Annotated in this window: 48 protein-coding genes and 1 tRNA gene (2 of these 49 cut by a window edge); 27 read left to right on the top strand and 22 right to left on the bottom strand. The window is 68.4% G+C overall.

The features are described from left to right. The 8 genes from ACZ5LB_RS00470 to ACZ5LB_RS00435 form a co-directional block, all read left to right on the top strand. Positions 1–292: the end of an OprO/OprP family phosphate-selective porin gene (locus ACZ5LB_RS00470; protein ID WP_464604200.1), read on the top strand. 1,037 nt of this gene lie to the left of the window's left edge; only the last 292 of its 1,329 coding nucleotides appear in the window; its start codon lies beyond the left edge, outside the window; the stop codon is at positions 290–292. 100 nt (positions 293–392) lie between these two features. Further along, complete coding sequence (locus tag ACZ5LB_RS00465) at positions 393–866, top strand: CYTH domain-containing protein (RefSeq protein ID WP_464604199.1); 474 nt, start codon at positions 393–395, stop codon at positions 864–866. A 51-nt stretch (positions 867–917) separates the two neighbouring features. Further along, positions 918–2,483, top strand: a complete 1,566-nt coding sequence (locus ACZ5LB_RS00460; RefSeq protein ID WP_464604198.1) for an SLC13 family permease — start codon at positions 918–920, stop codon at positions 2,481–2,483. Next, positions 2,480–3,178 carry a hypothetical protein gene (locus tag ACZ5LB_RS00455; protein WP_464604197.1) on the top strand — a complete coding sequence of 233 codons (699 nt, stop codon included), beginning with the start codon at positions 2,480–2,482 and terminating at the stop codon, positions 3,176–3,178. The genes ACZ5LB_RS00460 and ACZ5LB_RS00455 overlap by 4 nt, the downstream gene beginning before the upstream one ends. A gap of 34 nt (positions 3,179–3,212) precedes the next feature. Next, positions 3,213–4,493 (top strand): MgtC/SapB family protein, encoded by a 1,281-nt coding sequence (locus ACZ5LB_RS00450; protein ID WP_464604196.1) that lies wholly within the window; start codon positions 3,213–3,215, stop codon positions 4,491–4,493. A gap of 38 nt (positions 4,494–4,531) precedes the next feature. Continuing rightward, positions 4,532–5,170 carry a hypothetical protein gene (locus ACZ5LB_RS00445; RefSeq protein WP_464604195.1) on the top strand — a complete coding sequence of 213 codons (639 nt, stop codon included), beginning with the start codon at positions 4,532–4,534 and terminating at the stop codon, positions 5,168–5,170. A gap of 63 nt (positions 5,171–5,233) precedes the next feature. Beyond that, positions 5,234–6,553: an MgtC/SapB family protein gene (locus ACZ5LB_RS00440; RefSeq protein ID WP_464604194.1), complete on the top strand. Its 1,320-nt coding sequence runs from the start codon at positions 5,234–5,236 to the stop codon at positions 6,551–6,553. A gap of 13 nt (positions 6,554–6,566) precedes the next feature. Next, a complete protein-coding gene (locus ACZ5LB_RS00435; protein ID WP_464604193.1) occupies positions 6,567–8,162 on the top strand; it encodes a methyl-accepting chemotaxis protein in 1,596 nt (531 codons plus the stop codon). Positions 8,163–8,172: 10 nt separating this feature from the next. On the opposite strand, the gene uvrC is transcribed toward ACZ5LB_RS00435, so the two are convergent. Next, positions 8,173–10,002, bottom strand: a complete 1,830-nt coding sequence (gene uvrC / locus ACZ5LB_RS00430) for an excinuclease ABC subunit UvrC (protein ID WP_464604192.1) — start codon at positions 10,000–10,002, stop codon at positions 8,173–8,175. Between the two features lie 48 nt (positions 10,003–10,050). On the opposite strand from uvrC, the gene ACZ5LB_RS00425 reads away from it, so the two are divergent. The 4 genes from ACZ5LB_RS00425 (at position 10,051) to gatC (ending at position 12,708) form a co-directional block, all read left to right on the top strand. Beyond that, positions 10,051–10,410: a YraN family protein gene (locus ACZ5LB_RS00425; protein ID WP_464604191.1), complete on the top strand. Its 360-nt coding sequence runs from the start codon at positions 10,051–10,053 to the stop codon at positions 10,408–10,410. A 78-nt stretch (positions 10,411–10,488) separates the two neighbouring features. After that, complete coding sequence (locus ACZ5LB_RS00420) at positions 10,489–11,376, top strand: hypothetical protein (protein ID WP_464604190.1); 888 nt, start codon at positions 10,489–10,491, stop codon at positions 11,374–11,376. A 28-nt stretch (positions 11,377–11,404) separates the two neighbouring features. Then, a complete protein-coding gene (tsaD, locus tag ACZ5LB_RS00415) occupies positions 11,405–12,427 on the top strand; it encodes a tRNA (adenosine(37)-N6)-threonylcarbamoyltransferase complex transferase subunit TsaD (protein WP_464604189.1) in 1,023 nt (340 codons plus the stop codon). Between the two features lie 2 nt (positions 12,428–12,429). After that, positions 12,430–12,708, top strand: coding sequence for an Asp-tRNA(Asn)/Glu-tRNA(Gln) amidotransferase subunit GatC (gene gatC / locus ACZ5LB_RS00410; protein WP_464604188.1), 279 nt, complete (start codon positions 12,430–12,432; stop codon positions 12,706–12,708). 72 nt (positions 12,709–12,780) lie between these two features. Here gatC and ACZ5LB_RS00405 read toward each other — a convergent pair whose 3' ends face one another. Continuing rightward, positions 12,781–13,449: a hypothetical protein gene (locus tag ACZ5LB_RS00405; RefSeq protein WP_464604187.1), complete on the bottom strand. Its 669-nt coding sequence runs from the start codon at positions 13,447–13,449 to the stop codon at positions 12,781–12,783. A gap of 101 nt (positions 13,450–13,550) precedes the next feature. On the opposite strand from ACZ5LB_RS00405, the gene ACZ5LB_RS00400 reads away from it, so the two are divergent. Genes ACZ5LB_RS00400 through ACZ5LB_RS00390 form a run of 3 tightly spaced genes read left to right on the top strand, consistent with a single transcriptional unit; the run spans position 13,551 to position 18,311 of the window. Beyond that, on the top strand, positions 13,551–14,627 hold the full coding sequence (locus ACZ5LB_RS00400; RefSeq protein ID WP_464604186.1) for an anhydro-N-acetylmuramic acid kinase: 1,077 nt from the start codon (positions 13,551–13,553) through the stop codon (positions 14,625–14,627). Beyond that, a complete protein-coding gene (locus tag ACZ5LB_RS00395) occupies positions 14,624–16,600 on the top strand; it encodes a transglutaminase TgpA family protein (protein ID WP_464604185.1) in 1,977 nt (658 codons plus the stop codon). Before ACZ5LB_RS00400 ends, ACZ5LB_RS00395 begins: the two co-directional genes overlap by 4 nt. 28 nt (positions 16,601–16,628) lie before the next feature. Continuing rightward, positions 16,629–18,311 (top strand): formate--tetrahydrofolate ligase, encoded by a 1,683-nt coding sequence (locus ACZ5LB_RS00390; RefSeq protein WP_464604184.1) that lies wholly within the window; start codon positions 16,629–16,631, stop codon positions 18,309–18,311. Positions 18,312–18,315: 4 nt separating this feature from the next. Here the strand turns inward: ACZ5LB_RS00390 and ACZ5LB_RS00385 are convergent, their stop codons facing one another. From ACZ5LB_RS00385 to ACZ5LB_RS00360, 6 genes are all read right to left on the bottom strand, one after another. After that, positions 18,316–19,545, bottom strand: coding sequence for an EAL domain-containing response regulator (locus ACZ5LB_RS00385; protein WP_464604183.1), 1,230 nt, complete (start codon positions 19,543–19,545; stop codon positions 18,316–18,318). Positions 19,546–19,633: 88 nt separating this feature from the next. Next, entirely contained in the window at positions 19,634–20,125 is a 492-nt protein-coding gene (locus tag ACZ5LB_RS00380) for a SixA phosphatase family protein (protein WP_464604182.1), read from the bottom strand. Next, positions 20,122–22,410 carry an ATP-dependent helicase gene (locus ACZ5LB_RS00375; RefSeq protein ID WP_464604181.1) on the bottom strand — a complete coding sequence of 763 codons (2,289 nt, stop codon included), beginning with the start codon at positions 22,408–22,410 and terminating at the stop codon, positions 20,122–20,124. The genes ACZ5LB_RS00380 and ACZ5LB_RS00375 overlap by 4 nt, the downstream gene beginning before the upstream one ends. A 443-nt stretch (positions 22,411–22,853) precedes the next feature. Then, a complete protein-coding gene (gene ltrA, locus ACZ5LB_RS00370; RefSeq protein ID WP_464603709.1) occupies positions 22,854–24,140 on the bottom strand; it encodes a group II intron reverse transcriptase/maturase in 1,287 nt (428 codons plus the stop codon). A gap of 801 nt (positions 24,141–24,941) precedes the next feature. After that, entirely contained in the window at positions 24,942–25,769 is an 828-nt protein-coding gene (locus tag ACZ5LB_RS00365) for a transporter family protein (protein WP_464604180.1), read from the bottom strand. A gap of 64 nt (positions 25,770–25,833) precedes the next feature. Beyond that, positions 25,834–25,916 (bottom strand) — tRNA-Leu (locus ACZ5LB_RS00360). Between the two features lie 91 nt (positions 25,917–26,007). Between ACZ5LB_RS00360 and ACZ5LB_RS00355 the strand changes: the two genes are divergently transcribed. Beyond that, positions 26,008–26,517, top strand: coding sequence for a nitroreductase family protein (locus tag ACZ5LB_RS00355; protein ID WP_464604179.1), 510 nt, complete (start codon positions 26,008–26,010; stop codon positions 26,515–26,517). Between the two features lie 60 nt (positions 26,518–26,577). Here the strand turns inward: ACZ5LB_RS00355 and ACZ5LB_RS00350 are convergent, their stop codons facing one another. Next, on the bottom strand, positions 26,578–27,570 hold the full coding sequence (locus tag ACZ5LB_RS00350; protein ID WP_464604178.1) for a dihydroorotate dehydrogenase-like protein: 993 nt from the start codon (positions 27,568–27,570) through the stop codon (positions 26,578–26,580). Positions 27,571–27,674: 104 nt separating this feature from the next. Continuing rightward, positions 27,675–31,247: a pyruvate:ferredoxin (flavodoxin) oxidoreductase gene (gene nifJ / locus ACZ5LB_RS00345; protein WP_464604177.1), complete on the bottom strand. Its 3,573-nt coding sequence runs from the start codon at positions 31,245–31,247 to the stop codon at positions 27,675–27,677. Positions 31,248–31,539: 292 nt separating this feature from the next. Between nifJ and rbr the strand changes: the two genes are divergently transcribed. Then, positions 31,540–32,118 (top strand): rubrerythrin, encoded by a 579-nt coding sequence (gene rbr, locus ACZ5LB_RS00340; protein ID WP_464604176.1) that lies wholly within the window; start codon positions 31,540–31,542, stop codon positions 32,116–32,118. A gap of 116 nt (positions 32,119–32,234) precedes the next feature. Next, a complete protein-coding gene (gene guaB / locus ACZ5LB_RS00335; protein WP_464604175.1) occupies positions 32,235–33,695 on the top strand; it encodes an IMP dehydrogenase in 1,461 nt (486 codons plus the stop codon). 494 nt (positions 33,696–34,189) lie between these two features. On the opposite strand, the gene uvrB is transcribed toward guaB, so the two are convergent. The 4 genes from uvrB to acpP all read right to left on the bottom strand — a co-directional run bounded on the left by uvrB (position 34,190) and on the right by acpP (position 38,594). After that, entirely contained in the window at positions 34,190–36,196 is a 2,007-nt protein-coding gene (uvrB, locus tag ACZ5LB_RS00330) for an excinuclease ABC subunit UvrB (protein ID WP_464604174.1), read from the bottom strand. Positions 36,197–36,232: 36 nt separating this feature from the next. Beyond that, positions 36,233–36,766 carry a hypothetical protein gene (locus ACZ5LB_RS00325; protein WP_464604173.1) on the bottom strand — a complete coding sequence of 178 codons (534 nt, stop codon included), beginning with the start codon at positions 36,764–36,766 and terminating at the stop codon, positions 36,233–36,235. A 185-nt stretch (positions 36,767–36,951) separates the two neighbouring features. Continuing rightward, on the bottom strand, positions 36,952–38,187 hold the full coding sequence (fabF, locus tag ACZ5LB_RS00320; RefSeq protein WP_464606352.1) for a beta-ketoacyl-ACP synthase II: 1,236 nt from the start codon (positions 38,185–38,187) through the stop codon (positions 36,952–36,954). Positions 38,188–38,354: 167 nt separating this feature from the next. Beyond that, the gene (acpP, locus tag ACZ5LB_RS00315) at positions 38,355–38,594 is read right to left on the bottom strand and encodes an acyl carrier protein (protein ID WP_243334161.1); all 240 of its coding nucleotides are present in this window, start codon (positions 38,592–38,594) and stop codon (positions 38,355–38,357) included. A gap of 69 nt (positions 38,595–38,663) precedes the next feature. On the opposite strand from acpP, the gene ACZ5LB_RS00310 reads away from it, so the two are divergent. From ACZ5LB_RS00310 to ACZ5LB_RS00300, 3 genes are all read left to right on the top strand, one after another. After that, complete coding sequence (locus ACZ5LB_RS00310; protein WP_464604172.1) at positions 38,664–39,593, top strand: tyrosine recombinase; 930 nt, start codon at positions 38,664–38,666, stop codon at positions 39,591–39,593. A 251-nt stretch (positions 39,594–39,844) separates the two neighbouring features. Then, positions 39,845–40,282, top strand: coding sequence for an arginine repressor (locus tag ACZ5LB_RS00305; protein WP_464604171.1), 438 nt, complete (start codon positions 39,845–39,847; stop codon positions 40,280–40,282). Between the two features lie 55 nt (positions 40,283–40,337). Next, positions 40,338–41,450: a helix-turn-helix transcriptional regulator gene (locus ACZ5LB_RS00300; protein WP_464604170.1), complete on the top strand. Its 1,113-nt coding sequence runs from the start codon at positions 40,338–40,340 to the stop codon at positions 41,448–41,450. 20 nt (positions 41,451–41,470) lie between these two features. Here the strand turns inward: ACZ5LB_RS00300 and ACZ5LB_RS00295 are convergent, their stop codons facing one another. From ACZ5LB_RS00295 to ACZ5LB_RS00285, 3 genes are read right to left on the bottom strand one after another with little or no spacing between them, the layout of a single operon-like run. Continuing rightward, a complete protein-coding gene (locus tag ACZ5LB_RS00295; protein ID WP_464604169.1) occupies positions 41,471–42,004 on the bottom strand; it encodes a hypothetical protein in 534 nt (177 codons plus the stop codon). Then, positions 42,001–42,360, bottom strand: coding sequence for a YbjQ family protein (locus ACZ5LB_RS00290; protein ID WP_464604168.1), 360 nt, complete (start codon positions 42,358–42,360; stop codon positions 42,001–42,003). Before ACZ5LB_RS00290 ends, ACZ5LB_RS00295 begins: the two co-directional genes overlap by 4 nt. A 2-nt stretch (positions 42,361–42,362) precedes the next feature. Then, on the bottom strand, positions 42,363–43,109 hold the full coding sequence (locus ACZ5LB_RS00285; RefSeq protein WP_464604167.1) for a YIP1 family protein: 747 nt from the start codon (positions 43,107–43,109) through the stop codon (positions 42,363–42,365). Between the two features lie 132 nt (positions 43,110–43,241). On the opposite strand from ACZ5LB_RS00285, the gene rocD reads away from it, so the two are divergent. Then, positions 43,242–44,450 (top strand): ornithine--oxo-acid transaminase, encoded by a 1,209-nt coding sequence (gene rocD, locus ACZ5LB_RS00280; protein WP_464604166.1) that lies wholly within the window; start codon positions 43,242–43,244, stop codon positions 44,448–44,450. Between the two features lie 59 nt (positions 44,451–44,509). Here the strand turns inward: rocD and ACZ5LB_RS00275 are convergent, their stop codons facing one another. From ACZ5LB_RS00275 to ACZ5LB_RS00255, 5 genes are all read right to left on the bottom strand, one after another. After that, positions 44,510–45,169: a hypothetical protein gene (locus tag ACZ5LB_RS00275; RefSeq protein WP_464604165.1), complete on the bottom strand. Its 660-nt coding sequence runs from the start codon at positions 45,167–45,169 to the stop codon at positions 44,510–44,512. An 86-nt stretch (positions 45,170–45,255) separates the two neighbouring features. Further along, positions 45,256–48,906, bottom strand: a complete 3,651-nt coding sequence (locus ACZ5LB_RS00270; RefSeq protein WP_464604164.1) for a hypothetical protein — start codon at positions 48,904–48,906, stop codon at positions 45,256–45,258. Between the two features lie 159 nt (positions 48,907–49,065). Continuing rightward, on the bottom strand, positions 49,066–49,863 hold the full coding sequence (locus tag ACZ5LB_RS00265) for an MqnA/MqnD/SBP family protein (protein ID WP_464604163.1): 798 nt from the start codon (positions 49,861–49,863) through the stop codon (positions 49,066–49,068). Continuing rightward, entirely contained in the window at positions 49,863–50,378 is a 516-nt protein-coding gene (locus ACZ5LB_RS00260) for a tetratricopeptide repeat protein (protein WP_464604162.1), read from the bottom strand. Before ACZ5LB_RS00260 ends, ACZ5LB_RS00265 begins: the two co-directional genes overlap by 1 nt. A gap of 50 nt (positions 50,379–50,428) precedes the next feature. Then, the gene (locus ACZ5LB_RS00255) at positions 50,429–51,181 is read right to left on the bottom strand and encodes a sulfite exporter TauE/SafE family protein (RefSeq protein WP_464604161.1); all 753 of its coding nucleotides are present in this window, start codon (positions 51,179–51,181) and stop codon (positions 50,429–50,431) included. A 62-nt stretch (positions 51,182–51,243) separates the two neighbouring features. On the opposite strand from ACZ5LB_RS00255, the gene ACZ5LB_RS00250 reads away from it, so the two are divergent. The 5 genes from ACZ5LB_RS00250 to ACZ5LB_RS00230 form a co-directional block, all read left to right on the top strand. Next, positions 51,244–53,097 carry a tetratricopeptide repeat protein gene (locus ACZ5LB_RS00250; RefSeq protein ID WP_464604160.1) on the top strand — a complete coding sequence of 618 codons (1,854 nt, stop codon included), beginning with the start codon at positions 51,244–51,246 and terminating at the stop codon, positions 53,095–53,097. Positions 53,098–53,167: 70 nt separating this feature from the next. Further along, positions 53,168–54,607 carry a Fe-S cluster assembly protein SufB gene (gene sufB, locus ACZ5LB_RS00245; protein WP_464604159.1) on the top strand — a complete coding sequence of 480 codons (1,440 nt, stop codon included), beginning with the start codon at positions 53,168–53,170 and terminating at the stop codon, positions 54,605–54,607. A gap of 23 nt (positions 54,608–54,630) precedes the next feature. Beyond that, positions 54,631–55,392, top strand: a complete 762-nt coding sequence (sufC, locus tag ACZ5LB_RS00240; RefSeq protein WP_464604158.1) for a Fe-S cluster assembly ATPase SufC — start codon at positions 54,631–54,633, stop codon at positions 55,390–55,392. Next, positions 55,392–56,669 (top strand): Fe-S cluster assembly protein SufD, encoded by a 1,278-nt coding sequence (sufD, locus tag ACZ5LB_RS00235; protein WP_464604157.1) that lies wholly within the window; start codon positions 55,392–55,394, stop codon positions 56,667–56,669. Before sufC ends, sufD begins: the two co-directional genes overlap by 1 nt. Continuing rightward, on the top strand, positions 56,666–57,671 hold the 5' portion of the coding sequence (locus ACZ5LB_RS00230) for an aminotransferase class V-fold PLP-dependent enzyme (protein ID WP_464604156.1). The gene runs 230 nt beyond the window's last position; only the first 1,006 of its 1,236 coding nucleotides appear in the window; it begins with the start codon at positions 56,666–56,668; its stop codon lies beyond the right edge, outside the window. Before sufD ends, ACZ5LB_RS00230 begins: the two co-directional genes overlap by 4 nt.

Here is a 57,671-nt window from a genome sequence, read left to right as displayed (position 1 = left end):
GGACGGCGTCTTCGGCAAGGTGAGCCCCTCCACCAAGGCCGGCGCCCTGGAAGTGGTGGCCCGCTACAGCAAGATGAGCCAGGACGACCTCACCGCCATCGACGCCGTCAAGGGCGGCGAGGCCAAGAACATGTCCCTGGGGCTGACCTGGTACACCAACAAGAACATCCGCTGGATGATCGACTACACCAAGGTCGACAACAACGAGAACGCCAAGCCCAAGGGCGTCTACGGCGGCATCGTGAACGACGACTTCTCCATCACCACGCTCCGCCTCCAGGTCAACTTCTAGGTCCTGGTTCTTCTCTGCCGGCGGGGGCCCGCACCCCGGGCCCCGCCGGTAGGACTGTCCGCAGCAACGCAATCAACCCCCAACCGAACCAGGAGGCCCCATGGCCAAGGAAATCGAACGCAAGTACCAGGTGAAGCTAGACGCATGGGTCCCCCAGGGCGAAGGCATCCACTTCAAGCAGGGGTACCTCAATTCCCAGAAGGAACGGGTCGTCCGCGTCCGCATCGAAGGCACCCGCGCCAAGCTCACCATCAAGGGCATCACCAAGGGCGTGACCCGCTCTGAATTCGAGTACTCCATCCCCGTGGAGGACGCCGCCCTCCTGCTGGACAACCTCTGCGAGCAGCCCCTGATCGACAAGCACCGCCACAAGGAGGTGCACTTCGGCAAGACCTGGGAGATCGATGTCTTCCACGGCCTCAACGAGGGCCTGGTGGTCGCCGAGATCGAACTGGCCTCCGAGGACGAAGCCATCACCCTCCCCGCCTGGGCCGGCGCCGAAGTTTCCAGCGACCCCCGTTATTTCAACTCGAACCTCCTCAAGAACCCTTACAATACCTGGGACAAGGCGTAATCAACCGCGAGCCGCCCCCAAGGGGGGCGGCTTGCCTTTTCAGGCAGAGCGATGGCAGCTGAAGCACCCGCGGCGACCCCCGCCCCCTCCCTCCAGGAACTCCTGGACATGGAGAAAATGGTCCTCTCCTCCAAGACGCGAGAGGCCCAGAGCCCCACCGAGCGATGGATGCGCTACCTGGGATTCCCCGGCGGCATCCTGCTCTTCCTCATCCTCTACTACCTCCCCGCCGGCGCGGGCCTGAGCGGAGCGGCCCAGACGGGCACCGCCTGCTTCGCCCTGGCCCTGGTGTGGTGGGTGACGGAACCCTTCCCTACCTACGTCACCTCCCTGATCCTCATGTTCCTGCTGCTGGTCACGCGCACGTCGCCGGCCAAGCCGATCATGGACGTGCTGGGCATGGAAGTGATCTGGCTCAACCTGCTGGCCTTCATCCTGAGCTCCATGCTGGTGAAGACCCGCCTCGCCAAGCGCATGGCGCTCTGGCTCATCATCAAGTTCGGCCGGAAGGCCTCCTGGGCCCTCCTGGCCTTCGTCATCCTGCAGCTGGCCCTGGCGCCCCTCATCCCCGCCACCGCGGCGCGGTGCGTCATGACCCTGCCCCTGATCATCGTCGTGGGCACCATCTACGGCTCCACCGAGCAGGCCCCCAACGCCTTCGGCAAGAACCTGCTCCTCCTGAACCTCGCCGGCATTTCCGTGCTCACCTCGGTCACCATGACCGGATCCTCCGCCAACCTGGTGGCCGTGGGCTTCATCCAGAGCATGACCGGCCACCGCGTCTACTACATGGACTGGATGATCGCCGGCGCGCCCATCGCCATCCTCACCATGCTGATCATGTGGTTCGTGGGAAGGAAGTTCATCTTCCCCATCGCCCCCGAGGACCAGCTGCCCAAGGTGGAAGGCGGCCTGGCGCTGGTCGAACAGCAGCACAAGGCCATGGGCGGGTTCTCCTTCCAGGAGAAGAAGGCCCTGGTGATCTTCGGCGTGGTGCTGTTCCTGTGGATGACCGACATCTTCCACATGCGCTGGTTCGGCGTCGAGATTAGCGCGCCCTTCGCGGCCCTGGTGGGCGCGGTGCTGGTGCTCTTCCCCCGCTACGGCGTGCTCCAGTGGAGCGAGGCCGACATCCCCTGGCACCTCCTCATCTTCTCCGCGGGCGCCTACGCCGGCGGCCTCGCCCTGGAAGACACCGGCGCGGCGGAGTGGGGTGTCCGGACGCTGTTCGGCGGCATGAACCTCAAGACCATCCCCTTCGGCGCGGCCTATACCATCATCGTCGCCGTGATGATGTACAGCCACCTGCTCACCACCTCCAAGACGGTGCGCACGATCATCCTCATTCCCATCATCATCACCATGTCCAAGGCCCTGGGCTGGGACCCTGTCTCCATGGCCCTGCCCGCCGCGCTCTGCATCGACTGGGTCGTGGGCCTGCCCATCAGCGGCAAGCCCAACGTCATCCTCTTCTCCACGAACCAGTACACGGTGGGAGACAACTTCAAGTACGGCATGGTCACCTGCACCGTGGGCATGGTGCTCCTGGTCATCTCGGCGGCCACCTGGTTCCACTGGATCGGGATCACGCCTTCTTTCCTGGCGATGCCTAAATGAGCCGACTCATCCTCCCCCTCCTCCTGGGCACCGCCCTTTTCGCCGGGCCCGCCGAGATCCGGCAGTACGCCACCCGCCTGGACATCCTCCCCGACGGCTCGGGCAAGGCCACGGCCACCCTCACCGTCGAGGGCGACCCCCTGGAAACCGTCGAGATCCCGGTGGGCTTCAAGGCCCGGGGCTATGCCCTGGCCGAAGGGCCCCAGGGGCTGCGGCTCGAGCCCCACGGCTCCGCGGTCAAGGTGATCCTGCCGGCGGCGCCGGGCCCCCATACGTTCACCTTCACGTTCACCGCCCTGGACGCCTTCATCCCCGAGGCCGTGGCCGAAGGCGAGAGGGCCAAGCTGCCCGCCAACAGCCGGGTCGTGCGGCACGCCTTCGTCCAGACCTTCGAGGCCCCCATCGGCGCCTACAGCGTCGAGGCGATCCTTCCCGCCGGCTACCGGTTCCAGGCCGTCAAGGAGGCCCTGCCCAAGGTCCGCAAGACCGAGTCCGAGCCCCGGGTCCGCCTGGGGGCGGCCGACGGGCGCCAGATGGCCACCCTGCGCGTCAACAACCTCAAGCAGGGCGACGCCGCGACCATGACGCTCGAAGCCATGTCCGCCAGCCGGTCCCCCCTGTGGTTCGTGGCGGGCCTGGTCATCGCCGGCCTCTACCTCTTCCTTTTCCGGGACATGGTGCAAACCAAGCGCTAGGTCCCATCCCACCCCCTTCCTTCCCGAGGTCCCATTGCTTCCTCCGCAACTCACGTCCTTCTTCCTCACCATCGCCCTCAGCACCCTGATCGGCATCGGCTTGCGGGAGTACTACGAAGGGGAGGGGAAGTTCGACACCTTCGGCACGGTCCGGACCTTCATCTTCATCGGGATGCTGGGCTTCGTCGTCTACCGGATCCCCGGCCTGGGGCCCTACGCCTTCCTCATGGGCATGGCGGTCCTGGGGGCCTTCCTGGTGGTCTACTACCGCAACAAGGTGAGCCAGCTCCAGAGCCCCGGCCTCATCGGGGTGCTCATCGCCATGCTGACCTACAGCATCGGGCCGGTGGCCATCCACGAGCCCCACTGGTACCTGTCCGCCCTGGGCGTGACCATCCTCCTGGTGCTGCACTCCAAGGGCCGCATCCGCAAGTTCACGGACCGCCTGGAGACCGGCGAGGTGGTCACGGCCTGCAAGTTCCTGGCCATCACCGGAGTCGTGCTGCCGCTGATACCGGCTTCTATCCCCGTGGAGGGCTGGGCCGCCAAGGTCTTCGCCATCGTGGCCGTCACGCCCCGCCAGATCTGGATGGCCGTGGTGGTCACCACCGCCATCTCCTACACCGGCTACGTCCTCCAGACCTACCTCTACCCCAAGAAGGGCATGCTGCTCACCGGCATCATCGGCGGGCTCTACTCCAGCACCATGACCACCCTCGTCCTCTCCAAGCGCACCCGGAACACCCCCGGGGAGGCCCGGGAGACCGCGGCGGCCATCCTCCTTTCCACGCCCACGATGTACCTCCGGATCATCATCCTGGTGGCGGCGTTCATGCCCGTGGGGGCGCTCCGCCTGGCGGTGCCTTTCCTGGTCCTCTCCGCCCTGGTGGGCGCCTACGCCTGGTGGGTCCGCGGTGGCCCGGCGCCCGAAGGCGTGGCGGAAGCCGAGGTGGAACTCAAGGACCGCAACCCCCTGGAGATCAACGCGGCCCTGCTCTTCGCCCTGATGTTCGTGACGGTCACGGTGGTCACGAAGTTCGTCCTCCTGCACTTCAAGGACCTGGGGTTGCGGATGCTCTCCTTCCTGGTGGGCGCCTCGGACATCGTTCCCTTCATCGTCTCCATCCTGCAGGGCAACCTGGGCATCTCCCAGCCCCAGGTGCTCCAGGCGATCCTGGTGGCGACGGCCAGCAACAACCTCATGAAGGCCGTCTACGCCTACCTTTTCGGCAACCGCCGCGCAGCCAATCTCGTGGCCGCCGGCATGGGCGGCGCCGCCGTCCTTTCCTTCCTCTACGTCGCCGTCGCCTTCTAGGCCCGGCCCCCGCAACCGCCCATCCAAGGAGCCTCACCATGGCCGATCCCTTCGCCAAGAACCAAGCCACCTCCGTTGAAGACGCCGCCAAGATCATCCCCCGCGCCGAGTTCCGCGTGTTCGGACAGGGCGTCATCGACCTGGTCAAGGGCAACATCTGGAACGGCAAGACGGTCCTCTTCCAGGCCCGGAAGATGCCCGCCGAGACCTACTTCCTCTCCACCCTCACCAACGAGGCCAACGTCAAGGTGCGCGACGGCCTCCTCGACATCAAGACCAAGGTCGGCGAGACCCCCGAGGGCTACGAGATCTTCCAGCCCCGCGGCAAGTTCCAGTTCCCCGTCAAGCGCGAGGACCTGGCCACGATCCTGTCCCACCTCAAGGTCGACACCGCCCTCGACCAGGAGACCTACACCCTGGACGCGTTCATCGCCTTCGCCCGCAAGCACCCCGCCCTGTGCCCGGTCAGCGTCGAGAAGATGCGCTACGGCTTCACCATCGAGGGCATCATCTGCGAGTACGCCCAGGTCTGGTTCAACGGCGCCCTGGTGGAATCCGCCTGCGCCGAGAGCGAGAACTACGAAGGCATGAAGAAGGTCATCGAAGGCATGGGCATCGCCGCCATGCCCAACACCAACTACCTGAAGGCCGCCAAGCGCGTCGTCGGGATGGAGTAGCCCCAAAGGGGCGCGGAGGGCAGACCCTCCGCGCCCCGCTTCGTGTCGCCCCAGGAGCTGTCCGTGATCCCACCCCTCGTTGCCTCCTTCCTCCTCACCCTCGCCGCCAGCTTCCTCATCGGGATCGGGCTGCGGGATTATTACGAGGGGGAGAACAAGTTCGACACCTTCGGAACGGTGCGCACGTTCGTGTTCTTCGGGATGCTGGGCTTCCTGCTCTACCAGATGCCCACGGTGGGTCCCTACGTCTTCATCATGGGCCTGGCCGCCATCGTCCCGTTCCTGCTGGTCTACTACAACAACAAGGTCCGCCAGAAGAAGAGCCCCGGCCTCATCGGCGTGCTCATCGCGCTGCTCACCTACACCCTGGGCCCCATCACCCTCCTGCAGCCCCACTGGTACGTGGTGCTGATCGCCGTGTCCATCCTGTTCGTGTTGCACTCCAAGGGCAGGATCCGCCGGTTCACGGACCGCCTCGAGACGGGCGAGGTGGTCACGGCCTGCAAGTTCCTGGCCATCGCGGGCGTCGTGCTGCCCCTCATCCCCGCCGTGGTGCCCACCACGGGCTACCTGGGCCGGCTCTTCTCGGTGCTGCCGCTCACGCCCCGGCAGGTGTGGATGGCCGTGGTGGTCACCACCACCATCTCCTACCTGGGCTACGTGCTGCAGACCTACCTCTACCCCCGCAGGGGCCTGCTCCTCACGGGCCTTCTGGGCGGCGTCTACTCCAGCACGGTGGCCGTGCTGGTGCTGGCCAAGCGCTCGAAGCGCAGTCCGGGCCGGGACCATCAGGCCGCCGCGGGCATCCTGGTGGCGGTGGCGATGATGTACCTGCGGGTGCTAGTCCTGGTGGCCATCTTCCGCACGCGGGACGCCATTCGCGTGGGCCCCGCCCTCCTGATCCTGGCCCTGCTCTCGGCCGGATACGGCCTGTGGCTCAACCGGGACAGCCGCCAGGAGCCCCAGCCGCAGCCCGCCGAAGGCGGAACCGAAGGCGCCGCCCCCGCGGAGGCCGGCGAGGAGGCCCTCCACAAGAACCCCCTGGAGATCAATTCCGCCCTGTTCTTCGCGTTCATGTTCGGGGCCGTTTCCCTGGCCACCAAGTACGCCCTGATCTTCTTCAAGGAGATGGGCCTGCGCGCCATGTCCTTCATCGTGGGCTGCTCGGACATCACCCCCTTCGTGGTGACGGTCCTGCAGGGCAACCTGGGCATCGACAGCGTCCAGGTCCTCCAGGCCATCATCATCGCCACGGCCAGCAACAACCTCCTGAAGGTGGTCTACACCTACATGTTCGGCACCCGGCGCACCGCCAACCTCGCCGCCGCGGGCATGGCCTGCCTCATCGCCCTGTCCCTGGCGTACGCCTTGATCGCACTGTGATCCGAAAGGCACCATGAACGCCCTCAACGTCCTCCGTTCCCTGAACCTCCGCGGCCAGTTCATGTTCCTGCTGTGCACGCAGCTGGTGCTCCTGGCCCTGGTGGCCGTGCTGGGAGCCGCCAGCCTCGAGCGCCTGCGCACGGACCAGGTGGCGCTGGGCGCCAGCCTTCCCAAGAGCTCGGTGGCCGCGCGGGTGCTCCACGATTCGGACGTGCTGCGGGTGATCCACGTGTCCCTCGTGGGCGCGGCCAGGAATCCGGAATACCTCGAAAAGCGCCTCAAGCGCCTCAAGGAGGTGGAGGCCGACCTGACGAAGTCCCTTGCCGCCATGGATGCCCTGCCCTGGTCCGGCCAGGACCGGGAGGACGTCACCCGGATCACCGCGGGCATGCGCATGTACATGACCTCCTTCCCCCCCATCCTGGAGCGGGCCCGCAAGGCGGGCCTGGCCGAACTCCCCGAGCTCATCGAAGCCAACACCGCGTACCGCCGGGACGGCTACAACCTGCTCCTCAAGCTCCTCCCGCGCCTGGAGGCCGACGGCGAGGAGATGGTGCAGCGGGACCTGGTGGGCAGCCGCCGGGGCCAGTACCTGATCCTCGCCGGCCTCGTCTCCGCCCTGGCCCTGGGCTTGACCTTCACCCATATCCTGGGCAATCGCGTGCGCCGGCAGGCCGCGGGCCTGCTCACGGCCATGGAGGCGCTTCGGACCGGCGATCTATCCACCCGCTGCCCCGAACCCGGCGGCGGCGAGCTGGGGGACACCGGCCGCGCCCTGAACGCGGTCATCGACGACCTGGGCCAGCACATCCGCACCATCTCGGACGTGAGCCACCGCGTGGCCTCTTCCGCCATGGAGCTGAGCGCCACCGTCACCCAGGTCAAGGGGGCCACGGACGAGATCGGCGTATCGGCCCATCAGCAGCGCTCGATCATGGAGGAAGGCACCGGACTGGTGCAGGACATGCGGACCCTCACCGGTACGGTGCAGACCGGCACCGCCCGGCTCCAGACCCTGGCCTCGGCCTCGGAGACGGCCGCCGACACCGCCCGGGGCAGCGCCTCGGACTCCGACCGCGCCATGGCGGGCATCCTCGATAGCTCCCGCAACGTGGGCCGGATCACCACCGTCATCGCCGACATCGCCCGCCAGACCAACCTCCTGAGCCTCAACGCCGCCATCGAGGCCGCCAAGGCCGGGCAGATGGGCAAGGGCTTCGCCGTGGTGGCCGAGGAGGTGCGCAAGCTCGCCGAGCGCAGCGCCGTCGCCGCAAAGGAGATCAGCGCCCTGGTGGCCGAGAGCTCCCAGCGCGTGGACGAGGGCATCGTGGCGGTGGGCCAGGTCAACGATGGCCTCGGGCGCATCCAGGACCACATCCGGGAGAACGGCGGCCAGGTGCGGGACATCGCCACCGCCATGGACCGGCAGGCCACGTCCACGGAGCGGCTCCTCACCCACCTGGGCTCCATCGGCGCCCTCACGGAGCGCCACGGCTCCGCCACGACCCAGCTGGTGGCCACCATGGGCGAGACGGCCCGCACGGTGGATGACCTCGCGGCCCTGGCTTCGGAGCTGCGCGGGCTCACGGAGCGGTTCCGGGTGGCCTGACCCCCGGGGTTCACCCCGCGGGCGGCTGCGCCGCCCCGGCCCTCCAGGCCATCACCTTGTTCGCCGCGGCCCGTCCCGCCTTCTCCACCAGGGCCGCTTCCTCCGCCTCGCGCACCGCCGCGACGCTGCCGAAGGCCTGCAGCAGCTTCTTCGCGGTGGCCGCGCCCACGCCCGGGATGGTGGTGAGCTCCGTCTGGAGGGTGCGCTTCGCGCGCAGGGCGCGGTGGTAGGTGATGGCGAACCGGTGGGCCTCGTCGCGGATGCGCTGGAGGAGCTGCAGGACGGGGCTGGTCCTGGGGATGCGCAGGGGCTCGGAGCTGCCGGGGCGGTACACCAGCTCCTCCTTCTTGGCCAGGGACGCCCGCTCCAGCTGGGCGAGACCCAGGGCCTCCAGGGCGCTTTCGGCGGCGTGGAGCTGGCCCAGGCCGCCGTCGATGAGCACGAGGTCGGGAAGGTCCCGGCCTTCGGCGGCCAGGCGCTGGTACCGGCGGCCCACCACCTCGGCCATGTTGGCGAAGTCGTCGTTCTGCTCGTTGGTGACCTTGAAGCGGCGGTAGTTCTTGCGGTCCGGCACGCCGTCGGTGAAGACGACGCAGGAGGCCACCACCTCCCGGCCCTGGCCGTGGCTGATGTCGAAGCATTCCATCCGCCTGGGCAGGTGGGCCAGGCCCAGGAAGGCCTGCAGGCCCTCCAGCACGGCCTGGTTGAGCCGCGCGGGCTCGAACTTGCGCTCCAGGGCAAGGCGGGCGTTCTCCTGGGCCATGGTCAGCAGGTCCACCTTCTCGCCCCGCTGGGGCACGGCCAGGTGGGGCTTGGAGCCCCGCATGGCGCCCAGCCACTCCCGCAGCAGCTCGGCGTCCTCGGGCTCGGTCTCCACCAGGATCCGCGCGGGCACGGCCTCCTCGGAATAGACGCGCTTGATGACCTCGGCCAGGACGTGGCCGTCGAAGGCCTCCACGTCCTCCAGGAGGTATTCGCGGCGGCCCACCATGCGCCCCTCGCGCATCTCCAGGCGGTGCACGCAGGCCCTGCCGTCCAGCACCGCGCTGCCGAAGAAATCGGTGTCCTCCTGGTCCACCGTCGCCGCCTTCTGGCGGTTGAACCAGGCGTCCACCTGGTTCAGCGTGTCCCGGTAGGCCGCGGCCTGCTCGAAGGCACTGTGTTCCGCGGCCCGCCACATGGCCGCCTCCAGGCGCCCTTTCAGCTCGTCCCGCTTGCCCTCGAGGAAAAGGCGCGCCTCCTTGGCCTGCTCCCGGTAGGCCTCCTGGGTCACGGCGGCGATGCAGGGGGCGGTGCAGCGGTGCAGCTGGTACTTCATGCAGGCCCGGCCCCGCTTGCCGTCGATGTCGATGTCGCAGTCGCGGATCTGGAAGAAGCGGTAGGCCAGTTCCGCGGTGCGGTAGGCGGTGGAGGCGGGGAAGAACGGGCCGAAGTAGAGGGAGCCGTCCTTCTTCACCTTCCGGGTGACGAACACCTGGGGGAAGGGGTCCTTCCAGGTGAGCTTCACGTAGGGGTAGCTCTTGTCGTCCCGGAGCATGATGTTGTAGGGCGGCCGGTGCTCCCGGATGAGGTTGTTCTCCAGGACGAGGGCCTCCAGCTCCGTCTCGCAGACGATGAACTCCAGGTCCCAGATGCGGCTCACCAGGCGCCGGGTCTTGGCGTCCAGGTTCCGGGTCTGGAAGTAGCTCTTCACCCGGTTGCGCAGGACCTTGGCCTTGCCCACGTAGAGGAGGTTGGCCTCCTTGTCCCGGTACAGGTAGACGCCGGGGCGCGTGGGCAGGTCCGCCAGCTTGCGCTGGAGGAAGGGGCTGCGGTCGGCGTTCGAGCGGGTGCTGGCCATCAGGAATTCTACCGGGAACCCCAGCGCCGCGCGGGGCACTGCTCGACCATGGACGCTTCCCGGGGCCGCGCCGCCCAGCGGTACGGGCGCTGGTGCGAACACGGCACCCTCTGGCTGCTGTGGCTGCGGGGCTGGGACCCCGTGGCCCGGAACCTCAAGGCCGGCCGGTTCGAGATGGACCTCCTGGTGGCCCGGGGCGACGAACTGCGCCTGGTGGAGGTGAAGGCCCGCGCCCCGGGGGCCTGGGTGGGGGGGGACGCGGCCCTCACCTTCGCCCAGCGCCTCCGCCTCCAGAAGGCCCTGCGGCGCTTCCTGGAGCGGGTGCCCTGGCCCTTCCGGGTGACCTTCCAGCGGGTGAGCTGGTCGGGGTGGCGCTGCCGGTTCCACCCGCCGGAGCGATGGAGTTAGGAACCTTTCATGGATCTGGGCGCATACCTGGACCTGCGCGGCATCCACCCCGCCCAAATGCCTAGAGGACCTCAATTGATGAATCACCGCCCGCTCCACCTCCGCCGCACCCTGGCGGCCGCCGCCCTGTTCCTGGGCGCCCTCACGCAGGCCCAGGCCACCGGGTCCACCTACGCATCCCTGGTCAACGAGACCCTCCGGAAGGTCCGGGTCACGGTCACCACCGCCTCCCTCAGCCACTACGATCCCAGTACGCCGCATGTGGCGGCCACGGCCCGGGTGGACGGGTGGGCCACCCTGAACCTGGAGGGCTACAATCCCGTGACCAAGGCGCCGGTCCTGCACCTGGGCATCCACTCCCGGACCCTGACGAGCGCGGTCCTCGGCCCCGGCGAATGCATCGAGTTCACGTCCCGGCCCGGCTACAACACCCTCCAGACGCTGGACCTCACCGTCCAGGAGGAATCCAGCGGTTCCAACCCCGGGCCGGGTCCCGCGGCGGTGTTCCGGTACTGGGCCTGGGAGACCGAGATCGATCCCGATGGCATGGCGTGTTCCGGGGGCATCTTGATCCTCAATCCCGGAGGTCCCGGCTCCTTCACCCTCGCGAACCGCTTCGGACGCCTCGCGGCCATCATCGACGCCAGCGCCGCCCAGCCGACCGCGCCCGGGGGGCTCCTGCCCGAACCCGGGGGGCTCCTGCCCGAACCCAAGGGACTCCTGCCCGAACCCAAGGGACTCCTGCCCGAACCCAAGGATGCGACACCGCTGTATCTTCCCCCGGTGATGGTCCAGTTCCTCCAGGCCGGTGGCCAGACCTCCCAATCCTCCACCTCCACTTCGAGCAGTTCCAGCTCCTCGACGTCGACCCCAACCTCCTCCCCGTCGTCCTCGTCCTCCTCGACCACCCCGACCATCCCGGGCCCTTCCCAGCCCGCGAAGGGCGTCGCCCCCGGGGGCCTCTGAGAGGGTCCGATTCCGGTAGAATCGTCATATGCTGGTACTCGGACTCGAATCCTCCTGTGACGACTGCTCCGCCGCCGTCGTGCGCGAAACCCCGGAGGGCCCCGTCCTCCTGGCCATGACCCGCAAGAGCCAGGACGAACTCCACGGCCCCTACGGGGGCGTGGTGCCTGAACTCGCCGCCCGGGAGCACCTCCTGCAGTTGCGGGGGGTGATCGCCGGAGCCTTGGACAAGGCCGGGCTCACGCTCCGGGACATGGACCGCATCGCGGTCACCCGGGGGCCGGGGCTGGTGGGATCCCTGCTCACCACCTTCTCGGCCAGCAAGGCCATGGCCTGGCGGGAGGGCATCCCCTGGGTGGGGGTGCACCACCTCCTGGGCCACCTGAACGCGGCGCGCTTCGCCGTGCCGGACCTGCCCTTCCCCGCCCTGGCGCTTCTGGTGTCGGGGGGTCACACGCACCTCTACCTCGCCCGGGACTGGTCCCACCTGGAACTGCTCCAGAAGACCCGGGACGACGCGGCGGGGGAGGCCTTCGACAAGACCGCGCGAATGCTGAACCTGGGCTACCCCGGCGGGCCCATCGTGGACACCTGCGCCAAGGCCGCAGACCGCGCCGCGGCCCCCTTCACGCCGCCGAAATTCCGGGACGGCAAGGCCGGCTGGAGCTTCTCCGGCCTCAAGACCGCCGTGAAGATCCGCATCCACGGCGAGGCGGGCCTGGACGCCGCGGGCGTGGACGACCCCCGGGTGCGGGCCCTGTGCCGCACCCTCCAGGAGACCGTCGCCGCCTGGCTCCTCAAACCCATCCCCGCCTTCCGGGACGAGACCGGGGCCCGCGCCCTCATCGTCTCCGGCGGCGTGGCCTGCAATTCGGAACTGCGGACCCAGGCCAAGGCCCTGGCGGAGAAGCTGGGCCTGGTGCTGGCCATCCCGGAACCCCGGTTCTGCACGGACAACGGCGCCATGATCGCCGCCGCCGGCGCGATCCTGGACCCCCTGGGGGATCCCTGGACCTTCAACGCCGACCCCAACCTGCCGCTGGGAGCCTAGCCGTGGAGGTCACCCGCGAGGACGTCCTGCGCTGCGCCACCCTGACCCGCCTCAGCCTCCGGGAGGAGGAGATCGAGCCCCTGCGCCGGGACATGACCCAACTGCTCAGCCACGCCGAGAGCCTTTCCGCCCTGGACCTGGAGGGCGTGGAGCCGGCGGCCCTTGACCGCCCTCTACCGAGGCGCGAGGACGTCCCCCACCAGGGTTTCACCCAGGCCGAGGCCCTGGCCAACGCCCCCCAAACGGTCCGAGGCCAATTCGCAGTCCCCCAGGTCCTCTGACCCCCGACAATACCGAACCAGGATGTTCCGGTCGGCTGGCATGACCAGCAGTATCCCGGCTACCTTTTCGCTTCAGAAATCGCCGCCGCCCGAATCCCCGCCCCCGGAATCGCCCCAGTCGCCGCCGGAGTCCCCGCCGCCCGAGTCGCCCCAGTCCCCACCGGAATCCCCGGAACCGCCGGAGTCGCCCCAGTCGCCGCCGGAGGAGGCTCCGCCGTCGCCGCCCCACCCGTCCCGGTTGTGGTGGCCGCCGCCCATCATGCTGCCGATCATCATGCCGGTGAGGAGGCCGCCCATGCCGCCGCCGCCCTGGGGGGGGTAGTAGCCCGGCTGGCCCGGGGCCAGGGCCTGGGGCGCGTCCAGGCCCAGCCTCTGGCGGGCTCCGGGGGGCAGTTCCTCGTCCTTGAGTTCCTCCACGCCGGCGGTGCCTCCGCAGTAGCCGCAGGTCCAGGTCACCTTGCGCAGGCCGTCATACTGCTGCTTCATCTTGTCGCCGGAGGCGCCGCAGGTGGGGCACTTGGGGTAGGGGTTGGCGAAGGTGAATCCCTCCACGGGGCCCGATCCCATGGGACGGTGCGCCGCGCCCAGCTGCTCCTCCCGGTCCCGCCGGCCCCGCATCACGAGCCAGGCGACGACCCCGGCGATGAGGATGGCGACGAAACAGCCCATCCCCCCACCGCCGGACGATTCGTCCCGCCTGCGAAGGAAAACGGCCTGTTCGGTGAGCATGTGCGTCTGCATGGCGTACCTCTCGCCCTCAAGCTTAACTCCACTGGCATACTGTCCGGGAGATGATCAGCGCCTCCTCCCTACCGCCGGGCCCGTGGATGGTTCTCGGCCTCATGTCCGGCACCAGCGCGGATGGGGTGGACGCGGTGCTGGCGCGGGTGGACCCGGACGGGTTCGCCGGCGGCAGCCCGTTCCTGGAACTGGTGGGGCACCTGCACGAACCCTACCCCGCCGCCCTGCGGGAGACGGTCATGGCCGCGGCCAACGACGTCCTCAAGCCGGGCGCGCTCTGCGTCCTGCAGCGGGACCTTGGCGACCACCATGCGCGCGCGGCCGTCCAGCTCGCGCGATCCCTGGGCGTGAAGCCGCACCTGGCCTCGCTCCACGGCCAGACCGTGCAGCACCATCCCCGGCGCGGGGCCACGCTCCAGCTGGCGGATCCCTACGTGCTGGCCGAACAGCTGCAGTGCCCGGTGATCTGGGACCTGCGGCGGCGGGACATGGCCCTGGGCGGCCAGGGCGCGCCCCTGGTGCCGCTCACGGAACTGTGGCTCCACGGGCGGAAGGAGCCCTGGGTCGCCCTCAACCTGGGCGGCATCGCCAACGCCACCCTGTGGGACGGCGCCGAGGTTCGCGCCTGGGACCTGGGCCCGGCCATGACGCTGCTGGACCTGGCGGCCTCCCTCTGGCTCGGCAAGCCCTACGACCCCGCGGGAGCCTCGGCCACGGGGTTCGTGGAGGACACGCTCCTGGAGACCTGGCTCACCCACCCCCATTTCCGCATCCCCCCGCCCAAGTCCACGGGGCGGGAAGTGTTCGGGGCGGCCTGGCTGGACGGGGAGCGGCGCTCCCTGGAACACCTCCCCCTGCCCACGCGCATGGGCACGCTGGCGGCCTTCACCGCCGAGGCCTGCGCGCGCGAACTGCGCACCTGGGGGCCGCCCATGCCCGCGGGCACCCCGATCCTCCTCTCCGGGGGCGGGGCCCTCCACGGCCGGGTGCGGCGGGAGCTCGCCGGGCGCCTACCGGCGTTCCGGATCCAGGACGACCTCCAGTTCCCCTCCGGCGCCAGGGAGGCCGTGAGCTGGGCCCTCCTGGGCGCCGCCAGCGCCAAGGGCGTCCCCGGGAACCTCGCCTCGGTCACCGGCGCCTCCCGCGCGGCGATCCTGGGCAGCTGGGTGCCCGGGTGAAGACGGGAAGATGGCTGGACCACCTCCCCCCATGGATGGCCTGGGGGGCCGTCGCCAGTACCGGCGCCTACAGCCCCGCGGAAGTGGCCGCCATGGCCGTGCCCCTGGCGGGAGCGGCCGTGGTGGAGTGGCGCGACGGCTCCCTGTACCGCTTCCGCAGGCTGCTGGAGATCGCGGCCCTGGCCGTGTTCCTGGTGCACCTGGCGGCCCGCACCGGGGTGCTGCCCACGGTGGTGAACACCCTGTTCGCCCTGTGCGGCGTGCGGCTCTGCCTGCCGCGGGAGAACGCGCAACGGCGCCAGCTCCTGCTCATGGGTTTCCTGGTGTTCCTCACCACCGCGGTCTCCACCTCCGAGCTGGACTTCCTGGTGTGGGCCCTGGTCTGGGTTTCGGGCGGCGCGGTGTTCCTCATGCAGCTCAACTGGGAGAAGTCCGCGGCCCTGCGCCCCGGCCCGGTGCGCCCGGTGCCCTTCCGCAAGGCCCCGGCGTGGCTGGCGGCGGTGGTGCTCATGGCCGCAGGGTTCTTCGTCGTGCTTCCGCGGCTGCGCATGGGGGTACGGGGCCTGCCCCTGGGCGTCCATGGACTCGCGGGAGGCCGCGCCGGGCTCAGCGACGTCCTGGACCTCGCCGGCGGGGGCCCCATCCAGGGCGGCGGCGAAGTGGCCCTGCGCATCGTCCCCGGCCCGGACCAGCCGGGCTTCGCCCGGGCCTTCGCGCTGCTCCGGGCCGTGGTCCTGGAGGACCTGGACGGGCAGCGTTGGGAGATCTCCGACGCGACCCCCGGCAATCCCTCGGCCGCATGGAACCAGCCCCGGCTGGGGGGCGGGGCCCTTTCCGCCGAGGCCTTCGTCAGCCCGAGCCCAATGCCCGTCATCCCGCTGCCCTACGGCCGCGCCACGCTGGTCCCCCCCGAAGGCGAGCGCCTCCGGGCCGGACCGGGGGCCTCCGTGCGGTGGTGGTTCCCCATGCGCCGGATCCTGCCCCTCAAGCTTTCCGTCCAGCCCCAGGAGGGCGAACCGGAGCGGCCCCCCGCAGGCGCCCGGCGGGCCTTCCTCACCCGGGCGGGGGCGGACACCGACAGCGCCCTGCGCTGGAGCCTGGCCACGGCCCCGGAGGACCTCCCCCCAAGCCAGCTGGCGGCGAAGCTCTCCGGCGCCCTGCGCACCTTCCGCTACACCCTGGACAACCCCTCGGGCGGCGCCGCCGATCCCCTCGCGGACTTCCTGGAGCGCACCCGGGCCGGCCACTGCGAGTACTTCGCCTCCGCGCTGGCGGCGATGCTGCGCCGGCGCGGCGTCCCGGCGCGGGTGGTCAACGGCTACCGCCTGGGGACCTGGATCGCGGGCGGCGGCTACTACCTCGTGACCCGGAACGAGGCCCACAGCTGGGTGGAGTACTACGACCCGGACCAGCGGGCCTGGCGCGTGGAGGACCCCACCCCGGCCGCGCCCGCCTCGGCCCTGGGCGCGGGCTCGTTCTTGTCGGCCCTGGCCCGCCTCGCGGACTCCGCGCGCTTCGCCTGGGACCGCAACGTGGTGCGCTTCTCGGACGAGGACCAGATGGCCGGGCTCGAATGGCTCCAGGCCAAGGTGGGTGGCCTGGCCCCGGACAGGTTGCGGGAGCCCCTGCGCACCGGCCTGGCCATCGCGGCCGCGGTGGGCGCCCTGGCGGCCCTGGCCTGGGCGTCCCGGGCCCTGCTGCCCCGGGCCGCGGGCGGCCCCGGGAGCCCGGGGCGGCTCCCCCAGCTCAGGCCCCTCCTGCGCGCCGCCGGGAGCCAACGGCGCCCCGCCCCGGGCGAGACCGCCCGGGTCTGGCTCACGCGCCTGGGAACGCTGCGTCCGGACCGCTCCGCCCCGTTGGAGGCCCTGGCCCGGGCAGCGGACGCCGTGGCCTACGGCGGGGGCGAGGCCTCGGACCTGGCCCGCCTCGCCAGGGAGGAAGCCAAAGCCTGGAGGCGGAACGGGCGGATGTGATAAAATTTTTCAACCGAGGAAAATTTTTATGCATAGCCCCGTCCCCGCCGACATCGACATCGCCCGCCGCGCCACCATGCTGCCCATCGGGGAGCTGGCGGCCCGCCTCGGGATCCCCGAACTCGACCTGGAGCCCATCGGGCGCACCAAGGCCAAGATCTCCCTGGACCACTACCGCCGCCTCCGGGGCGGCCCCCAGGGCAAGCTCATCCTGGTCACCGCCATCACCCCCACACCCGCGGGGGAAGGGAAGACCACCACCACCGTGGGCCTCACCGACGCGCTGGCGCGCCTGGGCAGGAAGGCGATGCTCTGCATCCGCGAACCCTCCCTGGGCCCCTGCTTCGGCATCAAGGGCGGCGCCGCCGGCGGGGGCTACGCGCAGGTGGTGCCCATGGAGGACATCAACCTGCACTTCACGGGGGACTTCCACGCCATCGGCGTGGCCCACAACCTGCTCTCGGCGGTCATCGACAACCACCTGGCCTCCGGCAACGCCCTGGACATCGACCCCGCGCGGGTGGTGTGGCGGCGCGTGGTGGACATGAACGACCGGGCCCTGCGGCAGATCGTGGTGGGGCTGGGGGGCACGGCCAACGGCGCCCCGCGCGAGACCGGCTACGACATCACGGTGGCCTCCGAGGTGATGGCCGTGTTCTGCCTTTCCGAAAGCCTCCACGAACTCAAGGAGCGCCTGGGCCGCATGATCGTGGCCTACACCCGGGACCGCCGGCCCGTGCTGGCCTCCCAGCTCAAGGTCCACGGCGCCATGGCGGCCCTCCTCAAGGACGCCATCAAGCCCAACCTGGTGCAGACCCTCGAGAACAACCCCGCCCTGGTTCACGGGGGGCCCTTCGCGAACATCGCCCACGGGTGCAACAGCCTGATCGCCACCCGCATGGCCTTGGGCCTCGCGGACTTCGTCGTCACCGAGGCCGGCTTCGGCGCGGACCTGGGCGCCGAGAAGTTCCTGGACATCATGTGCCGCCAGGCGGGGCTGGTGCCCGACGCGGTGGTCCTGGTGGCCACCGTGCGCGCCCTCAAGATGCACGGCGGCGTGGCCAAGGCCGACCTGGCCCGCCCCGACGCCGGGGCCGTGCGCCGCGGCCTGCCCAACCTGGTCAAGCACCTGGAGAACATCCAGGCCTGGGGGCTGCCGGTGGTGGTGGCCGTCAATCACTTCACCGCCGACCTCCCCGAGGAGACCGCCGCCATCGTGGAGGCCTGCGCCGCCCTGGGCGTGAAGGCCGTGCGGGCCGACCACTGGGCCCGGGGCGGCGAAGGCGCGGTGGACCTGGCCGGGGAGGTCCTCGCCCTCACCCGCGGGCCGCGGCCCACCCTGGCCTTCACCTATCCCGCCGAGCTCGGGCTGTGGGAGAAGGTCCGCGCCGTGGCCCGGCGCATCTACGGCGCCGCCGACATCAAGGGCGACGCCAAGGTGCTCAAGGCCTTCGCGGACCTGGAGGCCGCGGGCTTCGGCAACCTGCCGGTGTGCCTGGCCAAGACCCAGTACTCCTTCTCCACGGATCCGCAGCTCCGGGGCCGGCCCGAGGGGTTCACGCTGGCCGTGCGGGACGTGCGGGTGTCCGCGGGCGCGGGGTTCGTGGTGGTCCTCACGGGAGACATCATGACCATGCCCGGCCTTCCGAAGGTCCCCGCGGCCGAACTCATCGACATCGACGAGGACGGGAACATCACCGGCCTTTCCTGAAGCCTCACTTCAGGTGGGACCTCGCCGCCAGGACCCAGTCCTTGAGCTGCGCGCCGGGCATGGGCCGGCCCAGGAAGTAGCCCTGGCCCCGGTCGCAGCCCAGGGCCTTGAGGGCGTCCCACTGGGCCTGGGTCTCGATGCCCTCGGCCACGGACGTCAGGTGGAGGTCCTTGGCCATGCGGATCATGTTCCGGGCCAGGATGGCGTGGCGCTCGGAGCCGGGCAGGCCCCGGGTGATGGACTGGTCGACCTTGAGCTCGGTGAAGGGGATCCGCTCCAGCTGTTCGAAGGTGGCGAAGCCCGTGCCGAAGTCGTCGATGCTCAGGCCGAAGCCCCGCATGCGCAGGCGGTTCAGGTTGGAGAGCGTGTGGCCCAGGTTGGACACCGAAGCCGATTCGGTCATCTCGAAGACCAGGAACCTGGGGGGCAGGTCCAGCTCGGCCACCTTCGCCAGGAGGCGGTCCGCGAAGGCGGGTTCGCTCAGGGACTGGGCGGAGAGGTTCACCGAGACTTCCACCTTGAGGCCGCGCGTGTTCCACCCCTGCCACTGCCTCGCCACGAACTCCAGCACGTGGAGCGTGAGCCCCGACATGAGTTCGGTGTCCGTCTCGGCCTGGGGCAGGAAGGCGCCGGGGCCCAGCATCCCCGCCTGCGGGTGGCGCCACCGGATCAGCGCCTCCACGCCCTTCAGATGGGCGCCCTGGAAGGTGACCTGGGGCTGGAAGAAGCAGACGAATTCCCCGTCCCGGAGCCCTTTGCGGATCTCGTCCAGGCCGATTTCGCCCTGCGGGGCGGGCGCCGGCGCGGAACGGCCCAGGAAGGGCGGACCCGACAGCACCTTCACCAGGTCCTCCCGGAAGATCGGCTTCTGGACGAAGCCCGCCACCGGCAGCCCGAAGGTCGCGGCCATGAGGCGCACGGAGCGGAGGACGTTCTGCTCCTGGGAGCTGACGATGATCAGTTCCGGACGGTAGCCCCGGGAGGCCATCTCCCCGATGAAGGTCACGCCGTCCATGCCAGGCATCTCCAGGTCCGTGAGGATCAGGTCGATGGCCGGCGCCCGCTCCAAATGGGCCAGGGCCTGCAGGCCGTCGGCGGCCTGCAGGGGCTCCGGGGCCCCCAGCTCCTGGACCAGACCGGCCAGGTGGGCGCGCTGGAGGGCGCTGTCCTCCACGACCATCACCATGCGGCCCGCGAGGGGTAGGGACACGGAAGCCGGGGTCGGATCGGTCACGCTGGAATCCTGGGCATGGGGACGGGTCGTTGTCCAACTCTACCAGGACCGCCTCCGGCTTGGAAACGTCCAACCCTGTGCGCCCCCGTTAATTGGAAGCGCCCGCCTGCGCCCGTTCCTCGAGCCGCACCGGCCCGGGCTCCCGGGGCACCGTGACGATCCAGAGGCGGTCGTAGGCGCGGATCTCCGGGAAGAAGCCCTTGAAACCCAAGGCCCCCGCCAGGGCGCCCAGGGTGTCGGAGTGGCCGCAGATGACGACCGTCCTGCCCTTCCAGTTCTCCAGGACCTCCCGCCCCACCGAAGCCTCCTCGCCCCGCGGCCGGATCTCCGGGACCAGCCCCAGCCGCCCCGCCAGGGGCGCCACGGTCTGCCGGGTGCGCCACACGTCGGTGGCGAAGATGGCCGCCGGCCGGAACGCGGCCAGTTCCGCCCCCAGGTCCTCGGCGCGGCGGAGCCCCCGGGAGGACAGGAGGGCGTTGGCGGACCGGGCGCCCTTTTCCGCGTGGTGGATCAGCACCACGACCGTGTCCTGTCCCAGGAGCGCGGCCGACGCGACCAGGGCGAGGAGGAGGGCCTTCACGGCTCCTTCTCCAGCATCCCGAACCGCGCCACGATGCGCTTCTCCCCCTCCTGGAAGCGGATGGTGTAGGTGAGCATGTCGCCGCTGCCCGAGGCGGCGGTGATGACCCCCCGGCCGAAGCGGGGGCTCAGCACCCGCGTGCCCTTGGGCCAGCTGCCCGCGGGGGGATGGGGCGGCTCCTCGGGCGCGGCCGCCTCGGCCGGAGCGGGCGCGGGTTCGGGGGCGTCGCCCTGCCCCCGGACCCGGTCGAAGAAGCTGCGGATCCGCCCCAGTTCCGAGGCCACGCTGGTGGCACCGCCACCGGTGGGCCGCTGGGACGGGAAGGCGCCCTGGCCGGAGCGGTACAGCTCCGTGCCCCAGCGGATGGGCGTCTCCAGGCCCTCCTCGGGCAGTTCCCGCAGGAACCGGCTGGGCATGCCCAGCATCTCCTGGCCCATGGCCCGGCGCCGCCGCGCGGCGGTGAGGTAGAGCTTGGTCTGGGCCCGGGTGATGGCCACGTAGAAGAGCCGGCGCTCCTCCTCCAGGCCGTCCTCGGCTTCCCGGGCGTTGCGGTTGGGGAAGACGTCCTCCTCCAGGCCCACCAGGAACACCACGGGGAATTCCAGCCCCTTGGCGCAGTGGATGGTCATGAGGGAAAGGAGCGAAGCCTCCTCCAGCTCGTCCGAATCCGAAGCCAGGGTCACCCGGTCGAGGAATTCCGCCAGGCGCAGGCCCAGGCCCTCCGCCTCGGCCGCGGCGGAAACGAACTCCTCCAGGTTGCGCAGGCGGCTTTCGGCCTCCAGGGTGGCCTCCTCCTCCAGCATCTGCACGTAGCCCGATTCCGCCAGGATCCAGCGAACCAGGCCCGAGAGGCTGAGGTGCGTGGACTCGTCCGCGGCCCGCCTGAAGAGGTCCACGTACCGCCCCAGCTCGCGCTGGGCGCGCCCCTTGAGCTCGCCCGCGCGCAGCAGGGCCACGGTGGCCTGCAGGGCGGTGCCCCCTTCGGGTATCGCCGCCTCGATGCGGGCCAGGGTCGTGGCGCCCACGCCCCGGGTGGGGGAGTTCACCGAACGCCGGAAGCTCACGAGGTCGAAGGGATTGCACACCAGGCGCAGGTAGGCCAGCAGGTCCTTGACCTCCTGGCGCTCGTAGAACTTCACGCCGCCCACGAGCTTGTAGGGCATGTTCTGGGCCCGCAGCGCCTCCTCCAACTGCCGGGACTGCCAGTTGGCGCGGTAGAGCACCGCCATGCGCGCATCGGGGAAGCGCAGGCGCTCCTGCCGGATGCGGTCCGCCACGTACTCCGCCTCCTGGCGCCCCTCGTCCAGGAGCTTGAAGGTGATGCGCTCCCCCATGCCCAGGTCCGTCCAGAGGGTCTTGCCCAGGCGCTGGGTGTTGTTGGCGATGACCGTGCTGGCGGCGTCCAGGATGAGCTGGGTGGAGCGGTAGTTCTGCTCCAGCTTGATCTGGGTCGCGTGGGGGAAATCGGCCTGGAAGTCCAGGATGTTCTTGATGTCGGCGCCCCGCCACTTGTAGATGCTCTGGTCCTCGTCGCCCACCACGCACAGGTTCTGGTGCCTCCGGGCCAGGTGCTGGACCATCAGGTACTGGGCCCGGTTCGTGTCCTGGTACTCGTCCACCAGAATGTAGCGGAAGCGGTCCGCGTAGGCCGCCTGCACCTCCGGGTCCCGCAGGAACCGCTCCGTGTGCAGCAGGAGGTCGTCGAAGTCGCAGGCCTTGTGGCTCCTCAGGCCGTCCTGGTAGCCCTTGTAGGCTTCCAGCACCTTGCGGGTCCAGGGATCCAGGGCCTCCTCCATGGCCTCCGCGGGGAGCAGGCACCGGTTCTTGAAGTCGGAGATCACCTCCAGGACCTTCTTGGGGTGGAACTGCTTCTCCGGGAGCTTCAGGTCCGCCAGCACCTGCTTGACGAGGCTCCGCTGGTCGGAGGGGTCGAAGATCACGAAATCCCGCCCCACGGGGGTGCGGTCCCCTTCCCTGCGCAGGATGCGGGTGCAGAAGCTGTGGAACGTGCTCACCCAGAGCTGCTCGGCCGGGACGTGCACCATGCGCTGCACCCGCTCGGCCATCTCCCCCGCGGCCTTGTTGGTGAACGTCATGGCCAGGATGGAGGCCGGACGCACCCCCACCTCCTCGATGAGCCAGGCGATACGCCGGGTGATGACGGTCGTCTTCCCCGAGCCGGCCCCCGCCAGGATCAGGAGGGGGCCGTCCACGTGGGTGACGGCCTCCTTCTGGGGATCGTTGAGGTTTCTCAGCAGGGGGTGGTCGGGATGAGACGCGGGCATTTCACGAGTCTAGCAGCCGTTGCGAAGCTCGCTTCGCTACGGCTGCTTGTGCCCGGCACGGACCCCTAACCCCAACGGCACCCAACGGTGCTAGCAGCCGTTGCGAAGCTCTCGCTTCGCTACGACTGCTTGTGCCCGGCAAGGACCCCAACCCAACGGCAGCCCACGGTGCTCGTGCAGGTCGCCTGAAATACAGGTAGCAATTTGTCCCACCGCGACCAAAGGCGCAATAGGGTCTTTGGTTATGCAGAATCCAATCTGTTCGAAGCCTTTGAGTAAAAGCTCATCGCCGAGGCGCCGAAGACGCCGAGGATCGCCGATTAAAAAGAAGCTCTTTCTCGGCGAACCCCGGCGCCTCGGCGCCTCGGGTCGGGTAGGCCCGGGGCGTTGCCGCCCCAGGCCCCCCACAGATCCGGACGTGCCCGATTAAGGCATCCGGCTCCTCAGACCACGTAAGTAGCTGCGAGTGGGCGAGGCACGTTCCTTTTCAGCCTTGGCTGAGGGAGCGGAAACCGTTCCAGCAACCTGTAGAAGGCTTTCCAGGAGAGCACTGCCCTCTGGGACCTCCGCCCCAGCCACTTCTTCCACAGGTGCATGACCTGGTATCTGAAGTTGCCGATGGAACGCGAGTTCCCTGTGATGCCGTAGTAGTTGTAGTGGCCCACCAGCTTCTGGCGCAGGGTCTTGTGCTGGTCCTGGATCCGTTCATGCCGGTTGTGCCTGAACCAATCCCCCAGCGTCCTGATGGCACGGCTGAACCGCTTCTTCGAAGTCTTCCGCTTCACCACCCAGGCCCCTTTCAGGGACTTGCCCCAGTAATGGGTGAACCCCAGGAAATCGAAGTTGCCAGGGCCCCCTTCGGGGTCCCGCGGTTCCTTCGGCTTCCGGAATTCCACCAGCCGGGTCTTGTCCGGATGGATCTTCAGACCGAACTTCTCGAATCGCTTCGGCAGTACTTCCAGGACACGCCGTGCGTCTTCTTCCCGGGCGAAGCCCATCACGAAATCGTCCGCGTAGCGCACCAGAAAGGCCTGGCCCCGCAGCCGGGGCTTCACCTCTCGTTCGAACCACACGTCCAGCACTTCGTGGAGGTAGATATTCGCCAGCATCGGGGAGATCACCCCGCCTTGCGGGCTGCCTGTCTCTGGGTGCGTGATGCATCCCTGGTCCAGGACTCCCGCGTTCAACCATTTGCCGATCAGGCGCTTCACCACTCCGTCCCGCATCCGCTTGTCCAGCATTTCCCGCAGGCAGGCGTGGTCCAACGTATCGAAATACTGTCGGATATCCACGTCTAGCAGCCACCCGCCCCCCATTTTCATCGTCTGGTTCCAGATGGCCTGCAGGGCCTGGTGCGCCGACCGCCCGGGCCGGAATCCGTATGAACAGTCCAGAAAGTCCTGCTCATAGAGGGGTTCCAGGAGCATGACCACCGCCCTTTGGAGGACCTTGTCCTCGAAGGTGGGGATCCCCAGGGGACGCTGGGTTCCATCCGCTTTGGGGATGAATACCCTTCGCACGGGCGGGGCTTTGTAGGGGTCGCCGTCCTTGGCCCGTCTCAGCAGAGATTGGAGATTTGCCTCCAGGTTTTCCGCATAGTCCTTGGCCGTCTGTCCGTCTATCCCCACCGCCCCATCCTTTCGGGTTCGCCGGTAGGCTTCCGTGAGCCATTCGACGTCCATGTGGTGGGCCAGGGTACGCAGCGCCGCCTCCGGCATCTGCCTGGACAATTCTGCTATCCGTTGTTGTTTCGTGGAGACCGTTCCGGGAGACGAAGTTCCCATGGCCTTTCCCTCCAACGTTTCCGTGATCTGGCAGCCCCTTGGCTCCGGCGGGTCCCTCGGATCGGTTCCCCGCCTTCATCGCTACTACGAGCTGCTCCGATTCCCTGCCGATCCTCCCGCTTCCCTCGTTTGGCTTGAGGAGGCGGTACCGCCTTCGCATCCGGTTGTTCGCTCCTGATCGGGTCGGTGCCCCCCGTCCAGGCCAGGGTTGTTTGGGTTGTGGCGTCCCTAACCACGGTTCCAGGCGGAAACGGCAGGGCCTCCCCGGTTCCTGGGGGGACCCCCTGCGAACATGCCCTGCTCTTCGACCCCGGCGGGACCCTCGGGTCAGGCCATTACGACCCTACGGTGCGGCCTTCCGTGCTGTCGACGACGTCGGCTCCCGCGCTCTAAATCTTTCGAGGCTCCATCACACGGCCTATTCGCTCGCTGTCTACGCTTCGCAGGGCAGGTCACCCACACCCTACGCAAGACTCGCTTCTGGCTGCTGGCCAGCTTTGCCAGGCGGGGGTGGTTACCCGCCGGGTCCCATTGCGAGGTTTCAGGTTTCTATGTCATCCATCCTCCTCGCCCCGGCTTTCCGGGCGCACCGACAAGGCTTTTCGTTTCGAACCGCCTCGATGACGGGATCAGGACGGCCTTCGACGACCCGTTCCAAGGCCCTTTCCAAGAGCAGGCCAGAGCGAGTGTTGAGCGTTTCTTTCGCGACATCACCGGAAACCGAAAGTACCCAACGGTGCTAGGGCCCTACTTGCGGGGCGTCCACATGGGGTGTTCGAAGCTCAGGTAGAAGAACACGGAATTCTCCCCCTTGCTGGGGCCCACGCCGATGGGAAAGGCCAGTCCCGGCACGATCTGGAGGCCGTTCTTGAAGTTGATGGCGAAGCGCACCCCCGGGCTCACGAAGAAGGCGTCCACCCGGCCCTTGAGTCCGGGTCCGGCCACGGTCTCGCCGCTGGAGAAGGCGAATTCGAGCATGGCGTTGGCGTTGGGGTGGGCCAGCCAGATGAAGCTCTGCCCCATGGACCAGGTGGTGAGGTCGGCCTTTTCGCCGGCGGCGTTGCGGGCGCCGGGGGTCCAGGTGGCGCCCAGGTTCCAGTGGGTGACCAGGGACGGGCTGAGCGCCACGCTCACGGGCAGGAAGGCCTGGTAGCCCACGGCCCCGCTCCCCCGCAGCTGCCGCTCGTCGCCGGTGGGCAGCACCAGCGAGAACCTCGGGGACACCGCCACCGCCGCGTTGCCGTCCCCGAAGAGCTGGTAGCGGTAGTTGAGCAGCACGTCCCCCAGGGCGGAACGCCCGTCGGGGGCGACCTGGATGCGCTGGTACGGCAGGGTGTAGCTCAGCTGGTGCTTGACGTCCGGCACCGGCCACTCCTGGGTGAAGGTGTAGACCCAGTCCCGGGTCACCCGGTTCCGGCTGAAGGTGCTGATGTGCTGGACCACACCCGCTTCCTGGTTGTAGGCCTCTTCCACCAGGAAAGAGTTGTCCTGGATGGGTTTGGCGGGTTCCTCCGCGCCGGCGCACCCCGCGGCGGCCAGGGAAAGACCCAGGATCCTGGCAAGGGATTGGTTCATGACGGCCCCCTGTGAATTGCGATCCTCTCGATTCTACAGGAACCCGCCAGCGCGCCACCGTGCGTGCCCCCACCCGGGGTCGAACCGGGATTCCATTCCTGGAGGGCGATTTTAAGTCGCCTGCGTCTGCCATTCCGCCATGGGGGCGTGCACGGCTTCCAGTCTAGCCCAGAAGATCGACTGAAAATCCAGGGCCGCGGGCGTATGATGTTCTTCCTTCCCCACCTCTGGAGTTCTGATGGACGCCCTCGAAGCCCTCAACACCCGACGAAGCATCCGCGCCTTCACCCCCAGGCCCGTGAGCCTGGACATCGTGCGGGAGCTGATCAGGGCGGCCATGCACGCTCCCAGCGCCGGCAACGAGCAGCCCTGGCACTTCCTGATCATCACGGACCGGGAGATCCTCGACAAGATTCCCGACTTCCACCCCTACGCCGGCATGATCAGCGAATCCCCCGTGTCGGTGCTCGTGTGCGGCGACCCCCGCCAGGAGAAGCACCCCGGCATGTGGGTGCAGGACTGCGCCGCCGCCACCCAGAACCTGCTGCTGGCCGCCCACGCCAAGGGCCTGGGCGCCGTGTGGGTGGGCGTGCACCCCCGCGAGGACCGCATCGAACCCCTGCGCAAGCTCATCGACATGCCCGAGGTGGTGATCCCCTTCGCGCTGATCCCCATCGGCCACCCCGCGGAGTCTCCCGAATCCGAGGACCGGTACCGCCCCGAGCTGATCCACCTGAACAAGTGGTAGGCCTCGGCCTCCACGGAAAAGGGCCGGCGATGCCGGCCCTTTTCCGTGGAAGTGGAAGGCCTAGGCCTTCCAGCCCGCCAGGACGCGCATGTAGTTGGCGCGCTCGAAGGCCTGGGGGTTGGGGCACTTCATGAGGCTCAGGGATCCCCGCATCTGCTCCAGGGACTCGTACTCGTGCTCCTCCATCCAGGCCGCCAGGCCGTCCCGGATCTCGGTGATGCGCTCGGGACCGTGCTTGAGGGTGGCGGAGACCACCTGGATGCCCGTGGCGCCGGCCATGGTGGCCTTCACGGCGTCCTCGGCGGTGTGCACGCCGCCGGTGACGGCCATGGGCGTGGAGATGTGGCTGTAGAGCAGGGCCAGCCAGCGCAGGCGCATGCGCAGGGTGGAGCTGGAGGAGAGCTGCAGGGCGGGGACGACCTCCAGGTTCTCGATGTCCAGGTCGGGCTGGTAGAAGCGGTTGAAGAGCACCAGGGCGTCGGCGCCGGTTCCCTCCAGGACCTTGGCGAAGTGGGCCAGGCTGGAGAAGAAGGGCGAGAGCTTGACCGCCACGGGGACCTTCACGCTGGCCTTGACCGTGCGCACGATCTCGAGGGTGCGCTTCTCGACCATGTCGGCGGTCTCGAAGGGATTGGTGGCCAGGTAGTAGATGTTGAGCTCGAGGGCGTCGGCGCCGGCCTGCTCCATCTTGCGGGCGTAGTCCAGCCAGCCGGAGTTGGTGATGCCGTTGAGGGAGCCGATGACGGGGACCTTCACGGCCGCCTTCACCCGCACGAGCTGGTTCAGGTAGCTTTCGGGGCCCAGGGTCATCTCGTCGACGGTGGGGAAGTACGACGTGGCCTCGGCGAAGGAGTTGGCGTGGCCGTCCAGGTCGTATAGGGTCCCGGACTCCTCCCGGGTGATCTGCTCCTCGAACAGGGAGGGCAGCGTGATCGCGGCGGCGCCGGCGTCTTCCAGCCTTCGCACGGCGTCCAGGTCCGCCCCGAGGGGCGAGGCGCCGGCCATGACCGGGTGGTCCAGCTGCAAACCAAGGTAGGTGGTCTTCATGTTCATGCCGAACCTCGAGAAGAAATGTGACTCAGATTAGACCACCGGCCGCCCTGGGCCGACACCGGAAATGATCGGTGTCGGCCTGGAACGGCCGGCGCAACCAGGTTCTACTCCTCCACCGTCTTGACCGGCATGGTCAGGTTGGCGAGGTTCTCATACGTGGCATAGCGGTTGGTGACCTCGCGCTGGGCCATGGCGAGCAGGTGCTTGAAGTGCTCGGGGTTCTGCTGCTGGACCATGCGGAACCGGGTCTCGTTCAGGATGTAGGAGGCCAGGTCGACCTTGGGAGCCGGGCTGTCCATCTGGAGCGGGCCCTGGCCCTCGGCCACGCGCCGGGGATCGAAGCGGAACAGCGGCCAGTGGCCGGAATCCACGGCCAGCTTCTGCTGCTCGCAGCCCTGGACCAGGTCGAACCCGTGGGCGATGCAGTGGCTGTAGGCGATGATCAGGGACGGACCATCGTAGCTCTCGGCCTCGACGAAGGCCTTGGCCACCTGCATGTCCTTGGCGCCCATGGCCACCTTGGCCACGTAGACGTTGCCGTAGCTCATGGCGATCATGCCCAGGTCCTTCTTGGGCAGGGCCTTGCCGGCCATGGCGAACTTCGCGGAAGCGCCGATGGGGGTGGACTTGGAGGCCTGGCCGCCGGTGTTGGAGTACACCTCGGTGTCGAGCACCAGGATGTTCACGTTGCGGCCGGAAGCCAGCACGTGGTCGAGACCGCCGTAGCCGATGTCATACGCCCAGCCGTCGCCGCCCACGATCCACACCGCCTTCTTGACCAGGTAGTCGGCCAGGATGGCCAGGCGCTTGGCTTCGGGGGTGCCGATGGAGGCCAGCTTGTCCTTGAGGATGGCGACGCGCTCGCGCTGCGCCTTGATGCCGGCCTCGCTGGACATGTCGGCGGCCACGATGCCGGCCACCAGTTCGTCACCGATGGAACCGGCGAGGACGTGGAGCAGCTCGAGGGCCTGCTGGTTGTGCTTGTCCAGGGCCAGGCGGTAGCCCAGGCCGAACTCCGCGTTATCCTCGAACAGGCTGTTGGCCCAGGCGGGACCGCGGCCGTCCTTGTTGACGGTGTAGGGCGTGGTGGGCAGGTTTCCGCCGTAGATGGAGGAGCAGCCCGTGGCGTTGGCGATCATGGCGCGGTCGCCGAACATCTGGGTCATGAGCTTGATGTAGGGGGTCTCGCCGCAGCCGGCGCAGGCGCCGCTGAACTCGAACAGGGGCTCCATGAACTGGCTGCCCTTGACGTCGTACTTCAGGGAGGTGCGATCGGGCTCAGGCAGGTTCAGGAAGAACTTGAAGTTCGCGGCCTCGGCCTCGCGCAGGGGAGCCTGCGGGGTCATGTCGATGGCCTTGTGCTTGGGGTTGCTCTTGTCCTTGGCGGGGCAGACGGCGACGCAGATGCCGCAGCCGGTGCAGTCCTCGGGGGCCACCTGGATGGTGTACTTGGAGCCCTTGAAGTCGGCGCCCTTGTAGTCCACCGACTTGAAAGTCTCGGGCGCGCCGGAGAGGCAGCTGGGCTCGTAGACCTTGGGGCGGATGGCGGCGTGGGGGCAGATCAGGGCGCACTTGTTGCACTGGATGCAGATCTTCTCGTCCCACACGGGGATGTCCAGGGCGATGTTGCGCTTTTCCCACCGGGTGGTGGCGGAGGGCCAGGTGCCGTCCACGGGGAAGGCGGAGACGGGGAGCAGGTCGCCGTTGCCCTGCATCATGATGGCCGTGACGCGCTGGACGAAGTCCGGAGCCTCGGCGCTGACGGTGGGGGGCATGACGCGGGTGGCGGTGACACCGGCGGGAACCTGGACCTGGTGGAGGTGGACCAGGGTGGTGTCCACGGCCTCGAAGTTCTTCTTGACCACGGCCTCGCCCTTCTTGCCGTAGGTCTTCTTGATGGCCTTCTTGATCTGGGCGATGGCCTCCTCGCGGGGCAGCACGCCGGAGATGGCGAAGAAGCAGGTCTGCATGATGGTGTTGATGCGCACGCCCATGCCCGTGTTGCGGGCCACTTCGAAGGCGTCGATGACGTAGAACTTCAGCTTCTTGGCGACGATGGCCGCCTGCACTTCCTTGGGCAGGGAGTCCCAGACCTCGTCCTTGCCGAAGGGGGTGTTCAGCAGGAACGTCGCGCCGGGCTCGGCCGCGCTGAGCATGTCGTACTTGTCCAGGAAGGACGTGTTGTGGCAGGCGATGAAGTTGGCCTTGCGGATCAGGTAGGCCGAGCGGATGGGCTTGGGCCCGAAGCGCAGGTGGCTGATGGTGATGGCGCCGGCCTTCTTGGAGTCGTAGACGAAGTAGCCCTGCCCGTAGTTGGAGGTTTCCTCGGCGATGATCTTGATGGAGTTCTTGTTGGCGCCCACCGTGCCGTCGGAGCCCAGGCCATAGAACATGGCCCGCTTCACGCCCTCGGGCTCGATGTCGAAGTCCAGGTCCATGGGCAGGCTGCTCATGGTGACGTCGTCGACGATGCCGACGGTGAAGTGGTTCTTCGGGCTGGACTTGGCCAGCTCGTCATAGATGGCCTTGATGCAGGAGGGGTTGAACTCCTTGGAGGAGAGGCCGTAGCGGCCGCCCACGACCTTGGGAGCCGTCGCGAACGGGCTGATGCCCTCGTCGGCGGCCTCGCGCAGGGCGGTGACCACGTCCAGGTAGAGGGGGTCGCCGATGGCGCCGGGTTCCTTGCAGCGGTCCAGCACGGCGATGGCCTTGACGGTGCGGGGCAGCGCCTGGACGAAGTGCTTGATGGAGAAGGGCCTGAACAGGCGGACCTGCAGGACGCCGATCTTCTCGCCCTTGGCCAGCGCCCAGTCCACGTATTCCGTGGCGGTGTCGCCGCCCGAGCCCATGATGACCATGACGCGCTCGGCCTCGGGGTGGCCGTAGTAGTCGAAGAGGTGGTACTTGCGGCCGGTCAGCTCGGCGAAGCGGTCCATCTCCTGCTGCACGATGGCGGGGGTGGCGTTGTAGAAGCCGTTGCAGGCCTCGCGGGCCTGGAAGAAGGTGTCGGGGTTCTGGGCGGTGCCGCGGACCACCGGCTTGTCCGGGGTCAGGCAGCGGCTGCGGTAGTCCTCGACCATGCCGTCGGTGACCATGCTGCGCAGGTCCTCGTCGTTGAGCATCTCGATCTTGGAGACCTCGTGGGAGGTGCGGAACCCGTCGAAGAAGTGCACGAAGGGCACCCGGCTCTTCAGGGTGGAGGCCTGGGAGATCAGGGCGAAGTCGTGGGCCTGCTGGACGCTGTCGGAGCTCAGCATGGCGAAGCCGGTCTGCCGGCAGGCCATGACGTCGGCGTGGTCGCCGAAGATGGACAGGGCGTGGGCGGCCAGGGTGCGGGCCGTGACGTGGAGCACGAAGGGAGTGAGCTCGCCCGCGATCTTGTACATGTTGGGGATGAAGAGCAGGAGGCCCTGGGAGGCCGTGAAGCTCGTGGTGAGGGCCCCGGCCTGCATGGCGCCGTGCACCGCGCCGGCCGCGCCGCCTTCGGACTGCATCTCGACGACGGCGGGAACCGTGTTCCAGATGTTCTTCCGGCCCGCGGCGCTCCATTCGTCGGACCACTCGCCCATGTTGGAAGACGGGGTGATGGGGTAGATCGCGATCACTTCATTCAAGCGATGCGCGACGGATGCTGTCGCCTCGTTACCGTCTACGGTAACCATGCGTCGTTCGGCCATGGCCTTCCTCCTACGTGTGTCGTTAAGACTTGTCCGACGTGGATATGGGACTTTTGGAGAAGCAGGGCCTTTTGGGCCAGAACGGACCGCTTCGCACAACGGTGAGTTTATTCTTCAAAAGGGCCATAATCAAGAGCGATAGGTCTCCTTTGGGGCGGGTGTGTCGCAGGTTACATCCCTTGGTCGTTCGCCTTGACGCTAGACTCGTGACATCACCTTTCAACCCGCGGCCCCAGGACGGAAACCAATGGGTCTTTCATCCACCCGGGGCCGCAACTGACCGGGGGTCATCATGGAATTCAAGGACAGCAAGACCGCAAAGAACCTGCTCAAGGCCTTCGCCGGCGAAAGCCAGGCCCGCAACCGCTACACCTTCGCCGCCCGCATCGCCCGCGCCGAGGGCATGGAACATGTGGCGGCCATCTTCGAGGAGACCGCGCGCAACGAACAGGAGCACGCCCGCCTCTTCTACGCCCACCTGGCCAAGCTGGCCCCCTCGGGCCTCGAGATCACCGCGGGCTACCCCGTGGTGGCCGGCGACACCGCCGCCCAGCTGCGGGCCGCGGTCAGCGGCGAGAACGAGGAGTGGTCCGCCCTCTACCCCGAGTTCGCCCGCATCGCCAAGGAGGAGGGCTTCAACGACGTGGCCCGCACCTTCGAATGGATCTCCAAGGTGGAGAAGGAGCACGAGGATCGCTTCCAGCGCCTCCTCGACCACGTGGTCAACGGCACCGTCTTCCAGCGGGGCGAGAAGATCTATTGGCGCTGCATGGAATGCGGCCACATCCACGAGGGCCTGGCCGCCCCCAAGGCCTGCCCCGTCTGCATGAAGCCCCAGGCCTGGTTCGAACCCGTGGGCGAAAAGTTCTGAATGAAGGGTTTTTTTCAGGGGGCCTCTCGTTTTTTTCTGAGACTGCGATCACGGCGATTCCATGCGATCCTGTCGTGCAAGGTTCCGCTGCCGCGAACTCCAGAAGAGAGGCCCCCATGCTCACCTTGCCACTTGTCCAGGCGCTGACGTTCGACGACGTGCTCCTGGTTCCCGGACGCTCCAGCGTGCACCCCAACCAGGTGGACCTCGGGTCCACCCTGGTCGCGGGGGTGAAACTGGGCATCCCCCTCCTGTCCGCCGCCATGGACACCGTCACCGAGGGCAGGCTGGCCATCGCCCTGGCCCAGCAGGGGGGCATCGGGATCATCCACAAGAACCTCTCCATCGAGCGCCAGGCCGAGGAGGTGGACAAGGTCAAGCGCAGCGAGAGCGGCATGATCACCGACCCCATCGTGATCCGCCCCGACGCCCCCATCCGCGAGGCCGAGGCCATGATGGCCAAGTTCCGCATCTCGGGCGTGCCCGTGGTGGAGAACGGCAAGCTGGTGGGCATCCTCACCAACCGGGACCTGCGCTTCGAGACCCGGTGGGAGCTGCCGGTGCGCGAGATCATGACCAAGGACCGCCTGGTGACGGTTCCCGTGGGCACCACGCTCCTGGAGGCCCGGGCCATCCTCCAGAAGCACCGCATCGAAAAGCTCCTGGTGGTGGACGATGAAGGCGCTCTGCGCGGGCTCATCACCGTCAAGGACATCCAGAAGTCCACCGAATACCCCAATTCCTGCAAGGACGCCCAGGGGCGCCTGCGCGTGGGGGCGGCGGTGGGCGTGGGGCCCGATCTCCTGAACCGCGCCAAGGCCCTGGTGGCGGCCCGGGTGGACGTGCTGTGCCTGGACAGCAGCCACGGCCACAGCGAAGGGGTCCTCGCGGCCCTGCGCACCCTGCGGCAGGCCCTGCCCGACACCCCGATCATCGCCGGCAACGTGGCCACCTACCAGGGCGCCCGGGACCTGTGCGAAGCCGGCGCCTCGGCCGTCAAGGTGGGCATCGGACCCGGCTCCATCTGCACCACCCGCATCGTCACCGGGGCGGGCATGCCCCAGATCACCGCCATCCACGAGGCCTCCCGGGCCTGCCGCGAATTCGGCGTGCCCTGCATCGCCGACGGCGGCATCAAGTTCTCCGGCGACGTGGCCAAGGCCCTGGCCGCCGGCGCCGACAGCGTCATGATCGGCAGCCTCTTCGCGGGCACCGACGAGGCCCCCGGCGAAACCATCTTCTACAGCGGCCGCACCTACAAGTCCTACCGCGGCATGGGCAGCATGGGCGCCATGAAGGCCGGGTCCAAGGACCGCTACTTCCAGGACGGCAAGGACGACGCCAAGCTCGTGCCCGAGGGCATCGAGGGCCAGGTGCCCTACAAGGGCCGCATGACCGACCTGGTGGGCCAGCTCGTCGGCGGCCTGCGGGCCGGCATGGGCCTGGTGGGCGCCGGGACCATCCCGGAATTCCACGACAAGGCCACGTTCGTGCAGATCAGCAGTGCGGGGCTCCGGGAGAGCCACGCGCACGACGTGATGATCACGAAGGAAGCGCCGAACTATCGCATGGACTAGGAAGGGGTCAGAGCATCCTAGGCCCAATGAATAGTTAGGTTGTGCTCATGGCGTATGCCTCGTGAACCGGGATTTTCGACCCGGCGACACGATGGCATGGATAGGATTGAAGCTGTGACCGGCCTGCCCGTGGCGATTCGGCAAGACCATGGAAAAGATGAAACGCTGGGGCGCTGAGGGCTCGCTGGGGCGCTGGGAAAAGCAAGTGAATCTTGGAGCGCCTGACGGCAGGTCCTTTCGGCGGGTCCCATGCCACTCACCTGGGAAAAACCCCCGGGGGATGATTACCCCCACCCAAGCATCACCCAGAATCATTGACGCCAGAGACTGAGCCCCCAGCGCCCCAGCGAGTCCTCTGCGTCCCAGCGTTTCATTTTTTTGTCTGGTCTTCGTGGCGCAGCGCGTACGTGCTATGCCAAAGAACCGTCCTTAGGTGCACCATGCACCGAGCCGATCGGGTATAAGCCACCCCTGCCCATAGATTCGATCCAAACCTATGAAACCAGGCGCTCCCGCCTTGCCTTGAGGATCCGGTCCCGCAGCTTGGCCGCCTCCTCGAACTCCATCTTGCCCGCATGGGCCTTCATCTTCGCCTCCAGCTTGCCCACCTCCCGCTCGAACTCCTTGTCGGTGAGGTAGAGCAGCGGCTCCTCCGCGGCCTGGTCCTCCTTGGGGACGTTGATGAACTCCCGGGCCAGGGCCTCGCCCATGACGTCGTCCAGGAGGCGCTTGGTGGTCTCGGGGGTGATGCCGTGGAGGGCGTTGTGGTCCAGCTGCTTCTGGCGGCGGCGCCCGGTCTCGCCGATGGCCTTCTCCATGGAGTCGGTCATGCGGTCCCCGTAGAGGATGGCCTTCCCGCGCACGTTGCGGGCGGCGCGGCCGATGGTCTGGATGAGGCTCCGGGCGCTGCGCAGGTAGCCTTCCTTGTCCGCGTCCAGGATGGCCACGAGGCTCACCTCGGGCAGGTCCAGGCCCTCCCGCAGGAGGTTGATGCCGATGAGCACGTCGAAGACGCCCCGGCGGAGGTTCTTCAGGAGCTCCACCCGCTCCAGGGTGTCGATCTCGCTGTGGAGGTACTCGGCCTTGATGCCCAGTTCCTGATAGTAGGACGTGAGCTGCTCGGCCAGTTTCTTGGTGAGCACCGTGACCAGCACCCGCTCGTCCCGGGCCACCACCTGGCGGATCTCCTCCAGGAGGTCGTCCACCTGGGTGCCCACGGGGCGCACCTCCACCAGGGGGTCCACCAGGCCCGTGGGCCGCACCACCTGTTCCACCACCACCCCGCCGCTCTGGGCAAGCTCGTAGTCGCCGGGGGTGGCGCTCACGAACACCAGCTGGTTGACCCGGGACTCGAATTCCTCGAAGCGCAGGGGCCGGTTGTCCAGGGCCGCGGGAAGCCGGAAGCCGTAGTCCACCAGGGTCCGCTTGCGGGACTGGTCCCCCAGGAACATGCCGTGCAGCTGGCCGGTGGCCACGTGGCTTTCGTCCATGAACAGGACGAAATCCTCGGGGAAGTAGTCCAGGAGGGTGTGGGGCGGTTCGCCGGGCTTGCGCCCGTCCAGGAACCGGGAGTAGTTCTCGATGCCCGAGCAGTAGCCCATCTCCTTCATCATCTCGATGTCGTAGATGGTGCGCTGGTGCAGGCGCTGGAGTTCCACGATGCGGCCCTCGGCGCGGAAGTAGGCCTCGCGCTCCTCCAGTTCCGCCTTGATCTCGCGGATGGCCTCCCGCAGCTTGTCCTCGGGGGTGACGTAGTGGCTCTTGGGCCAGATGGTCAATTCGTCCAGGGTCTCCAGGACCACGCCCCGCAGGGGGTCGATGCGGCTGAGGCGCTCCACCTCGTCGCCGAAGAGCTCGATTCGGTAGGCGGTGTCCTCGTAGGCCGGGTACACCTCCACCACGTCGCCCCGCACCCGGAACACCCCGGGCTCGAAGGCCATCTGGTTCCGGGCGTACTGGATGGCCACCAGGTCCCGCAGGAGCAGCGCCCGGTCCCGGGTGCCCCCCCGGCGCAGGTTCACGGAAAGGTTCAGGTAGCTGCCCGGGTCGCCCAGGCCGTAGATGCACGACACCGAGGCCACCACGATGGTGTCCCGCCGCTCCAGCAGGTTGCGGGTGGCCGAGAGCCGCAGCTTCTCGAGCTCGTCGTTGATCTTGGCGTCCTTGTCGATGAACAGGTCCCGCTCGGGGACGTAGGCCTCGGGCTGGTAGTAGTCGTAGTAGCTGACGAAGTACTCCACCGCGTTCTCGGGGAAGAACTGCTTGAATTCCGAGAACAGCTGGGCGGCCAGGGTCTTGTTGGGCGCGAAGATCAGGGCCGGCCGCTGGAGCCGGGCGATGGTGGAGGCCATGGTGTAGGTCTTGCCGCTGCCCGTGACCCCCAGGAGGGTGGACCACCGGTCCCCGGCCTCGATGCCGCGCACCAGTTGGGCGATGGCCTCGGGCTGGTCACCCGCGGGCTCGTAGGGCGCATGGAGCTTGAAGGGAATCGGGGCGGCCATGGCCCCATTCTACACGGAGCGAACAATTGGCGAACGCTACTTGCCCTTTTTCTTCACGGCGGGATCGATGGCGCCGGCGGGGAGGGGGAGCTTCAGGCGCTCGGCAGTCTCCTTGCTGGCGTACACGGGATCCTTGGCGCCCGGCCCGGTGGTGAGCACCGCGCCCAGCTGGAGCAGGCCCTGGGACAACCCGACGGTGGGAATGTCCCGCCCCGAGGCGCGGTAGATCATGCGGGCGGTGAGCCGCCCCTTGGCGCCCAGCAGGGGATCGCCATCGACGATGAAGACGAACCCGGGGTTCCGGGACATGGCGCCGGCCAGGGTCTTGTTGTAGTCCTTCTCCTCCCGCAGGTCGACGATGAGCAGGGAGATGTTGCGGGCCTTGGCCGTGTCGGCCAGGTCGATGAGCTCCATCTGGCTGGCGTCCTTGTCGCAGATGGCCATGGCGACCGTGCGTTCCGGCCACACGTCCTTGACCACGTCGAAGAGGTGGTCGTAGTCCCCGGCCCGCAGGGGGACGCAAAGAAAAGCCGCAACCGCGAGCATCCTGCCAGTGGAAAGCTGGAACATGGGCCCCCCTCAATGTGTGACTTTCACCTTGATGGGACCAAATTCCTTCAAATCCCCCGCAATGGCAAGCTAAATGTTTCCGTTCAACAGTATTCCAGCGATCGTGCCGGACGATCGCTTTCCTCCGCCCCGCGGAGGAAAGCAATCTTCCGATGCGATCGTCGGGGCCCAGCTGAACAGTTAGGCTAAATTTTCCGCAGGACGAGGCACCCGTTGGTGCCGCCGAACCCGAAGTTGTTGTTCAGGACGTACTCGCCGTCGAAGGTGCCCGGGGCGTTGGCCGTGACGTCCAGGTCGCAGTCCGGGTCCTGGTTCACCACGTTGATGGTGGGCGGGATCCGGCCCGTGCTGGCCACCAGGGCCGACACGATGGTCTCCAGGCCGCCGGCCGCACCCAGGAGGTGGCCGGTCATGGACTTGGTGGAGCTCACCTTGAGCTTGGCCGCGTGGGCCCCGAACACCTGCCGAAGGGCCGAGCATTCGATGCGGTCGCCCGCGGGGGTGGAGGTGCCGTGGGCATTGGCGTAGCCCACCTGCTCCGGGACGATGCCGGCGTCCTTGATGGCCGCGGCCATGACGCGCCGGGGACCGTCGCCGTCCTCGCTGGGGCTGGTGATGTGGTGGGCATCCCCGCTCATGCCGTAGCCGCAGACCTCGGCATAGATCTTCGCGCCGCGGGCCTTGGCCAGCTCGTATTCCTCGAGGACCACCACGCCCGCGCCTTCGGACATGACGAAGCCGTCCCGGCCCTTGTCGAAGGGCCGGCTGGCCTCGGTGGGGGCGTCGTTGCGGGTGGACAGGGCGCGCATGGCGCCGAAGCCGCCCACGCCCAGGGGGTTGATGACGGAGTCGCTGCCGCCGGCGAGCATGCGGTCGGCGTAGCCGAACATGATCTGGCGGGCCGCGTCGCCGATGGCGTGGGTGCCCGTGGCGCAGGCGGTGGCCATGGCCGCGTTGGGGCCCTGGAGCCCGTACTTGATGCTCACGAAGCCCGAGGCGAGGTTGATGATGAGGCTGGGAATGAAGAAGGGGCTGGTGCGCCGGGGACCCCGGTAGCCGTTGGCCTCCTCCCAGATGGTGGAAAGGCCGCCGATGCCCGAACCGATGGAGATGCCGAACAGCTCCCGCTCCGCCTTGGAAAGCTCGCCGAAGCCCGAATCGTTCATGGCCTCCTGGGACGCGGCCATGGCGTACTGGATGAACAGATCCATCTTCTTCTGTTCCTTGCGGTCGATGTACAGGTCGGCGTTGAAGCCCTTCACCTCGCCCGCGATCTTGCAGGCGTAGTCGGTGACGTCGAACTTCGTGACGGGCCCGATGCCGCTCCGTCCCGCCAGCAGGTTTTCCCAGGTTTCGGCGACGGTGTTGCCGCAGGGGTTGACGGTCCCCATGCCCGTGATGACGACGCGCCTGCGCTGAATGGTGCTCATGGCCTCACCTCAGATGACAAGGATGCCACAGGCAAGGGCCCGTCAACCTCTCCGTTTCACCGGAAACGGGAAGGCTGGGACGCCCGCCTGAAAATTTCTAACGGCAAGCGCCGCAGGACTTTTCGTTCTGCGGCGCCGGGATGGTTCCCAAGGATTGATCAGGCCTTGGCATTCTTTTCGATGTACGAGATGGCGTCGCCAACCGTACGGATCTTTTCCTGCTCGCTTTCGGGAATCTCGATCCCGAAGGCTTCTTCGATAGCCATGATGATCTCGACCGTGTCCAGGCTGTCCGCGCCGAGATCGTCAACGAAGTGACTGTTCTCGGAAATGGAATCCTCGGGCTTGGCAAGCTGCTCGGCGATGATCGCAATGACCTTTTTGCGGATTTCAGCCATGGTCTCTCCTTAGAACCTGACGAGGCTAGCATGGCTTTCCAGGAATGCCAAGCGGCTAGACTGGATGGCATGCCTCGACCCGTCCAGATTCCCGTCCCCGAAAGGGGCTGGCCCCTAGGGTGGAGCACGTCCCTGCGCGAGTTCGAAGTCTTCCTCGCGGTGGAACGTGGACTCTCCCGGCACACCGTGGCGGGCTACCTTTCCGACCTCCAGCACCTGGCCAAATGGGCCACCGAAGCGCAATGGCCGCCTTCGGACCTGGACCGGGACCGCGTCACGTCCTTCCTCGTCTCCCAGCAGTCCACGGGCAAGGCGGCCCGGAGCATCGCGCGGCTGTCCTCCGCGCTCCGCCAGTTCCTGGGCTTCCTGCGCATGGAGGGCGAGGGCGCCGCGGGTCCCGAAGCCGTGGTGCGGCCGCCGCGGCCTCCGCGCATCCTGCCCAGGACGCTGTCGGAGAGCCAGGTGGAAGCCCTCCTGGCCGCCCCGGATCCCAACGTGCCCCTGGGCGTCCGGGACCGCGCCTGGATCGAACTCCTCTACGCCTCGGGACTCCGGGTGTCCGAACTGGCGGGCCTTTCCGGGCTCACGGTCTTTCTGGACGAGGGCTTCCTCAAGGTGATGGGCAAGGGCCGGAAGGAACGCCTGATCCCCTTCGGCGAGAGCGCCGAGGACTGGGTACGGCGGTGGCTGGCCCTGCGCCCCTCCTTCAAGCCCCAGGACGACACGCTGTTCGTGGGCCGGCGGGGAGAGGCGCTCACCCGCCAGCAGTTCTGGCGCCTGCTGAAGGCTTACGCGCTCAAGGCGGACATCCGGCCCGAGTCCGTGAGTCCCCACGTGCTGCGCCACGCCTTCGCCACCCACCTCCTGGACCACGGCGCCGACCTTCGGGCCGTGCAGTCGATGCTCGGCCACGCCGACATCTCCACGACCCAGATCTATACCCACGTGCACCAGACGCGTCTCCGGGCGCTGTACGACCGCATGCATCCCAGGTCATGAATTTACATTGATTATTTGTTTACATTTATAATTTTCATAAATCAAATAAATTTCATATTTTTGATCCCGCCTGGTTCATGGGGCCGCAAGGGCGAATCGCGCTAAATGCCTTATACTCCAATTGAATTTTAAATCGAATATCGAAGCAATCCCTCCTTGGTGCATAATTGGTTCAAGATCCCTTCACGTTCCAACCACGCATGGGGGGATCGCCCTGGGCGGAGCCCAAGGCTTCCCATCGAGGAACCGAAGTGATCGAATCCGGAAAACGCGTCATTGATCAAGTCATCCTCCGGATCCTGGCGGAACACGCCGTACCCGACCAGGCGACCCTTCTGGACCTGCTGGCCAAGGATGGCTTCGCCCTGACGCAGGGGAGCCTGTCCAGGCGCCTGGCCCGGCTCTCCATCCGCAAGCGGGGGGGCCGCTACCAGCGGGTTCCCAGCGTGAACCAGCCCCCCCCGCCCTACTCCCTGGTCCCGTCCGCCCCCAACCTCCTGGTGCTCCAGACCCACCGCGGCCTGGGACAGGCCCTCGCCCTGCGGGTGGACCGCACAACCGTCAAGGGCGTGGCGGGCATCGTGGCGGGCGAAGATGCCCTGTTCATCGCCATCCACGGCGAGTCCTCCCTGGAGGAGGTGCGGAAGGAGGTCGAGCAGGTGCTCGGACCGCCCAGGACGCGCATTTAAGGCTGGTGGACGGAGCCGCGGCTTCCCGCCATGATGGAACCTGGAGAATCCACTGATGGCCCCACGAAAATCCACGAAGGTCGCCGCCGCCCCTGATGCTGGAACGCCTGAGGCGGCCCCCGAAGCGAAGACGGTCAAGCCCCGGACCCGGAAAGCCGCGGCCCCCGTCGTGACTGAAACCCCCGCCGCCCCCGAGGCCACCGCCGCCCCGAAGGCCGCCGCCCCGAAGGCCGCTGCCCCGAAGGCCGGCCGCAAGCCCCGGGCCGCCGCCGCGCCGGCCGTCGAGGCCGAACCGGCCCCGGTTCCCGCCGTCCTCCCCGCCCCCCCCGCGGCCGACGACCTCCTCACGGCCCAGGCCCGCGCGGTGCTGCAGGCCATCCAGGACGGCGCCGCCGTGGAGCTGCTCTTCGAGGACGCCGAGACCAATCCGCCCCGCACCTTCGAACCCCGCCAGCTCATCTTCGACGCCTTCGCCAAGGCGTGGTACGTGTGGGGCTGGGACCGCCGGTACAACGCCGAGCGGCACCACCGCCTGGACCTCATCGCCCAGGTGGGACCGGTCGAGGGCATGGGCCGCGCGGCCCAGGGCCCCTACAAGGAGGGCACCCCCGCGAACCTCATCGGCGGCTGGCTGGGCGGCGAGCCCATCCGCGTGAAGGCCCTGCTGCTCAAGCAGTGGATCTTCGCGGTGCGCCAGGCCCCCGCACCCTTCCCCGAGTTCACCCTGGAAGAGCTGGAGGAGGGCAAGGCCCAGGTCACCTTCGTCGGCACGGACCTGCGGGCCATCGCCCGCTGGGCCATGCAGTTCGGGGACGGCATCCAGGTCATCGAGCCCCAGCGCCTCCAGGACCGCATCAAGCAGGTGGGCAACGCCTGGGCCGGCAAGCCCGCCCCGGCCCCCGCGCCCGCCGCCGACCGCTCAAGCGATCGCTCTGCCGACCGCTCTGCCGACCGCTCTGGCGACCGCTCCGGCGATCGCTCCCCCGCCGATCGGCCCCGCCGGGACCACGGCCACAAGGAGCATCGCTCCGACCACCGCCCCGAACGGGAAAGCCGGGAATCGGCCCCCGAGCCGCGGCGAAGGCCGGAACCCCCACGGCACCAGCCGGAGGCCCCCAAGCCGACGGTAAAGGCCGGCAAGATCGAGATCCGCATCGACCGGCTCTGACCATCCCCCGGCGCATCGGCTCAGATCCAGCGCCGGATCACACGCCTGAACGCCTTTTCCCGGCGGGCCATGGGCCGGAAGCCTGAACAAACGGCCGGTCCCTCCCGCTCCGGGCAGGCCGCGCAGGCGCGCCGGTCCGGGCCCCGGTGGCGGTACGCCCGGATGAAGGCGAACACGCCTGCCATGACAACCCCGGCCACGGCCCACCCGGCCGGCCCGGAACGCAGGCCCTGGAACGCCAGGAATGCGCCCAGGGCCGCGGGCAGGAAGCGGGAGACGGCCTTGGGCGGCCGCCCGCGGGTCAGCGCCAGGAGCAGGAGGCCCCAGGCCGCCAGCGGGGCCCAGGGCGACACGACCGGGGCGACCAGGCCCGCTCCGCCCCCGGCCAGGACGCCCAGCCCCGCCAGGAGGCAGCCCTTGCAGACCCACATTCGCCCCAGCGCCACCACCTCGCTGCGGTAGGCGCCGCACAGGGGGTGGTGGGCGAAGCGGTGGAACCAGTGGGCACGCCGGCTGAACCGGTCGATGCGCCGGGCGAGATCCCGGTCGATCACGCGCTGGGCGGCTTGGGGCGCAGGACCACGGCGGTGCCGTAGGCCACGATCTCGTTGGTGTTCTGCATGAGGTCGCCGGAATCGAAGCGGAACCCGAGGATGGCGTTGGCCCCCATCTGGCGCGAGTGCAGCTCCAGGCGGTTCATGGCCTCGTTGCGCGACTCCCCGGCCAGCTCGGTGAGCATGGTGATCTCCCCGCCGAAGACCTGCTGGCAGCCCGCGCAGGCCGTCCCCACGATGCTGCGGGAGCGCACGGTGATGCCCCAGCAGGGGCCGATGATGCGTTCGATCTCCGTGCCCGGGGGCGGCTCGAAGGTGGTGAGGATGGGCATCTGGTGGATGGAGATGGTGGCCATGGCTAGCGGGCTCCCAGGACAGGCAGGGCGATCATCAGGAGCGCGGCGATGGCGGCGCAGATGGCGGCCCCGGACGCCTTCAGGCGCATGGTGCGCCGGGTGGCGATGAAGATGAGGAGGATGGACGCGAACGTGAAGAGGTCGAGCGCGTTGAAGAAGGCGTGCAGCTTGACGCTGTCGGGGACGACGTAGAAGCCCAGGGACGTGGGGGAGAGGGCGTCGGGCTTGGCGCCGCCGATGGCCTTCAGGGAGCAGACGATGCCCAGGAGGACGGCCTTGGGGGCGCCCACCAGGCTGGAGACGATGGTGGCGGAGAAGGCCTGCCGGTAGGTGGGCTTGCGGCCTTCATGGGTCCACGCGCCGACGATCCAGTACACCAGGGCCAGCACCAGGCTCACGACGGCCAGGCCCAGCAGGCCGCCCAGGACGCTGAACGGGAGCATCATCCGGCTCTGCACCGCGATGATGTTGTCGATGGACTCGGCGGGGATCTTGGGGTTGGCCTCCAGCACGGGACGCAGCATGGCGTCCACGTCCACCTTCCGGGCCCACAGGACCGCCACCGCGGTGTTGAGGGCCGTCAGGAGGGCCAGGGCGCCTCCCCAGACCGGCGTGGCCTCCAGGCGGGTGAAAAGGGCGCCGGGTTCGGTGAACACACCCACCAGCTGTTCCATGAGGTCCGGGGCCTTCACGGCGGGCGGCGCCGGCTCCTGGCCATAGAGGCTTTCGGGAGGATTGGATTCACTCATGGGATTCCTCGCTTGGGGTGTTTTGGAAATTTTCGCAGCATCGGTGGCGCTTTCAATGTCAAATTCCCGCTCCGGCCCGGCAAGGAACGATGGGCGCGCCCGGCGCACACAACTGGGAACGGAGGCTAGACCATGAAGGTGGATCCAGGGCTGGGCCGTCATCTACTGGAGCAGGAGGAGCGGTACGGAGCCCCCGGCCCCCGTGCCCTGGAACAGGTGTTCCTGCGGGCCGACGGCGTCTACCTGTGGGACCTCCAGGGGAACCGGTTCATGGACTTCCTCGGCGGGGACGGCGCGGTGAGCCAGGGCCACAACCACACGCGCATCGCCGCGGCCATGGTGGAGCAGTGCCTGCGGCTCTCCCTGGTGACGCAGGAGGTGCGCCACGCGCGCCTGCCGCCCTTCCTGGAGAAGCTCTGCACCCTCACGGGCTTCGAGGCCGCCGTGCCCATGAACACCGGCGCCGAGGCCGTGGAGGTGGCCCTCAAGGCCGCGCGGCGCTGGGCCTACCGGGTCATGGGCATTCCTCCGGGAAAGGCCGAGATCCTCGTCTTCACGGGCAACGACCACGGGCAGACCACGACGCTCGCCGGCCTGTCCTGCGACCCGGACGCCGTGGAGGACTTCGGTCCCTTCGGCCCGGGCTTCCGCCTGGCGACGTACGGCGACCTGGCCGCGGCCGGCGCCGCCGTGGGGCCCGGCACCTGCGCCATCCTGGCGGAATCCATCCAGGGCCGGGCCGGGCTGCGGGTTCCCCCCCGGGGCTTCCTGCGGGGCCTGCGCGAGATCTGCGACCGCCACGGGCTCCTGCTGCTCCTGGACGAGGTGCGTTCCGGCCTGGGGCGCACCGGCAAGCTGTTCGCCTTCGAGCACGAAGGCATCCGCCCCGACGGGGCCATCCTCGGCAAGGCCCTGTCCGGGGGCTTCTATCCCGCCAGCGCCTTCCTGGCCTCCCGCCAGGTCATGGACCTGCTCACCCCCGGGTCCCACCGGTCCACCTACGCGGGCAACCCCCTGGCCTGCGCCGTGGCCTCCGCGGCCCTGGACGTGCTGGTGGAGGAGCGCCTCGCGGACAGGTCGGCGGAGCTGGGGGCTTACTTCCTGGCCCGCCTGCGGTCCATGGAGAACCCCCGGGTGCGGGAGGTGCGGGGCCTGGGCCTCTGGGCCGGGCTGGAGCTGTGGGACCCCGACGCCGTGCGGGCCTGCGAGGCCCTCGCCCACGAAGGGCTCCTGTGCCAGGCGGTGCGGGACACCGTCGTCGTCCTTTCGCCGCCCCTGGTCATCACCCGCGAGCAGCTGGACTGGGCGCTGGAGAAGGTCGAGCGGGTCCTGGGGCGGTGAGGGGATGTGCGAAAAAGGAAAGCGGGCCCGAAGGCCCGCTTCCCGGGTGCGGCGACGGCCTAGAAGTGCAGGCCCAGGTAGAATGAGCCCGCCACCTGGGGCGCCATGGCGCGCAGGGTGCGGTTGTCCATGCTGCTGAGGGCCTGGAGCTGGGTCTGGCTGGTCTTCACGGGGGTGCCGGAAACGTCGACGCCCACGTAGGGGCGCAGGGAACCCATGCGCCAGCTGCCGTCCAGGCTCACGCGGACCCAGGGCCGCAGGTAGGTGTTCGAGGCATCCACGCGGCCGGTGATGACGCCGTTCTGGAAGATGGCGCCCTGGGCGGAAAGGGCCTCGCCCCTGCCCTCCAGGTGGAAGCCCAGGGAGACGTTGGAACCCAGGGGCGCCAGGTAGCCCGCGCCCAGGGACCAGTAGCTGTGGGTGATCTTGATGTCGGTGAGGTCCACGGCGCCGGTATTGAGCGCCATCTGGCTGGAGGAGTCCAGCTTCCCGCCGACCTCGTAGTACCAGTTGCGGGCCGAGGCGATCTCGCCCATGAAGCGGATGCCCACCCCGACGGAGCTGTCCGCCTGGTCCTTGGTGCCCGCCAGAACGGTGATGGAGGTGGGCCGGATCAGTTCCCCGAACACCTGGATCCGGGCGTCCAGGGCCTGGACCGGCGTCTGGGCGAAGAGGGACCCTGCGGAAAGTGCTGCGACCAGGACTGTTGTGATCTTCACGAGTCCTCCTTAAGAGTTGGGAACCAGAGGGGATGCATACGAGTCGGGATGCGCCGGCGAATTGACGCGGTCCAGGGAGCTAGCAATCAGGGTGCCACCTGGGTGGCCTCGCCGTTGACGACCACGATGTCCCACCCGAAGTTGAAGGGGATCTTGTGGACGTAGGCCAGGTCGATGCCGGTGGTGGTCTTGACGCTGATGGTGGCGGTGGCGGTCTTGATGGCGTCGATCCAGTCGGTGCGGTTCAGGGGCCGGTAGGTGCCCGTCGGGTTGTTGTTGAGGATGGACTTGAGGGCGAACACGGTGATCGTGGCGGTGCCGGAGGTGGGCCGCAGTTCGGGCGGCACGTCGAACCAGCAGTAGCCCGGAGCCACGGAGTCGCCGTCCACCGGCGTCCCCCCGGGAAGGGTCTTGGAGGGGAGGTACACCCGGGCGTCGGTGAGGATGGGGTCGCTGGTGGACTGGCCCAGGAGCGATCCGGAGGTGTCGGGCACGGGGTAGTTCGCGGGCAGCATGAAGTGGGTCTTGCCCTGGCCTGAAGGATTGTTCCCGGAGATCTCCACCACCCAGAAGTCGGGGGGGACCACGGCGCCGGTGGAATCCTTGGTGGGGTTGAACCACATGATGCGGTAGCCCCCGAGGTTGCTGCCCGTGAGAACGCCGTTGGCGTCCCTGCCCCGCTTGTCCACCGCGGTGTCCTGGGGCGGCAGGAGGCCGATGACCGAGGTGGCCTGGCCGGCGGCGGGGGCGGGAATGGCGGTGGGGGGCAGCCCGGCCGCGTCGGCCAGCCAGGTGCGGGTGATGAGGGCGCCGTTGGCCGAATTGTAGAAGGGCGTGAAGGCGGTCCAGAAGAAGCGGCCCACGGCCTTGTCGTCCGGGGTCCCGGTCTTGGACACGGGCGACTTGGCGTTGAAGGCGGGCCCGCCATTGGCGGTCAGGTCGAAGGTGCTGTTGTCCGGGACGATCCCGGGGCTGCCCACGTACTTGGGCCAGGCGGTGGGCTGGCTGCGGCGGAAGAAGGGATAGGTGGCCAGACCGGCCGGGTACGTGTCGCCGTAGTAGAGCAGGGCGTTGTTGAGCACCAGGGGACGCACCCACACCGAGGACCAGATGTATTCGGCGTAGCTGAACACCTGCATGAGGTTGGAAAGGTTGCGCGGAGACGCCGCGGTGGTGACCTTGCGGTCCACGTCGTTGGTGTTGTAGGGCACCTGGAAGCCCTGCACGCCGCCGGGGCTGGCGGTGGTGGCGTTGTAGATCATTCCGCTGAAGAAGGCCGGCACCGAGGGGTCCACCACCTGGGGATTCAGGGGCGACACGCAGGAGGCCTGGTTCCAGTTGGGGCTGGCGGTGGTGAGGTCGTAGGGATCCTGGGCGGAGGCGGGCACCCGGAAGGCCTGCATGCCCACCGCGCCGAAGGTGTCGCTCTGCTTGGCGGAGGCGGTGGCGTAGCCCGGGTAGTCGAGCCGGAAGCCCAGGGTCGAGGAGGTGCCGGCGGCGGTGGTGGGCGACGTGGAGGACTTGGGGCCGCCCTGGGTGTAGGGCATGAAATCCGATTCGACGGTCATCAGGTAGATGGGCCACTCGGCGAAGGACTGGTAGGCGGGGATGCCCGCGAACTGCCCGACGATGCTGTTGGGAAGCTCGAATGCGGTGGGAATGGCGTTGGGGTCAGTCTTGGGAACCGAAAGCCGGTCGAACCACCTGTCATTGTTGGGTTTGTCACCCAGCACCATGTAGAAGGGGTTGTAGCCCGGCACCGGGGCCTCGGCGCCGGAGATGTAGCAGTTGATCCGGCGCTGGGCGGTGGAGCTGGTCTCGGACGCGAAGCCCTGGGCCGTGACGATGGAGAGGGTGGGGTTGCCGTTCACGAAGGCGAAGCTCGAGGCCCCCTGCGCGGTGGGCAGTTCGAGCGAGGGATCCTGCCCGGCCACGTTGGGGATGCGCAGCATGTAGCTGACGGGGTCGTTGCCGTTGAACGTCGGCAGGTTCATGTAGAAGGGCAGGTTCCCGCGCACGGGCACCGTGACGGTGGCCGAATTGGCGGAAAGGACGGAGTAGGTGTTGGAGAGGCCGTCCTGGAAGATCTGCATGGTCGCGCCGGCGCCGTTGGCGGCCAGGGTCGCCGGGGCGAGGGTGGCCGGGCCGTTGTCGTCGGTGAGCTGGCGATACATCAGGTTGAGGGTGAACTGCTTGGTGTTGAGGCCGTCCACGATGACCCACTTGCGGAACGCCGTCGTGTCCTGGCCGTTGGAGGCCATGGCCGCGGGGCCCGTGAGGTCCGTGCCCACCTGGCTGGAGTTGCGCCCGAAGGTGTCGATGGCCTTGAGCTCCACGAGGTAGGCCACGATCTGTCCGGCCACCCCGGGGAAGGAGACGCTGCCTGCATTGAGGGTCGTCGAGGAGCCAGGGTTGCCCCCGGGGAAGGACCACCGCACCGTGACCGGCTCGCCGCTGGTGGACGGGGTGGCGGTGCCGTTGAAGTTGAGCTGCCCGTTGAGGGGGATCACCACCGCCGAGGGATACTTCGCCAGGGCGGGGAGGGTGAGCTCAGGCCCCATGGCCGTGGGGATCACGCTTTGCACCTGGGCCAAGGTCGGCAGGGTGCCGCTCGCCTGGGGCGTCGTGATGGTGGCCGTGGGCAGGGCGTTGGCCAGCACCACGTACTGGCGGGTCTGGGGCGTGGCGGTATTGCCCGTCTGCTGGCCGTCCACGGCCGTGACGGTGACGGTGTAGGTGCCCGCGGTGACGTACTGGTGCGTGGGCGTGGTGGGCGGCGCCATGCCGGTGGCCAGGCCCGGACCCTGGAGGGTGTAGGTGGAGGGCGCCGTGCCGTCGCCCCAGTCGACGGTGACGTTGGTGGTGTAGAGGCCGATGTCGGTCACCGTGAAGCCCACGGTGGCGGCCTGCAGGGCATAGATCTGGGTGGAGGAGGCCGCCGGGGAGGTGATGGCGATGCTGGGGGGCGTGGATACCGCCGAGACGGTGGTGAAGGTGATGGCGGGGAAGGCGATGGGCTGGCTCTGGACGCCCAGGCTGTCGCTCACGGTCAGGGTCGGATTGGCGACGTAGCTGGCGCCGATGGAGGCGCCGGCGGGGTAGACCACGGTGGCCACCCAGCTCACGGCCCCATCCAGGGTTCCCACCGTGGTGACGGACGTGGTGAGCGGCGTGGCCCCGGCATAGCCGGGATTGAACGTGACATTGCCCGTGGGGACGGTCCCCGAGCCCTCGTAGGTCACGGAGAAGGGGAAGTGGAGCGTCGTCGAGCCGCCCAGGGGGACGTTGGAGGCCGTGGAGGAGGTGCCCGCCACCAGGGTGAAGGGATTGACGCCCTGGACGACGTTGAAGGTGGCCGCGGCCGGCGCGCCGGAAAGCCCGTGGTTGTCCGTGGGCGTGGCGGTCACCCGGTCGGCGGTGTTGGCCGCGAGGAAGACGTGGTTCACCGTGAAGGGGGCCGTGGTGGAAACCACCGGCGCCGTGCCGTCGCCGAAGTCCCAGGTGACGCTGGTGACGGTGTCGGTCAGGTCCGGGTCCGTGACCGTCGTGGTGAAGGTGTAGGTCTTGTACTCGAGGATGGGGTCGTCGGCCGGGCTCGCCACGGGGGCGGTGGCCACGGGAGGGGCGTTGACGGCCAAGCGGTTGTTGGGGGTATTGCCCCCGCCCCCGCACGCGGTCAGCAACGCCAGCAAGGAGCCGGAAAGGATGATTCCAGGGCTGCCAAACGTGGATCTCATGGATTCCCCTTCTCGAGAACGTCCGCCGAACCGTACCAGCTTCGAGCCAAAACAAAAAAGTACCGAGCCATTAAGATGGCTCAAATAATACAATCAACCCGGCTCCGGGGCTAATTATTTCCATTAAGGCTTGAAAAAAGAGCGGTCCCCTGGCCGGGATCACCCCTGGATCCATTCCGCCTTCATGCCGAGGAGCAGGTCCACCGCGGCCCTTCCCCGGGGCCCGGGATCCACCGTGAAGTCGTTCACCCAGGCCCGCACGTAGCGCCCGATCATCTCGGTGTCCATGCCCCGGCCGAAGGACTGGGAATAGGCCACCGCCTCGTCGTGGCGCTCCCGCGCCAACTCGACGCTGCGGCGCATGAGGCTGGCGAAGCGGGCCTTGACGTCCCCGGGGAGGTCCTTGCGGATGGCGTTGCCGCCCATGGGCAGGGGCAGGCCGCAGTCGGCCTTCCACCAGGCGCCCAGGTCCTCCACCAGGTGGAGGCCCCGGTCCCGGAACATCAGCTGGCTTTCGTGGATGAGCAGGCCCGCCTCGAAGGCCCCCTCGGCCACGGACTCCATGATGCGGTCGAAGGGCACGAGCTCCACCTTCAGGCCCGGCATCCACCGGCGCATGGCCAGGTAGGCGCTGGTGCGCAGGCCCGGGATGGCCACGGTGACGTCCGCCAAGTCGGCCGGGGCCATGGGCTTCCGGGAGATGACCACGGGGCCCGTGCCCTCCTGGATGCTGGAACCGGCGGTGAGCAGCTGGTAGGTGGAGGCCAGCTCGGGGTAGGCCCCGAAGCTGATGGCGGTCACCTCGTACGGCGCCCCCAGGGCCTCGGCGTTGAGGGTCTCGATGTCCTTGCGCACGAACCGGAAGTCGAAGCCCTCCGTGTCCATCCACCCCAGGGCCAGGGGGGCCATCATGTAGGCGTCGTCGGAATCGGGGCTGTGGGCGATCGTGAAGGGCATCAACGGCCTCCGTGAAGGGGTGCGTGGAGCGACGCGAGCTTTTCCTTCACTCGCTCCACGGCCTTCACGGCCAGGGCGTATCCGGGGTTCTCCTGCACGGCGCTGCGGTAATGGTCCAGTGCCTGCTCCAGTTTGTCCAGGGCCTCGTACACCCGGCCCAGGTTGTAGTGGGGGTAGCAGTAGCTTTCGTACCGCTTGGCCTTGAGCGCCATGTGCAGCCAGGGGATGGTGTCCTCGAACTGGCCCAGCTCCAGGTAGTAGGCGCCGATGTCGTTGTAGGGGTTGCCGTACTCGGGATCCAGGTCGATGGCCTTGTGGCAGTCCGCGATGGCCGCGTCGAAGTCCTTCTGGAAGGACCGGGCCCAGCCCCGGTAGGTGTAGGCTTCGGGCGTTCGGTGCACGTCCAGGGACCGGGTGTACAGCTCGATGGCCCGGTCCACCTCGCCGCGCATGTGGTGCTGGTAGGCCTTGCTGACCAGTTCCATCGCCTCTTGCTTCTTGTCGTCGGTGCTCATGGAAGGCCTCGAGGGAACCCCATCATAGGACAATTCCGGCAGATGCGGACCTAACCTTGAAGGCGGAGGAGGGTCACCGCCTGCCAGAGGATGTAGCCCCCCATGGCCCCCACCACCACCCCCCCCAGCCGCAGGAGGCCGGTCCTCCAGGACTGGCGAAGCCGGGTTGCGGCCAGGCCCAGCCCCAGGAGAACCGGGAGGTTCCCCAGACCGAAGCAGACCATTCCCGCCGCCCCCATGCGCCAGGACCCGGCGTCCAGGGCCTTGAGGAGCATCATGTAGACCAGCCCGCAGGGGATGAAGCCCCAGGCCAGCCCCAGGAGGTAGGGGGCCCCGCCCCACTTGAGGCCCCGGGCCAGGAAGGACTGGAGGGGCCTGGGCATGGGGAACTCCATGAGGCTGTCGGCGCGGCGCCCCAGGGCCATGAAGAGGCCCAGGAGCAGCATGAGGAACCCGATGCCCAGCTTCACCCACACCTGCCAGGGCCAGGCCTCGGCAGCGATGAGGGCCTGGCCGTCGGGGCGGCAGCAGGCGTGCATGTCCTGCACCGACTGGAGCCGGGCGAACCCGCCCAGGAAGCCGATGGCGGCCCCCAGGACCGCGTACGTGCTCACCCGGCCCGCCTGGAACATCAGGTGCCGGGGCCACATGCGGCCCCCCTGCCGGGCCTGGGCCAGGCCGAAGGAGGCCACCACGGGCCCGCACATGCCCGCGCAGTGCCCGACCGAGCCCAGGAGCCCGGCGATCCACATGATCACGAGCCAGGGCAGGGCGTGGGACTGGTTGAGCCAGGTCTCTAGCACTTTTCACCTCTGCCGGGATTCTACAGGGGGAGGGCCGCCCCGGGTACGGCTATCCTTGGGACATGACCACTGAGAACCCTGGAACCTTCTGCCAGAACTGCTTCACCTGGAACCCGGGAGAACGGGAGATCTGCCGCAAGTGCGGCACGCGCCTCCTCATCGTGGCCGGGGACCAGACCTGGGAGGAAACCGAGGAGATGGAGGCCGAGGACGACCTCGACGAGCACCTCCTTGAGCGGATCACGGGCCTGGAGGAGACCCTGCGCCGGGTGGAGACCTACCTGGAGACCGTCTCCGACCAGATGGGGCGCCTGGAGCGCAGCGAGGTGATGCTGCGCAACGGGCTCATGTCCCTGGTGCAGGAGATGGAGCACAAGGGCCAGCTGGACGGACGCGCCTTCTCCACCCGGTGGGAACAGCTGGTGGAGGAGAACCTCCAGCTCATCAGCGCCCGGGAGCTCTTCACCCGCTACCGCGCCCGGATCCTGCCCATCGCCAAGCCCAAGGCCGCCTCGCAGCTCAAGCGCGCCCTCCTGGAGACCTCGGCCCTGCTGGACAACGGCCAGCTGCCCGAGGCCGCCACCCGCCTGGGCGAGGCCCTGGCCCTGGACCCGCGCAACTACGAACTGGTGTTCACCGTGGCCGCCCTCAAGGAGGTGGCCCAGGTGTGGGACGAGGCCGAGCAGCTGGCGCGGCGCGTGGTGCAGCTCAGCCCCCGCCACTTCGAGGGCTGGATGCTGCTCGCCAAGGTGCTCCAGGACGACCCCGCCCGGGCCGATGCGGCCATCGAGACCCTGCGCATCGCCTCCGACCTCCGCCCCGACGAGGCCGGCCCCAAGATCCAGCTGGCCGAGCTCCTCCTGGAGGAGGAGGACCTGCAGGGCGCGCTGGAAAGCTCCCAGGAGGCCGTGAACCTCCAGCGGGACGGGGAGACCCTGTGCCTCCTGGCCGAGGCCCTCCTGGCCCGGGGCGAGGCCCCCAAGGCCATCCCGCTGCTCAAGGAGGCCTCCGGCTACCTCCCCGGGGACCTGCGGGTCCGGGAGCTCCTGGCCGAGGGCTACATCCTCGCCGACGAGCGCCCCAAGGCCTTCTCCATCCTCGCCGAGCTGCTGCGCCAGCACCCCGGCGACCCCCAGCTCCTCCTGCTCCTGGACGCCGAGAACGCCGCGCAGCTGCGCAGCGCCCGGGGCGGCAAGGCCGAGGCCCGCTACCTGCTGGACGACGCCGAGGACTGGCTTTCCGAGGGCAACCTCGCCGAGGCCGAGGCCGCCCTGAAGAAGGCCCGGCGCAAGGACAAGAGCGAGCGCCTGGAGTGGCTGGAACTGAACCTGGCCTACCAGAAGGATCCCAAGGCCAACCTGGGCAAGGCCGTGCTCTTCGCCGGCAGCCCCCGCCATCCCCGGCTGTGCTTCCAGGCCCTGCGCCTGGCCCTGGACACGCTCATGGACCGCAACGACGAGAAGGGCCTCAACCAGGCCCTGGACGTCTTCTTCGGCGTCCACCCCAAGAGCAGCGGCGCCTGGGAGGCGGCCATCATCCGCCAGGCCCACCGCCTCATGAACGCCCGGATCACCGAGGCCGACCTGGCGGAGGTGCGCCGGCTCCAGGCCAATCCCCTGCCCGGCCAGGAAGCCCGGGCCCGCACCCTGCTGGGCCAGTACCTCCTGGAGCTCAAGCACCCCCGGGAAGTGGTCCAGCTTGTGGATCCGGTCATTGCAAGCGAGCCGACGATGATCAATCATTTCCAATTGGGGATGGCCCTGGCGGCCCTCAGGGAGAAGGACGAAGCCCTGGCGGTGCTACGGGACGGCCTGGACTCGGACCCGGGCGACCTGCCCGAGAGCCAGACCACCCTGCTCCGGTCCCGGATGGAAGGAATGATTCATGACCTGGAGCAGCCCGCCGGTCATCTGTGATCACGGTCAAAGGATCCGTGACAAAGTTGACAAATCTAGTCATGATTATTCGGGAAGGTTGGGTCCGGCCATGAGCACGTCACTGCAGCAGGTTACAGGTCAGGAATACAAGTACGGGTTCACCACGGACATCGAGTCCGACAGCGTGCCCCCGGGACTTGATGAGGACGTCATCAGGTTCATTTCCGCCAAGAAGGGAGAACCCGATTGGCTGCTTGAATTCCGCCTCAAGGCCTACCGCCACTGGCTGACCCTCACGGAACCGGAGTGGGCCAACGTCCACTACGAGAAGCCCGACGTGCGCAAGATCGTCTTCTATTCCGCCCCCAAGCCCAAGGTGGCCAAGCACCAGAGCATGGACGAGGTGGACCCCGAGCTCCTGCGCACCTTCGAGAAGCTGGGCGTACCCATCAACGAGCAGAAGGCCCTGGCCGGCGTGGCCGTGGACGTGGTGTTCGACAGCGTGAGCGTGACCACCACCTACAAGACCCGCCTGGCGGAGGAGGGCATCATCTTCTGCAGCTTCAGCGAGGCGGTGCGCGAGCACCCCGAGCTGGTGCGCAAGTACCTCGGCTCGGTCGTTCCCACCTCCGACAACTACTACGCCGCCCTCAATTCGGCGGTGTTCACCGACGGCTCCTTCTGCTTCATCCCCAAGGGCGTCACCTGCCCCATGGACCTCTCCACCTACTTCCGGATCAACAACAAGGAATCCGGCCAGTTCGAGCGGACCCTCATCGTGGCCGAGGAGGGCGCTTCCGTCAGCTACCTGGAGGGCTGCACCGCCCCGCAGTTCGACGTGAACCAGTTGCACGCCGCGGTGGTGGAGCTGGTGGCCCTGGACGACGCGAGCATCAAGTACAGCACCGTGCAGAACTGGTACGCGGGCGACAAGGACGGGGTGGGGGGCATCTTCAACTTCGTCACCAAGCGCGGCCTGTGCAAGGGCCGCAACGCCAAGATCAGCTGGACCCAGGTGGAGACGGGGTCGGCCATCACCTGGAAGTACCCCAGCTGCGTGCTCCTGGGCGAGAACAGCGTGGGCGAGTTCTACTCCGTGGCGCTGACCAACCACAAGCAGCAGGCCGACACCGGCACCAAGATGATCCACCTGGGCCGCAACACGCGCTCGACGATCATCTCCAAGGGCATCTCGGCCGGGGATTCCAGCAACAGCTACCGGGGCCTCGTGAAGGTCCACCCCAAGGCCGAGGGCGCCCGCAACTTCAGCCAGTGCGATTCCATGCTCATCGGCAGCCACTGCTCGGCCAACACCTTCCCCTACATCGAGGTGCAGAACGTCTCGGCCAAGGTCGAGCACGAGGCCACCACCTCGAAGATCGGCGAGGAGCAGCTCTTCTACTTCCAGCAGCGGGGCATCCCCCCCGAGGACGCCATCTCCATGATCATCAACGGCTTCTGCAAGGACGTGTTCCGGGAGCTGCCCATGGAGTTCGCCGTGGAGGCCACCCGCCTCCTGGGCCTCAAGCTCGAAGGGAGCGTCGGCTGATGAACACCCATTCGGAGACAAGCATGCTTTCCATCCGCAACCTCACCGCCCGCATCGGCGAAAACGACGTCCTCCGGGGCATCGACCTGGAGATCAAGGCCGGCGAGGTGCACGCCATCATGGGGCCCAACGGCAGCGGCAAGTCCACCCTGGGCAAGGTCCTGGCCGGCCACCCCTCGTACGAGGTCACCGGCGGCGAGGTGCTCTTCCTCGGGAAGAACCTCTTCGACCTGGCCGCCGACGAGCGCGCCCGGGCCGGCATCTTCCTGGGCTTCCAGCACCCCATCGAGGTGCCCGGGGTCTCCAACGCCTCCTTCCTGCGCCTGGCCTACAACAAGAAGGCCGAGGCCAACGGCCGCGAGGAGCTCGATCCCCTGGAGTTCGACGACTTCATCCAGGAGCGCATCAAGCTCGTGAAGATGGACCCCTCCTTCCTGGACCGCAGCCTCAACGAGGGCTTCTCCGGCGGCGAGAAGAAGCGCAACGAGATCCTCCAGATGTGCGTGCTGGAGCCGGTGCTGGCCATCCTGGACGAGCTGGACTCGGGCCTGGACATCGACGCCCTGCGGGTGCTGGGCGAGGCCGTCACGGCCCTCCAGGGCCCCGACCGGGCCCAGCTCATCATCACCCACTTCCCCCGCATCCTGGAGACCATCCAGCCCACGAAGGTGCACGTGCTCTCCGGCGGCAGGATCATCCGCACCGGCGGCAGGGAGCTCGCCGACGAGTTGGAGGAGCGGGGCTACGACTGGCTCAAGGAAGAAGCCCCCGCGGGGAGGGCGTGATGGTGGCACTGGAAGCCGCGCCCCTCGCCGCGGGCATCCTCGCGGGTCCCCGGCCCCAGGGCTGGGAGGCCCTGCGCGCCAAGGCCGAGGCGGCGCTGGACGGCCTTGATCTCCCCACCACCGGCCAGGAGGACTGGAAGTACACCGACCTGGCCCCCCTGCGCGACCTGGCGTTCGTGCCCGGCGTCGCCCAGGACGCCGACATCGCCCAGGCCATCCTCCCGGAGGCCCGCGGCTCGCGCCTGGTCTTCGTGAACGGCCACTACGCCCCCCACGCCAGCAACGTCACCAGCCTGCCCCCGGGCGTGCGGTTCCTGAACCTCGCCTGCGCCACCGAGATGGCCCGGGACCTGGGCGGTCTCGCGGGCAGCGACTTCTTCGCGGATCTGAACCTGGCCCGGTTCCGGGACGGCGCCCTGGTGGTCGTGCCCAAGGGCGTCCGGGTGGAGGCCCCCCTCCACGTGGTGTTCGTGAACCGCCAGGAGGGCGCCGAGCCCACCTTCGCCCTGCCCCGCCTGCTGGTGGTGGTGGAGCGCGGGGCCTCGGCGGTCCTGGTGGAGGAGCACCAGGGTACGGGCACCTACCTCACCAGCGCCGTGGCCGAAGTCATCGTCCGGGAGGATGCCCGCCTCACCCACGAGCGCGTCCAGCGGGAATCGGACCAGGCCTTCCACTTCTCCCACCTGGCGGCGCAGGTGGAGCGCGGCGGCAACTACGCCTGCCGCACCATCAGCTTCGGCGGGCGCCTTTCCCGCTCCACGCCCCACGTGATCATGGCCGCCGAGGGCGCCGAACTCAGCCTGGACGGCCTGGCCCTCCTGGGCGGTTCGCAGCTGTCGGACACGCACTCCTTCGTGGACCACACGGTCCCCCACTGCACCACCCGCCAGTCCCACAAGGTCATCGCCGACGATGCCTCCCGCGCCGTGTTCAACGGCCGGGTCTTCGTGCGCCCCGGCGCCCAGGGCACGGACGCCCAGCAGCAGTGCCGCGGCCTCCTCCTTTCCCCCAAGGCCCGCATCGACACCAAGCCCGAGCTGGAGATCTTCGCCGACGACGTGAAGTGCGCCCACGGCGCGGCCATCGGCCAGCTGGACCCCGAGGGCCTCTTCTACCTGCAGAGCCGGGGCATGGACCCCGCCCTGGCCCGCAACGTGCTCACCTACGCCTTCGCCGCCGACCTCCTCGCCCGCATCCCCGTGACGAGCCTGCGCCGCCAGCTGAGGCAGACCGTGCTGGCCCGCACCCAGTCCGGCACCCTCGAGGCCCTGTCATGAGCACCGTCGCCGCCCCCCTGGACCTCCAGAAGATCCGAGCGGACTTCCCCGCCCTGTGCACGCCCTTCCACGGCAAGCCCATGGTGTACCTGGACAGCGCCGTGTCCAGCCTCACCCCCCTGCCCGTCACCGAGCGCATGGCCCACTACCAGTCCTTCGAGCACACCAACGTCCACCGGGGCGTCTCGACCCTCAGCCAGGAGGCCACGGACCGCTTCGAGGAGGCCCGGGAGAAGGTTCGCGCCCTGCTGAATGCCCAGAGCGCCAAGCAGATCATCTGGACCCGGGGCACCACCGAGAGCATCAACCTGGTGGCCCAGACCTACGGCCGCCAGAATGTCCACCAGGGCGACGAGATCCTGCTGTCGGCCATGGAGCACCACTCCGACATCGTGCCCTGGCAGCTCCTGGCCGAGGAGCGCGGCGCCCGGATCCGCGTCATCCCCATGAACGACGCCGGCGAGCTCATCCTGGACGGCCTGGACGACCTCCTCACCGACCGCACCCGCATCGTGGGGGTCACCCACGTCTCCAACGTCCTGGGCACCATCAATCCCGTGAAGGAGATCATCCGCCGGGCCCACGCCAAGGGCGTCCCCGTGCTGGTGGACGGCGCCCAGGGCGTGCCGCACCTCCAGGTGGACGTGACCGACCTGGACGCCGACTTCTACGTCTTCAGCGGCCACAAGCTCTCGGGACCCACCGGCATCGGCGTCCTCTACGGCCGCAAGAGCCTGCTGGAGGCCATGCCCCCGTGGCACGGCGGCGGCAGCATGATCCTCTCGGTCACCTGGGAGGGCACCACCTTCGCCGCGGTGCCGGGCAAGTTCGAGGCGGGCACCCCCCCCATCGCCCAGGCCATCGGGCTGGGCGCGGCCATCGACTACGTCCAGGCCATCGGCCTGGACCGCATCGCCGCCCACGAGCACGACCTGCTGGCCTACGCCACGGAGCGCCTGAAGGCCATCCCCGGCCTGCGCATCATCGGCGAGGCGAAGGAGA

The sequence above is a fragment of the Mesoterricola sp. MK458 genome (assembly GCF_055384935.1).
This window is presented reverse-complemented; position numbering and strand designations above follow the sequence as displayed.

Bases quoted from the DNA above. Each gene is read 5' to 3' on its own strand.
- ACZ5LB_RS00465 (WP_464604199.1), top strand. From the start codon at position 393: ATGGCCAAGGAAATCGAACGCAAGTACCAGGTGAAGCTAGACGCATGG.
- ACZ5LB_RS00460 (WP_464604198.1), top strand. From the start codon at position 918: ATGGCAGCTGAAGCACCCGCGGCGACCCCCGCCCCCTCCCTCCAGGAA.
- ACZ5LB_RS00455 (WP_464604197.1), top strand. From the start codon at position 2,480: ATGAGCCGACTCATCCTCCCCCTCCTCCTGGGCACCGCCCTTTTCGCC.
- ACZ5LB_RS00445 (WP_464604195.1), top strand. From the start codon at position 4,532: ATGGCCGATCCCTTCGCCAAGAACCAAGCCACCTCCGTTGAAGACGCC.
- ACZ5LB_RS00435 (WP_464604193.1), top strand. From the start codon at position 6,567: ATGAACGCCCTCAACGTCCTCCGTTCCCTGAACCTCCGCGGCCAGTTC.
- uvrC (WP_464604192.1), bottom strand. From the start codon at position 10,002: ATGGCCAGCACCCGCTCGAACGCCGACCGCAGCCCCTTCCTCCAGCGC.
- ACZ5LB_RS00425 (WP_464604191.1), top strand. From the start codon at position 10,051: ATGGACGCTTCCCGGGGCCGCGCCGCCCAGCGGTACGGGCGCTGGTGC.
- ACZ5LB_RS00420 (WP_464604190.1), top strand. From the start codon at position 10,489: ATGAATCACCGCCCGCTCCACCTCCGCCGCACCCTGGCGGCCGCCGCC.
- tsaD (WP_464604189.1), top strand. From the start codon at position 11,405: ATGCTGGTACTCGGACTCGAATCCTCCTGTGACGACTGCTCCGCCGCC.
- ACZ5LB_RS00405 (WP_464604187.1), bottom strand. From the start codon at position 13,449: ATGCAGACGCACATGCTCACCGAACAGGCCGTTTTCCTTCGCAGGCGG.
- ACZ5LB_RS00400 (WP_464604186.1), top strand. From the start codon at position 13,551: ATGTCCGGCACCAGCGCGGATGGGGTGGACGCGGTGCTGGCGCGGGTG.
- ACZ5LB_RS00390 (WP_464604184.1), top strand. From the start codon at position 16,629: ATGCATAGCCCCGTCCCCGCCGACATCGACATCGCCCGCCGCGCCACC.
- ACZ5LB_RS00375 (WP_464604181.1), bottom strand. From the start codon at position 22,410: ATGCCCGCGTCTCATCCCGACCACCCCCTGCTGAGAAACCTCAACGAT.
- ACZ5LB_RS00365 (WP_464604180.1), bottom strand. From the start codon at position 25,769: ATGAACCAATCCCTTGCCAGGATCCTGGGTCTTTCCCTGGCCGCCGCG.
- ACZ5LB_RS00355 (WP_464604179.1), top strand. From the start codon at position 26,008: ATGGACGCCCTCGAAGCCCTCAACACCCGACGAAGCATCCGCGCCTTC.
- ACZ5LB_RS00350 (WP_464604178.1), bottom strand. From the start codon at position 27,570: ATGAACATGAAGACCACCTACCTTGGTTTGCAGCTGGACCACCCGGTC.
- nifJ (WP_464604177.1), bottom strand. From the start codon at position 31,247: ATGGCCGAACGACGCATGGTTACCGTAGACGGTAACGAGGCGACAGCA.
- rbr (WP_464604176.1), top strand. From the start codon at position 31,540: ATGGAATTCAAGGACAGCAAGACCGCAAAGAACCTGCTCAAGGCCTTC.
- guaB (WP_464604175.1), top strand. From the start codon at position 32,235: ATGCTCACCTTGCCACTTGTCCAGGCGCTGACGTTCGACGACGTGCTC.
- uvrB (WP_464604174.1), bottom strand. From the start codon at position 36,196: ATGGCCGCCCCGATTCCCTTCAAGCTCCATGCGCCCTACGAGCCCGCG.
- ACZ5LB_RS00325 (WP_464604173.1), bottom strand. From the start codon at position 36,766: ATGTTCCAGCTTTCCACTGGCAGGATGCTCGCGGTTGCGGCTTTTCTT.
- acpP (WP_243334161.1), bottom strand. From the start codon at position 38,594: ATGGCTGAAATCCGCAAAAAGGTCATTGCGATCATCGCCGAGCAGCTT.
- ACZ5LB_RS00310 (WP_464604172.1), top strand. From the start codon at position 38,664: ATGCCTCGACCCGTCCAGATTCCCGTCCCCGAAAGGGGCTGGCCCCTA.
- ACZ5LB_RS00300 (WP_464604170.1), top strand. From the start codon at position 40,338: ATGGCCCCACGAAAATCCACGAAGGTCGCCGCCGCCCCTGATGCTGGA.
- ACZ5LB_RS00290 (WP_464604168.1), bottom strand. From the start codon at position 42,360: ATGGCCACCATCTCCATCCACCAGATGCCCATCCTCACCACCTTCGAG.
- ACZ5LB_RS00285 (WP_464604167.1), bottom strand. From the start codon at position 43,109: ATGAGTGAATCCAATCCTCCCGAAAGCCTCTATGGCCAGGAGCCGGCG.
- rocD (WP_464604166.1), top strand. From the start codon at position 43,242: ATGAAGGTGGATCCAGGGCTGGGCCGTCATCTACTGGAGCAGGAGGAG.
- ACZ5LB_RS00270 (WP_464604164.1), bottom strand. From the start codon at position 48,906: ATGAGATCCACGTTTGGCAGCCCTGGAATCATCCTTTCCGGCTCCTTG.
- ACZ5LB_RS00265 (WP_464604163.1), bottom strand. From the start codon at position 49,863: ATGCCCTTCACGATCGCCCACAGCCCCGATTCCGACGACGCCTACATG.
- ACZ5LB_RS00260 (WP_464604162.1), bottom strand. From the start codon at position 50,378: ATGAGCACCGACGACAAGAAGCAAGAGGCGATGGAACTGGTCAGCAAG.
- ACZ5LB_RS00250 (WP_464604160.1), top strand. From the start codon at position 51,244: ATGACCACTGAGAACCCTGGAACCTTCTGCCAGAACTGCTTCACCTGG.
- sufB (WP_464604159.1), top strand. From the start codon at position 53,168: ATGAGCACGTCACTGCAGCAGGTTACAGGTCAGGAATACAAGTACGGG.
- sufC (WP_464604158.1), top strand. From the start codon at position 54,631: ATGCTTTCCATCCGCAACCTCACCGCCCGCATCGGCGAAAACGACGTC.
- sufD (WP_464604157.1), top strand. From the start codon at position 55,392: ATGGTGGCACTGGAAGCCGCGCCCCTCGCCGCGGGCATCCTCGCGGGT.